Below are 57,671 nucleotides of genomic sequence, written 5' to 3'. Positions count from 1 at the left end.
ACGTCAACTGTCCGTAGCTTGAATCTTCCAGAATCCACCCCATCTATAAGGGTATCTGGCAGGCTTCTTCATTCAGGAATGTTTTATAGCTCCGGCCTGCTCAAAAGGAAGGTGACTAATGCGTATTGATCGTTTAACCAGCAAATTGCAGTTGGCCTTATCGGACTCCCAATCCTTGGCGGTGGGCCTCGACCACCCGGCCATCGAGCCTGCGCACTTGATGCAGGCGCTCCTGGAGCAGCAAGGTGGTTCTATCAAGCCCTTGCTGATGCAGGTGGGCTTTGATGTCAGCAGCCTGCGCAAGGAGTTGAGCAAAGAGCTCGACCAACTGCCGAAAATCCAAAATCCTACCGGCGACGTGAATATGTCGCAGGATCTGGCGCGTCTGCTTAACCAGGCCGACCGCCTGGCCCAGCAGAAGGGTGACCAGTTCATCTCCAGCGAGCTGGTGCTGCTCGCCGCCATGGACGAGAACAGCAAGCTAGGCAAGTTGTTGCTCGGCCAAGGTGTGAGCAAGAAAGCCCTGGAAAACGCAATTAACAACCTGCGTGGCGGTGACGCGGTTAATGACCCTAACCACGAGGAGTCGCGCCAGGCCCTGGACAAGTACACCGTCGACCTGACCAAGCGCGCCGAAGAAGGCAAGCTTGACCCGGTGATCGGCCGTGACGATGAAATTCGTCGCACCATCCAGGTCCTGCAGCGTCGCACCAAGAACAACCCGGTGCTGATCGGTGAGCCTGGGGTGGGTAAAACCGCGATTGCCGAGGGCCTGGCCCAGCGCATCATTAATGGTGAAGTGCCGGACGGCCTGAAGGGCAAGCGCCTGTTGTCTTTGGACATGGGGTCGTTGATCGCAGGCGCCAAGTTCCGCGGTGAGTTCGAAGAGCGCCTGAAATCCCTGCTTAATGAACTGTCGAAGCAGGAAGGGCAGATCATTCTGTTTATCGATGAATTGCACACCATGGTCGGCGCCGGTAAAGGCGAGGGCTCCATGGACGCTGGCAACATGCTCAAGCCCGCCTTGGCACGGGGCGAGCTGCATTGTGTCGGGGCTACCACGCTTAACGAATATCGTCAGTACATTGAAAAAGATGCGGCCCTTGAGCGTCGCTTCCAGAAAGTCCTCGTGGAAGAACCGAGCGAAGAAGACACCATCGCGATTCTGCGGGGCCTGAAAGAGCGTTATGAGGTCCACCATAAGGTGGCGATCACTGACGGCGCGATCATTGCGGCGGCCAAATTGAGCCATCGCTACATTACCGACCGTCAATTGCCGGACAAGGCCATCGACTTGATCGACGAGGCGGCCAGCCGCATTCGCATGGAGATCGACTCTAAGCCGGAAGTGCTCGACCGCCTGGATCGGCGCCTGATTCAACTGAAAGTCGAATCCCAGGCCCTCAAGAAAGAAGAGGACGACGCAGCCAAGAAGCGCCTGGAAAAACTTCAGGAGGAAATCGTCCGTCTGGAGCGCGAGTATTCGGATCTCGAAGAAATCTGGACCTCGGAAAAAGCCGAAGTGCAGGGCTCTGCGCAGATCCAGCAAAAGATCGAGCAGTCGCGCCAGGAGCTGGAAGCCGCACGTCGTAAAGGCGACCTGAACCGCATGGCCGAGTTGCAGTATGGGGTGATCCCGGATCTGGAGCGCAGCCTGCAGATGGTCGACCAGCACGGCAAAAGCGAAAACCAATTGCTGCGCAGCAAGGTGACCGAGGAAGAAATTGCCGAAGTGGTCTCCAAGTGGACCGGTATCCCCGTGTCGAAGATGCTCGAAGGTGAGCGCGACAAGTTGCTGAAGATGGAGCACCTGTTGCACCAGCGCGTGATCGGCCAGGAAGAGGCGGTCGTGGCGGTGTCCAACGCGGTACGGCGTTCCCGGGCCGGTTTGTCCGATCCGAACCGTCCGAGCGGTTCGTTCATGTTCCTCGGCCCGACCGGCGTGGGTAAGACCGAGCTGTGCAAGGCATTGGCCGAGTTCCTCTTTGATACTGAAGAGGCCATGGTGCGGATCGATATGTCCGAGTTCATGGAGAAACACTCGGTGGCTCGCCTGATCGGTGCTCCACCAGGCTATGTGGGCTACGAGGAGGGCGGTTACCTGACCGAAGCCGTGCGGCGTAAGCCTTACTCGGTGATCCTGCTGGATGAGGTCGAGAAGGCCCACCCGGACGTGTTCAACATCTTGCTGCAAGTGCTGGAAGATGGCCGGCTGACGGACAGCCACGGGCGTACGGTGGACTTTCGCAACACGGTGATCGTGATGACCTCCAACCTCGGCTCGGCGCAGATCCAGGAACTGGTAGGTGATCGTGAAGCCCAGCGCGCGGCTGTAATGGATGCGTTGACTACGCACTTCCGCCCGGAATTCATCAACCGGGTCGACGAAGTGGTGATCTTCGAGCCGCTGGCACGGGATCAGATCGCGGGTATTACCGAGATCCAGTTGGGCCGTCTGCGCGGTCGTCTGGCGGAACGCGAGTTGTCGCTGGAACTGAGCCGCGAGGCGTTGGACAAGCTGATCGCGGTGGGTTACGACCCGGTATATGGCGCACGGCCTTTGAAACGTGCGATCCAGCGTTGGATCGAGAACCCGCTGGCGCAGTTGATCCTGTCGGGCAGCTTTATGCCGGGCACCAGCGTCGAGGCGACTGTGGAGAACGACGAAATCGTCTTCCACTGAGCCCGGATTGCACTGTAATAAGAGAAGGCCCTGCATCGCAGGGCCTTTTTTTTCGATAGGGCGTTGAACTGTAAGGCAAAGGCTTGTAAAGTGCGCCCCGCAGCAACGTCAGCCCACGGGTTTCTTCTCCCCAAGAAGAAATCAGAAAGAAGCGCAAATCATTGTCTTAAAAGCAATTTAAAGGGTTGACAGGGGTTTTTAAGATTGTAGAATAGCGCGCCTCAGAGACGCTAACGTAGCGATACGGACAGGGTCGAAGAGAAGGTTACATCGCAGTAAAAGTTGTACATTTGAAATATGTAGTTCCGTGATAGCTCAGTCGGTAGAGCAAATGACTGTTAATCATTGGGTCCCAGGTTCGAGTCCTGGTCACGGAGCCAATTTCAAACCGGGGTATAGCGCAGTCCGGTAGCGCGCCTGCTTTGGGAGCAGGATGTCGGGAGTTCGAATCCCCCTACCCCGACCATATTTGGGTCGTTAGCTCAGTTGGTAGAGCAGTTGGCTTTTAACCAATTGGTCGTAGGTTCGAATCCCACACGACCCACCATTTTTGAGACCAGTTAACGCTGGAATCGAATCTTAAGATCAGAGGCCAAAAGCGCTGATCGAAGAAGGCGACTGAAAGGTCGCCTTTTTTTTACCGGGGTATAGCGCAGTCCGGTAGCGCGCCTGCTTTGGGAGCAGGATGTCAGGAGTTCGAATCCCCTTACCCCGACCATATTAAAAATCCTCGTATCGAAAGATACGGGGATTTTTTTTGCCTTAAATTGTCTCAACTCCAACACAATACTAATGTGGGAGGGAGCAAGCCCCCTCCCACATTGACCGAGTCCCACCAGGGACTCTGTTGTCAGTGAAGTTTCAGGCGCGGCTCAGTCCCGCGTCCGATCTTGCTGCCCAGCATCAGCATCGCTGTGCGGAAGAAGCCATAGAGCGCCATCTGGTGCATGCGGTACAGCGACACATAGAACATCCGCGCCAACCAGCCTTCCAGCATCACACTGCCGGTCAGGTTGCCCATCAGGTTACCCACCGCCGAGAACCGCGACAGCGAGATCAGCGACCCATAGTCGGTGTACTTGTATGACGGTAGTTCCTTGCCCTCGATTCGCAGCTTCAGCGATTTGGCCAGCAACGAAGCCTGTTGATGGGCCGCCTGGGCCCGTGGCGGCACATTACGGTCGCTGTCCGGTTGTGGGCAGGCGGCGCAGTCACCAAAGGCGAAGATATTTTCGTCGCGGGTGGTTTGCAGCGTCGGCAGCACTTGCAGCTGATTGATGCGATTGGTTTCCAGGCCATCGATGTCCTTGAGGAAATCCGGTGCGCGAATGCCGGCAGCCCATACCTTGAGGCTGGCCGGAATCACCTGGCCACTGCTGGTGATCAGCGCGTCGGCCGTCACTTCACTGACGGCCGAGTTGGTCAGCACCGTCACCCCGAGCTTCTCCAGGGTTTTATGCACAGGCCCGCCTATCCGCTCCGGCAGGGCCGGCAGTACACGTGGGCCGGCTTCGATCAGGGTGATATGCATGTTTTCCGGTTTGATGCGATCCAGGCCGTACGCCGCCAGCTCGTGGGCCGCGTTATGCAGCTCGGCGGCCAGTTCGACGCCCGTTGCACCCGCACCGACGATGGCCACGCTGATCTTTTCCACCACATCGGTCTGCCCGGCATGGGCGCGCAGGTAGTGGTTGAGAAGCTGTTGATGAAAACGTTCGGCCTGCTTGCGGGTATCAAGGAACAGGCAGTGCTGCGCCGCGCCCTCGGTGCCGAAATCGTTAGTGGTGCTGCCCACCGCAATCACCAGGCTGTCATAGCCCAGCACGCGCGCAGGCACCAGCTCGCGGCCTTCTTCGTCGAGGGTGGCGGCCAGTTGGATTTTCTTCTGCTCACGGTCGAGCCCGCTCATGCGCCCCAGCTGGAACTCGAAGTGGTTCCATTTGGCCTGGGCGACGTAATTGAGTTCGTCTTCCGAAGAGTTGAGTGAGCCGGCAGCCACTTCGTGCAGCAGAGGCTTCCAGATATGGGTGAGGTTGGCGTCCACCAGCGTGATGCTGGCGGTGCCGCGCTTGCCCAGAGTCTTACCCAGGCGGGTAGCCAACTCCAGGCCGCCGGCGCCGCCGCCGACGATAATAATACGATGGGTCATGGGGATATCTCGCAAGGCTAAAGGAAATCGGAGCAGTTACCCCCGCGAGCGCCAGGCAGCTCATAGCGTCAGGTAACTCAAAAGGCGGCTCAGCAGACCGAGCCCGATCACTACCACCAGCACCACACCAAGGAGCAGCCACGGCCGGAAAGGCTTGCGCTCGACTCGGTTCTGGGAGAGTTGCAGGTACTCTTCGACATGCTGTTGGTCGTCGGGGTTCAGGCGGCTGGTCATATAAGGCCTCGTCAGGTAGACGTTGCAAAAGGGCGCCACGTTACAGTGGGGATCAGAGGCTGATGCCCACGTCGAACACTATGCTGCGACCCAGGTTGTTGCGCAAGAAATCCGGTGCGTCCGGGTGGGCGAACAGCACCCGTGCAAACGTTGGTCCCACCAGCGAGAGCGAGCGCCAGCCCTGGCGCAAGTATTCGGTGGGCGGTGGAAAATGGCTGTTGAGGTCGAGCACTTCACGCTTGAGGCTGGTGAAGGCGACTATATCCAGCTCGCCCAGGTCCATGCCGCGTTCCTTGTAGTTGTGCGCTTTTTTGCGCAGCGTGGGCGCCAGGCGCAGCAGGAATTCATGGGCGGGGATCCGTCGAGGCTTGGCTTCGCGGCGCACCAGTTGGCTCAAGGAAAAGGCACTGCGCCGGCGTAGCAATTCATCGCGCCATTCGTCATTCAGGCGGCGCCCTTCATCCAGCACGAAAAACACCTCGAAACTGGCATCGCGAAACAGCACATCGGGTGGTTCTTGCCCGGCGGGGTGAAACTCTTCGGCGCGGTAGGGCACATTCAAGCCTTGCAGCAGGCGCTGGCAGACCCAACGCTCACGCTCCCATTTGCGGGCATTGGACAGGAACGCATTGGCTTGTTCGGCCGCTACGGTGAGCAGGCGCAAATAATCTGAGTCATCCATGCTCGCAGCTTAGCGTCCAAATGATGACCGCAGGAAGTCCTGCTGCAAAAGCCAGGGTGTAGACTGGCCTTTCAAGCCTAATTTCCCCCGTATGAGGAGCGTGCAGTGAAGTTTCTGGTGGTGCTGTTGCTAAGTCTTTTACCGGTATGGGCACAGGCTGTTGAGGTGGGCGAGCGCCTCGCTCCCTGGACTTTGCTTGATCAATTCGACCAAGCCTATACCCTCGATAACCAGGCGCAGATTCTGTTGGTGGCGCGCAGCATGGATGCGGCCAAGCTGGTAGACGCGGCGCTGCAAGGCCAACCTAAGGGCTACCTCGACGCGCGGCATGCGGTGTTTGTCGCTGACATCCAGCGCATGCCTCGACTGATCGCCAAATTGTTCGCGGTACCGGCCATGCAATCCTACAACTACCGGGTCATGCTGGATCGCGACGCGCGTATCGCCCCACGTTATCCCGCGCCGGCGGATACCGTGTTGTGGTTGCAACTGGATCAAGGCCGATTGGTTGCGCGGCACGAATACAACGCCGCCACCGAACTGCGCCAGGCACTGGAGCAGGTGAAACCGTGATCAGTGCAGCGGTGCTGACGCCAGAAACCCTCGGCATCGGCTGGCTGGTTTTTACCCCCGTGGTGCTGTGGGCAATCCTGCGCTCGCCATGGGTGGAGTTGTTTGCCGACCGGCGGCGCCAGCATTTGCTATTTGGTACGGTATTCGCGTTGTTCATGTTGTGGCTGGTACGGCGGGATTTCGACACCGGGGTGTCCTACCACTTTATCGGTATGACCGCCGTAACCCTGCTGCTGGATTGGCCCCTGGCTATCGTCGGTGGGTTTGCCGCCCAGCTCGGCTTAATGCTGCTCGGGCGCCAGGACCTGGCAGCCCTGGGTGTCAACGGCCTGCTGCTGATCGTACTGCCGGTGCTGGTCACCGAAGGCTGTGCGCTTGTGGTCGAGCGAGCGCAGCCGCGCAATCCCTTTGTGTATATCTTCTGCTCCGGTTTTTTTGCCGCCGCGCTATCGGCCTTGCTTTGCCTGTTGCTGGGGCTGGGGTTGCTGTGGTTCGACGGTCGTTTTGCCATGCCGGAATGGCTGGAGGATTTTATCGGCTACCTGTGGCTGATCATCTTCCCCGAAGCCTTTATCAACGGCATGGTGATCAGTGCCCTGGTGGTGTTCTGCCCGGAATGGCTGGAGACCTTCAACCGCACCCGCTACCTCTCGGCACCCTGGAAGGATGACGAATCGCAGCGTTGATCCAGATCAAATCCCGCGCAGGCGAGCAGGCCCATGCTCTGCGAAATTTTCCCAGGCAGGGCAGGAGCACGAATCATGAGTGTGTACGAGTGGGCACGGCAGGAGTTGCGCAGAAGCCAGGATGCGGCACAGGAAATCGGTTTCGACCCAGGCTTGACCCTGCGCGCCATGCTCAGCGCGGTGGTGCAGCAGAGCAAGGGCGTACGCAGTTTCGAAGACCTGGCCGACGAGTTGCAATACCTTGCAGAGAACCTCGACGACCAGCAGGAATATGCCTTTATGCGGCCTTAGTGGCGCGGCGGTAGGTCTTCGGAAAACAGCTCGTCTTCGGCATCCGGAGCCACCGGAATCTTGTGTTCCTCAGCAGCCCAGGCGCCCAGGTCGATGAGTTTGCAGCGGTCCGAGCAGAACGGCCGGTTGGGGTTGGCTGTATTCCATTCCACGGGTGCACCGCAGGTTGGGCAGTCGACGGTCAAGGGTTGGCTCATGATCGGCCTCCACGCAAAGTAAGGTAAAAGTGGTGCAGTCGCTCGACCTCGCTGTGCAGCCAAGCGAGGTCCTGGTCATTGACCAGTACGTCATCGGCATGGTTCAGGCGCTCTTCACGGCTGGACTGGGCCTTGAGGATCGCCTGCACTTGCTGTTCGCTGATGCCGTCGCGCTGCAGGGTACGCTGAATCTGCAGCGATTGCGGCACGTCGATCACCAGGATGCGCTGGGTCATACTGTACTGGCCTGACTCGATCAGCAGCGGTGACACCAGGATCGCGTAAGGCAAGCGGGCGCGCGCCAGGTGACTGCGAATTTCCTCGCCAATCAACGGGTGCAGCAGGGCTTCCAGCCAGCGGCGCTCTTCGGGCACCTCAAAGATCAGCTTGCGTAGCGCAGCGCGGTCCAACTGGCCGTCAGGCTGCAATACTCCAGCACCAAAATGCTCGGCGATGCGGGCCAGCGCCGGGCGGCCAGGTTCGACCACCCAGCGCGCGGCGTGATCGGCGTCCACCAGGTCAATGCCCAGGTCGATAAAGTGCTGGGCTGCCGCACTTTTACCGCTGCCGATGCCGCCAGTGAGGCCAAGAATCCAGGGTGTTGCAACACAAGTGGTCATCTGAAACCGACAGACTGCAAATAGAAGTCGGTTATTTGACCACCCCAGAGCAATGCAATCCAGCCGGCAATTGCCAGATACGGACCAAATGGCATCGGCGTGGACGCCTGGGTCTTGCGCAGGCGCATCAGGATCAACCCGACAACCACTCCCACCAGCGACGACATCAACAGTGTCATCGGCAGTATCTGCCAGCCACCCCAGGCGCCGAGCAAGGCCAGTAACTTGAAATCACCGTGGCCCATGCCGTCTTTGCCGGTGGCCAGCTTGAATAGCCAGAACACGCTCCAAAGGCTCATGTAGCCGATCACGCTGCCCCATAGCGCGTCAGGTAATGTCGCCAGTAATCCAAAGCTGTTGACGATCAGCCCCAGCCAGAGCAATGGCAGCACCAGTACATCCGGCAGCAACTGGTGATCTGCGTCGATCAGGCTCGTTGCCAGCAACCCCCAGCTCAACACCAGCACCGCTGCGGCTTGCCAGCCAAAGCCGAAATGCCAGGCGACCCATGCCGAGATCAGCCCGCAGGCGAGTTCGGTGAGGGGGTAGCGGGGGCTGATGGTTCCCTGGCAATGGGCGCAGCGGCCCCGGAGCATCAGGTAGCTGAGCAGTGGGATATTTTCCCAGGGCCGGATTGGATGATCACAGTGTGGACAGCATGAGTTGGGGTGCATCAGATTGTAGGTCGGCCCCTCAGGTTCGGCAGGCAAAGCGAGCACTTCATGGGCCTGGGCACGCCACTCCCGTTCGAGCATTTTTGGCAGGCGCCACACCAGCACGTTGAGGAAACTCCCGACGATCAGCCCCAGTACCAACGCCATTGCGACAAAAGCCCAAGGATGCTCGGCCAGCAGCAGGCTCAAAATGCGCTCCCTAACTGGAAGACCGGCAGGTACATGGCGATGACCAGCGCACCGACAATCCCTCCCAGAACCACCATGATCAACGGCTCCATCAGGCTGGTGAGATTGTCGACCTGGTTGTCCACGTCAGCCTCATAGTGGTTGGCGACCTTTTCCAGCATGTGTTCCAGGGTGCCCGACTCTTCGCCGATCGCCGTCATCTGAATGGCCATGCCGGGAAACAGGCCGCTGTTGGCCATGGATTGATTCAGCTGCATGCCAGTGGATACCTCGTGACGCATATGTTCGATTGCCTGCTTGAACGGGCCATTTCCTACGGCGCCGGCGACTGAATCCAATGCCTGTACCAGTGGGACACCGGCGGCGAAGGTGGTCGAGAGCGTGCGCGCGTAACGGGCCGCGGCGGATTTTGTCAGCAGTTTGCCTGCCAGGGGCGCTTTCAACAAACCGGCGTCCAGCCAATGGCGAAAGCCCGGCGAGGTCCGATAGGCCTGGCGCAGCCCCGTGGCGCCTGCTGCGATGCCCAACACCAGCATCCACCACGCGTGCTGCATGAACGCCGACAAGGCGATCACGTGCAAGGTAAATGCCGGCAGTTTACCGTTCACTCCGGCGAACAGGCTCTGGAACTGCGGCACCACGTGGATCAGCAATATGCCGGTGACCAGGCTGGCCACCACTAGCACTGCGATGGGGTAGGTCATGGCCTTTTTGATCCTGGCCTTGAGCTGCTCACTCTTTTCCCGGTGGATCGCCACCCTTTCCAGCAGTGTCTCAAGCGCCCCGGCCTGTTCGCCGGCGGCCACCAGGTTGCAGTACAACTCATCGAAATAACGCGGTTGCTTGCGTAGTGCTTCAGCCAGGCTGGTGCCGGCCGCGATTGCCTGTTTAAGTCCTTGGACTTGTTCACGCACGGCTCGATTGTCGAGGCCTTCGCTGATGATGTCGAAGGCTTGCAGAAGCGGAACCCCTGCCTTGAGCAGCGTCGCCAGTTGACGTGTGAACAGGGTGATGTCCGCCGCTTTGACTGATGGGGCAAGGCGTGGCAGCACCGGCGATTGCTTGCGCACACGGCCGGGGCTGATCCCTTGCTGACGCAGTTGTGCCTTGACCAGGGCAGGGTGGCGCCCCTTGGTTTGCCCGGACACCCTGCGCCCTTTGCGGTTGATGCCTTCCCAGAGGTAAATCGTCGAAGCGTTGTTCATGTCGCGGTTCCGCATACAGGTCATCGAAGATTAATAGCTTAGTCAGGTGACGGATTCGGACATGCCGATGGCGCAGGATAAAAATGTCAGAATGTACGTCTTGTGCGCGATTGACCGCTTGCGGGTGAGTACACTGGCGCCGTTGCAAAAACGGGGTGCAGGACGCGCCTTGTCATGAGTTCTATTCTGGAGAGTGAATGTGATACGTCAGAAAGGCTTTACCTTGATCGAGTTGTTGATCGTCGTGGCAATCATCGGCATTTTGGCCACCATCGGCTTGCCCATGTACACCACGCACCAGGCCAAGGCCAAGTTCACTGCCGGCCTGGCTGAAATTGCCGCGTTGAAGGCCGGTTACGAAGACACCCTCAACCAGGGCACTGTACCTACCCTGGCCTTGATTGGCGGCACCAGCCCCACCGCCAACTGCAAGATCGATGTGGCAGGCGACGTGGCCACGGGCGCGAGCTCCATCAACTGCGAAATACTTGATGCGCCGGCACCGGTGCTGGGCAAGACCATCAGCCTGACGCGCAGCGCCACCGGCTGGAAGTGCACGACTACCGCTGAAGCGAAATATGTCGGCAAGGGCTGCGGTGCCGATGGTGCGTAACGGCTAAATCATCCACAGGGACGTAGAGGTGGCCGATGGCGTTATCCGTGCAGCAACGAGGCAATGTTTTCCTGGTAGCAGTGGTGTGCCTGTTGACTGTCGGGATTTGCACGCCGTTCGGTGGGCATGATCTACAGCGTGGAATGCAAATTGCCATCGGGTTTTGCGCGGTGCTGTATGGGCTATCGGTTACCTCTACTGAACCTTGGGTGGACAGGCCCACGGCCTGGGGAGTGACGCTGGTCGTCGGGCTGGGCGTGCTGTCTTCGGTGCTGGCCCATCAGCCGCTCTGGGCGCTCACCGAAGTGGCGCTGTTTGTCAGTTGCGGGGCAATCGCCTTGGCCTTTGCCCTGCTTCGCCGGCACGGCGGCGAGTCTTTGGACCGTGTGCTGATTTTGATTGTGGTGCTGCTGTGCCTGATCAAGTCGGTCCAGTATCTGTATGCCGGTGCGCTTGTATTCACCAGTGGAGCGCGCGCGCTGGACCCTGACGGGCTGATGTCCGGCTTTTCCAACAAGCGTTTCTACGGCCAGTTTCAGACATTTACCCTGCCATTGCTGGCGCTGCCCTTGCTGATCCCCAATCTCTCCCGCGCCTTGCGAGGTACGGTGTTTGCGTTGTTGTGTGTCTGGTGGCTGATCGCGATCAGCGGCGGTACGCGCGGCACCTGGCTCGGTATGGGCATGGCGGGCGTGGTGTTGGCGGTACTTGGGCCTGGGGGACGTCGCTGGCTGGGCTGGCAGTTGGCCGCAGTGTTGGTTGGACTGTTGCTGTATTGGCTGATATTCACGGGGCTGGCGGATTATCTGGGGGCTGAGCTCTCCAGTGGTGCCAGTGATCGTCTCACCACCTCGCTGTCGGGACGTGGCCCGATCTGGTGGCAGGCATGGAATATGCTGGTCGAGCGGCCGTGGCTCGGTTTTGGGCCGATGCATTTTGCGGATATCGCCAACAAGATTGCCGCTCATCCCCATCAGGCGATCCTGCAATGGGCCAGCGAATGGGGTGTGCCGTCGGCCCTGTGCGTGGCGGTTTTGGCATGGCGAGGCGGCTGGGCCACGTTGGCTGTGCTACGTGAGCGGGCGCTGTCCGCCGAGCGTGTTGACCTGCTGCGCTTATGCCTGTTTGCGGCATTGGTGGGGGCGCTGGTGCAGTCCATGGTCGATGGTGTGATCGTAATGCCCAACTCCCAGGTCTGGTTGGCGCTGGTGGTGGGCTGGCTGATGGCGCTGCATGTGTCGCGCACGCCAGCACGTGTTGCGCTGCCATTGGCCTGGAACCTATGGAAAGCCTTGAGTGTGTTGGCCGTTGGTCTATTGGTATTTGTCGCGATGCGCGATGTGCCTCACCTCCAGCAAGCCCAGCAGCAGTACCTGGACGGCAATGGCAGTTACCTGCAACCACGCTTCTGGGCTCAGGGGGTGATTGCCCGCTGAAGGGCGCAAGTTGCCGGACGCCCGATGCGGTGCTAGCTTTAGCCCACCGCCCGTGTAGCTCAGTCGGTAGAGCAGCGCACTCGTAACGCGAAGGTCGCAGGTTCGATTCCTGTCTCGGGCAAAAAGGCATTGCTGTTTTAAAGGCAGTGTTTTAGCGGCAATGTTTCAAAGGCAATGTTTTCAGATGATCCCAGAATGGTTCTGAAGGCCAGACGAGTTGGCATTTGTGCCCGCTCTTTTGTATCTGCGCAACCTTGATGACCCAGATGCATCCCCATTCCTCGATCTAAGAGAACAACATGACCACGACTGAAATGACCCAGGAAGTTCGGCATCAAGCAGCCCTCGAAAAATACCTCGAGGAGTCGCCGCAGCTTAAAGAAGAGATCAAGGACCTGAGCGCCGATGATCAGCGTGACCAGATCCAGTGGGCATTCGAGGACGAGGCCGAGAGCCAGGGCTACCAGCCTTGGGAACTGACCCTCAAGTACACCTCGACACCGGAAGAGTTCGAAGCGGCGCGGCTGGCCCTCCACAAAGAGGCGGCCGAAGTGCTGGGTGTCGAATGGGAAGAGTATTGCGAGATGAATGACCTGGTCGTTTAAAAGCAGCTTGTAGGAGCGAGCTTGCTCGCGAAAATCGCTAACGATGACGCGGGCTGCCTGGTTCTCTGCGGCGTTCTCAGGTTTTTCGCGAGCAGGCTCGCTCCTACAGTTAAGGTGCTCAGATACTCAGGCGCATCGACAAATCCACCGCCTTCACATCCTTGGTCATTGCACCGATGGAGATGTAGTCCACCCCTGTCTCGGCGATAGGCAGCAGGGTGCTTTCATTGATCCCGCCGCTGGCTTCCAGCTTGGCCTTGCCGCCGTTCAGGCGCACGGCTTCACGCATATCTTCCAGGCTCAACTCATCGAGCATGATGATGTCGGCGCCCGCTGCCAGCGCTTCGCGCAGTTCGTCCAGGCTCTCCACTTCGATTTCCACCGGCTTGCCGGGTGCGATCTTGTGGGCGGCGCTGATGGCTTGGGCAATCCCGCCACAGGCCGCGATGTGGTTTTCCTTGATCAGGAACGCGTCATACAAACCGATGCGGTGGTTGTGGCAGCCGCCACAGGTCACCGCGTATTTCTGCGCCAGGCGCAGGCCGGGCAGGGTTTTTCGAGTGTCCAGCAGCTTGACTTGGGTGCTGGCGACAAAATCTGCCAGGAACCGGGCGCGGGTGGCGACCCCGGACAGCATCTGCAGGAAGTTCAGGGCAGAGCGCTCACCACTGAGCAGCGAGCGCGCCGGGCCTTCCAGATGGAACAGTGCTTGGTTGGGACTGACACGCTCACCGTCGGCCACCTGCCAGTGCACGGCGACCCGTGGGTCCAGTTGGCGGAATACGGCATCCACCCACGCAGTGCCGGCGATGACGGCGGCATCGCGGGTAATGATGGTGGCCGTGGCCAGCCGTTCGGCCGGGATCAACTGTGCGGTGATGTCGCCGCTGCCGATGTCCTCCAGCAGTGCGCGGCGCACGTTGGCTTCGATTTCGGCGGTGAGGTCGGCAAGACGGAGATTCGGCATAACAGGCTCCACAAACAAAGTGTCCCGATTATAGGGGCAGCGTGCGCTCGAACCCAGGCTAACCACTCATTTACAGCGCAATGTCAGAGTTTGCTGGCGCAACAGCATTCATTTGCAAGATAATCTTGCGCCTTGCAATTGGCGTCATAGCTTTGACGTCTTGGTGATAAGCGGTTATCCGCAGCGTCCACTGGGCCTGTACCCGATTTTTCCCCAACTCAATACCGCCGTTTCAGGAGGCCAGGATGCAAAATGACGGAAAGGTGGTGCCAATCAACAGGGCACAAGCCACGCCATCGCCCCTCGCGCGCCTGCCGGTGGTGTTGCAGCAGGTTCGCGACAAGGCCGCGCAACAGTTGCAGCAGGGTTTGCAGGAACTGTTCGATAACGCCGACGACACCTTGTTCGAAATGGCCGATAAGGCCCGCAGCAACGTGGACCACCATATCTTCTTTGAAGCCATGCGCGACCTGCGCCTCAAGCGCAAGAATTTCGAGCGGGTGTTCATGGAGCGGCTGTTCGAAGCCTTCGGAAACCTGGGGCACGCGGGGCGCGCTGAGCTTCAGTTGGTGCCAGTGGTGTCCTATGAGGCGGCCTCAGGCACGTCCAGGGATGACTTGGAAAAAGCCGTGGCACTTGAGGCCATGCTTGGCCGGGTGCGCCACCGCGACGGCCTGGCGCTGTCGCAACTGACTGCACGCTTGAGTGTCTTGCTGGGCAATCGCCTGGATGACCGTGAGAACCCCTTGGGGCCGGCGCTGCTGTGCGAGTTTTTCCTGCGGGCAGGGCGCAGCCTGGGCGTGGAGATCCGCGTCAAACTGATCATGCTCAAGCTGTTTGAAAAGTACGTACTCAGTGACGCCGACCAACTCTACGGTGAAGCCAATCAGTTGCTGGTGGCGACAGGCGTCTTGCCGGAACTCAAGGCCGCGCCGTCCCGTCGTCCTGGTAGTCGTGCCGCTCGTGGGCGTACTCGCGAAGAGGTATTGCCCAGCGCCGACCCGCAGGTCGACGAAAATGGCCAGCAAGCCTTCAGCGCCTTGCAGGCGTTGTTGACCGTCGTGCGCGGCAGCGTGTCGCCTACCCTTGAAGCCAGCGCCGAACCCCTGCCCATTGCCACCCGCGATCTGTTGCGCCTGTTGTCCCATTTGCAGCAGTACGTACCGGAGCCGGACGCCGAGGATGATTTCGACCTGCGTAACCAGCTTGAGCAGTTGCTCACCCGTGTCAGCGTCAAGAGTGGCAAGTCGCGGGTCGTGGAGGAGGCGGACGAAGATGTGATCAACCTGATCGCCCTGTTGTTCGAATTTATCCTCAATGACCGCACGGTGCCGGACGCCTTCAAGGCCTTGATCGGCCGCCTGCAGATTCCGATGCTGAAAGTGGCGGTGCAGGACAAGAGTTTTTTCAGTCGCGCCGGCCACCCGGCGCGGCGCCTGTTGAACGAGATCGCTACGACCGCCATGGGCTGGAGCCCCGTCGATGACGTCCAGCGCGACAGCCTGTACCTGCGCATCGAGCAGGTAGTCCAGCGGTTACTCAATGAGTTTGTCGAAGATCCGGCGATTTTTTCCCAGCTGTTGACCGAATTCACGACGTTCACCGCCGATGAGCGTCGTCGTAGCGAATTGCTTGAACAACACACCCGTGATACCGAAGAAAGGCGCGTGCGTACCGAAGCGGCGCGTGCGCGGGTGGCCGAAGTGCTGAATCGACGGCTGCTGGGCAAGGTTTTGCCGCAGGCTGTGGTGCAGTTCCTGCAGCAGGCCTGGAGCCAGGTGCTGTTGCTGGCCAGCCTCAAGCACGGCGAGCAGTCGGTGCAATGGCAAGCCGGGCTGCGCACCATGGATGAGCTGATTTGCAGTGTCGGCCGGCAGGCAGGCAAAGACGACGGCGGGCACTTGTTGGAGCAGTTGCCGGGCTTGCTCAAGGCGCTGCGCGACGGCTTGACCAGCGCGGCATTCGACCCCTTCAGCACGCGTGATTTTTTTGTGCGCTTGCAGGCCCTGCATGTCCAGCCGCCCGAGGGTAGCGCTGGGTGGCTCGAAGTGCGCGAGCCCTTTGTGTTCAGCACGCTGCCGGCCGATTCAGCCGAGACGCTGTCGGAGAACGATCCGGACCTGCTCAAGGTGCACCAATTGCGCGTGGGCAGCTGGGTGGTGTTCCAGCAAGACCAGGCGGGCACCCTGCGGTGCAAGCTGGCGGCGGTCATGGCGCCCGCCAACACTTATGTTTTCGTTGGCCGCACGGGGCTCAAGGTGTTGGAGAAAACCGCAGGCCAACTGGCGCTGGCTTTCAAGCGGGGTGCGCTGCACAGCCTGGACGATGGACCACTGTTCGAGCGGGCGCTGGCGGCGGTGGTGGCTAACCTGCGTCAACTCAATAGCGGCAAGTGATCGCAACCACGGGGTCGAACGCGGCATACTGGTCACATTCAGTCACATTCAAGGATCCTGTATGCAGTTGGACCCCGCCAGCGGTTGGTGCCAGGGTATTCGCCATTGCCCTTCACCCAACTTCAACGAGCGCCCGGCAGGCGAAATCTCACTGTTGGTGGTGCATAACATCAGTCTGCCACCTGCGCAGTTTGGCACCGGTAAAGTGCAGGAGTTTTTCCAGAACCGCCTGGATGTCACGGAACATCCCTACTTTGAAGGGATTGCCGACCTACGGGTGTCTGCGCATTTTCTGATTGAGCGCGACGGCACGGTGACGCAGTTTGTGTCCTGCATCGACCGAGCCTGGCATGCCGGGGTCTCGTGCTTCGAAGGGCGTGAGACGTGCAATGACTTTTCTTTGGGGATAGAGCTTGAGGGCACCGATGATCTGCCGTTCACCAACCCCCAATACCTGTCGCTGATCGACCTGACCCGACAACTGCTGGCAGCCTATCCAGGCATTACGCCGCAGCGTATTTGCGGTCACAGCGATATCGCGCCGGGTCGCAAGACCGATCCCGGCCCCGCTTTTGATTGGACGCGCTTTCGCAGCGCCCTGCAGGATGGAGGACACGCACGATGAGTTTTCTGGTGTTGGTGTTGGCGGTGTGGATCGAGAAATTCTCGGCCATGCGCCAGCGGTTGCAGCGTGATGGCGGCTGGCTGCGCGAATTGGCCAAGTTGGAATCGAGCCCGCGCTTGGGCAAGCAGCCATGGCTGATTCTGGTCGTGCTGGTGCTGCTGCCGGTAGCGTTGCTGGCATTGTTGCTGCTGGTGCTCGAACCGGTGGCCTATGGTTTGTTGGCGCTGCCGGTGCACCTGCTGGTGGTGATCTACAGCCTGGGCCGTGGCGATCTATTGGCTGGGCTGGGGCCTTTTCGCGATGCCTGGCGCCGTGGTGACCTGCAAGCTGCCGAACATGTGGCCGAGCGCGACCTCAAGCTGGGCGCCGACAGCGGCGAGCAACTGTTGGAGCGCGTCCAGGGCCATCTGTTGTGGCAGGCCTACCAGAGCTTTTTCGCGGTAATTTTCTGGTACTTCCTACTAGGGCCGGTCGCCGCGCTGGCCTATCGACTGCTGGCACTGGCCAGTGAGCATAGCCAGAACCCGCTGGTGGCCGAGCGCGCCGGGCAATTGCGTCACGCGTTCGACTGGCTGCCGGTGCGCTTGCTGGCGGCCAGCTTTGCGCTGGTGGGCAACTTCGTCGCGGTCAGCCGTGTCATGCTCCACGAGTTGCTGAGCTGGGATATCAGCGCCGCGCAATTGGTGGAAAAAGTCGGCCTGGTCGCCGCTGAAATCCCACCGCCCGTAGTGGGTGCAGACGGTATCAACAGCCTGGATCGCCTGTGGGAACTGCTGCTGCGTGCGGCGGTGCTGTGGTATGCCGGGTTTGCGATCTGGACCGTGCTGCCCTGATTCCTGTGGTGAGCGGGCTTGTCCCGCGACGGGCTGCGCAGCAGCCCCCTGCCACCCTCACTCGTTAACTTTACGTTACAAAACTCCCTTTCAAATTGAGCTATACAGACAGAGCGCCAAATAGTGGCTTTCTGCCGCCGCCCTGCGCCTCAATAAAAATAAAAGAAAGGGGAGGTCACCTGTGAAGAGCTTGCTCTATCCCGCCGTCGCGCTGATGAACCGTCTGAGCTTCGGCATGAAGTTCAGCCTGATCAGCGTGCTGTTCCTGCTGCCGATGCTGGCCACCAACTATTACTTGGTGCGCGATTCCTGGCGCGAATTCCAGGGCACCCGTGTCGAGCTGCAAAGCCTCGATCTGCTCGGCAGCAGCCTGATCCTGCGCCGTGACCTGGAAACCCTGAATAACCAGGTGCAGATCAACGCAACCCTCGGCCAGTCCGGCAAGGCTGCTGAGCTTGAGGGCAAGATCAACGCCTTGGAACAGAGCGTGCTCACCCGCTTGCAAGACCTTGCCCCGATGGCTACCGGGCCCGAGCAAATCGTCGCCTTTGAAGCTAAGCGCGACGAACTGATCGCGGCTTTCAAGGCCCAGCAACAGGAAAGCTCGCTGCAGAGCAAAAGTGCGTTGATCGGCAAGTTGCTCAACCAGGCACAGATGCTCAGCCAGATCATTGCCAGCCAGTCCGGCTTGAGCCGCGACCCCCAGAGTGATCTGCGCCAACTCAGCGAGCTGATCACCAGCGTCACCCCGCAGGTCACCCAGACCTTGGGCGAGGGCCGGGCGATGGGCGCTTACTCCCTGGGCCAGGGTTTTCTCAATTCATCTTCCAGCACCCGCTTCGACGAACTGCTGCAACAGTTGGAAAAGCTCCAGGCTGAGTACGGCTTGAAATTGCACGACGCCCTGGGCACCAGCACCGCCGCTCTCGCGGTACTCGACGGCCTGGCCAAGGCCAGCAATGCCAGTCTCAAGCAAGGCAGCGAGCTGTTCGAAGAGCAGGTCGTAATGGCCGAAACCCTCGACGCGCCCTGGCAGGGTTTTTATGACAGCGTCAGCCAATTGATGGATCACACCTATCAGCTCAATGACGCCACCCTGATATTCCTTGGGCAACAGTTGGAGCAGCGCCTGGCGCAGAACCGCACGCACATGGTGGTGCTGGTCTCGGCGCTGACGGCGGTGTTTTTGCTGATCTTCTATCTCTATGCGGGGTTCTACGCGTCTACGCGCACCACGTTGCGGCGCCTGGGGACGATGATGGACAAGGTGGCTGCCGGCGACATGACCGTTACCTTTGTCGCCCACAGCCGCGACGAGTTGGGCGATTTGGGCCAGGTGTTCAACGGTACCGTGGCGAAAATCCATGACTTGATCGAGCGCGTCGGGCACACCGTCAGCCAGGTCGAGTTGCAGGCCGGCCAAGTGGAAACGGTCTCGGCCCGCAGCAATCAGGCGGTCTCCGGCCAGCGCATGCAGATTGAGCAGGTGGCGACGGCCATGAACCAAATGTCTTCCACCGCCCAGGAAGTGGCGCGCAGTGCCGCGGCGGCGGTCGGCAGTGCCCACAGCGTCAACGATGAGACCGTCAATGGCCGTGGCCTGGTGCAATCCCAGCAGGGCAGCATTGCGCGGCTGGCCTCGGAGATCGACCAGTCGGTAAGGGTGATCAACCAGTTGGCCATCGACAGCCAGTCCATCAGCAGCGTCCTGGAGGTGATCAAAAGTATCGCCGAGCAAACCAACCTGCTGGCACTCAATGCGGCCATCGAGGCCGCACGGGCCGGTGAGCAGGGACGCGGCTTTGCCGTGGTGGCCGACGAGGTGCGCACCCTGGCCCGGCGTACCCAGCATTCCACCGAAGAAATCGAACAGATGATCAGCCGCCTGCACAGCGGCGTGGCCGCGGCCGTGAAGGCCATGGGCAGCAGTCATGAAATGGCCAGCGGCACCGTGGAACAATCGGATAAGGTCCAGCAAGCCCTGGAAAATATCCTGGGTGCCGTCGGCATGATCGTCGACCAGAATCAGCAGATCGCTGCTGCCGTGGAGCAGCAGACCGCCGTTGCCCATGATATCGACCGGAACATCGTCGAAATCAATCGCGCCGGCGAGCATGCCGCCCAAGGTGCGCATCAGACTGAAGCGGCGAGCCGGCAGCTATCGATACAGGTGATCGAGTTGAAGCAATTGATCGGGGCCTTTCGTGTGTAAGGCAGTGGCGTAGGATTTGTCTTCGGTTGATGTAGTGCTTGTCTGGATTTCCCGGAGTGCCTTTTTGCGATGCGCGAATGAGTGAGAGTTTATGTCACTCAATCAAGGTCCAGGGGAGGCACGACGATGACCACGGCAGTCGGTATCAAGGGACACTGCGCCCATTGCGACATCACGTTTGAACTCAAGCCTTGGCAGTTGAATGCCATTGCCATCGAAGAACCCTTTGATTGCCCGTATTGCCAGCGCGTCCTTGAGCTGACTTGCCCCCGGCAGTTGCGGCATTTCAAGGCGCTCGACCACTGGGGGCTGGTGCGCCCGAGCATGATTGTGCTGACCTGTATGGTGCTGATCGTGGCACTGGTGATGGAGTGGGTGGGCCTGATCAGCCTGGTCGGGCAACTCAACGTGTCATTGGTGGTGCTGCTGGTGCATTTTTTGGTGTTGCGCTATGCCCGTCACCGGCAGCGAATGACCTTGAACCTGCAAGCGGTTACCCCGGCTCTACCAATTGAACAGCTCGCACGCATTGCGTGTGCTCGCCTCAGCCAGCAATAGCGGGCTGGTGCCCATGCGCTCGGCGAGGGCAGCGCAGATAGCCGGCAGGTGTTGCGGGCTATTGCGCTGGCCTGGGTACATGGCCGGCGCCATGTCGGGGGCATCGGTTTCCAGCACGACCGCGTTCAGCGGCAGCTGTGCCAGCACCTTGTGCATACGCAATGCCTGGGGCCAGGTGGCTGCACCGCCCAGGCCGAGCTTGAAGCCCAGCTTGATGTACTCGTGGGCTTCTTCCCGGCTGCCCGCAAACGCGTGGATGATGCCGCCCTTGGGTAGGCGGATGCGCTTGAGCGTGGCGATCACGGCCGCGTGGCTACGGCGTACGTGCAGCAGCGCCGGCAGTTGGAAGTCCACCGCCAGTTTGAGTTGGGCTTCGAACAGGCTTTGCTGGCGTTCGCGATCCAGCTCTTCAAGAAAGTAATCCAGGCCGATTTCACCCACCGCACAGAGCTGTCGATGGCCGTGCAGGCGGGTCAACCAGTCGCCCAACTCCGTCAGGTCGGCGGGTTTGTGGTCATCGAGATACACCGGGTGCAGGCCAAAGGCTGCGAACAAACCTGCATCGGCCTGCACCAGATCCCACAGCCGCTGCCAATTCTGCTCATACACCCCCAACACCACCATGCGCTGTACACCCAATGTGCGGCTGTGGGCGAGGACTTCCCGGCGATCGCTGTCGAAGTCCGGGAAGTCCAGGTGGGTATGGGTGTCGATCAGCTCCACGCTCAGGCCTCGTGGATACGCTGCTTGAAGGTCCGGCCGATGGCGTGCACGCCCGGTTGGTACTGCTCTTCTTCAATGGCGGCCAGGGCCAGGCGCAGCGCGGTGTCGGCAATCAACTGATGTTGCTGGGCCATGGCGTTGACCGGCAGCGGCAGGAAGTCCAGCAACTGGGTGTCACCAAAGGTGCCCAGGCGCAACGGGCGCGACTTGAGCGGGAAGTCATGCAGTGCGTCGAACACGCCTTGCAGCAACACGTAGGACGTGGTCACCAGTGCGTCAGGCAGGTGTCCCAGTTGCTGTAGCAGTTGCTCCATCAACTGTCGGCCGCAGTCACGGCTGAAGGCTTCGCCGTGCTCGACGATCGCCTCGCCAGTGAAGCCGTGCAGCGCTTCACGGAAACCGGCGGCGCGCTCCTGGCTGATGCTCAGCTCGGGCCGCGCGCCGATCAGCACGATCTGTTTGGGCAAGGGCTGCAGCAGGCTGCTGGTCAGTTGCTGGCAGGCCTGGCGGTCGTCGCTGACCACCGAGCAGAACTGTTCCGGCGCCATCACCCGGTCGATGGCGATCACCGGCAAGCCCTTGGCCTGCAGTTCGCGGTAGCTGTCATCGCTGGCGGGCAGGCAACTGGCCACGAACAACGCATCGCAGCGGCGCGCGCGAAACAGTTGCAACAATTGACGCTCGCTGCCGGCGTCGTCGTCGGAACTGGCGATCAGCAATTGATAGCCGCGCGCGCGCGCGCCTTGTTCCAACAGCTTGGCGATTCGTGCGTAACTGGGGTTTTCCAGGTCGGGCAGGATAAAGCCCAAGGTGCGCGTGTGCCGACTGCGCAGCCCGGCTGCCTGGGGGTTGGGGGTAAAGCCATGGGCTTCGACCACCGCACGCACCCGCTCGACGGTGGCGTTGCTGATGCGTTGCTGTTCGGCTTTGCCATTGATGACATAGCTGGCGGTGGTCACGGACACACCGGCGAGACGCGCGATATCACTGAGTTTCAAACCGGGATTTCCTTGTTTTTTGGAGCTGGCCCCGACATTTTGTCCAATCGTAACCGATTCCTGCACGCGACTAATGTCCCAGCTCAAGCGCCGAGTGGTCCTTCAAGGATGCACAATTAACGCGTAATCTGCCTTAAATTCTAGATTAAACGTTTCAGCCAGCGTATTTTTACGACGTTCGCGACTGAGTAGCTACTGCCAATTGACCGCTCAGTCAGTTAATTTCTGAACGCCCTACACTGTTTTATTCAAAACAATACCTAGTGCGTCCATCGCACTAACTAGGAGAACGGCATGCTTGAGCTCACTGTAGAGCAGATATCCATGGGCCAGGTGGCTGTGGATAAGTCTGCTGCCTTGCACCTGCTCGCTGACAAACTGGTGGCCGAAGGCCTGGTCGCCGAGGGATATCTGAGCGGCTTGCAAGCCCGTGAAGCCCAAGGCTCGACCTTTCTTGGCCAAGGTATTGCCATCCCCCATGGCACCCCCGAAACCCGCGACCAGGTGTTTTCCACCGGCGTGCGCCTGCTCCAGTTCCCCGAAGGGGTGGACTGGGGCGATGGGCAAATGGTGTACCTGGCCATCGGCATCGCTGCCAAATCCGACGAACACCTGCGCCTGTTGCAACTGCTCACCCGCGCCCTCGGTGAGACCGACCTGGGCCAGGCGCTGCGCCGCGCGGGCTCGGCGGAAGCGCTGCTGAAACTGCTGCAAGGTGCACCGCAGGAACTGGCGCTGGACGCGCAGATGATCAGCCTGGGCGTGTCCGCCGATGACTTCGAAGAGCTTGTGTGGAGAGGTGCACGCCTGCTGCGCCAGGCCGATTGCGTCAGCAATGGGTTTGCCGCCGTGTTGCAGCAGGTCGATGCGCTGCCGCTGGGCGATGGCCTGTGGTGGCTGCATAGCGAGCAGACGGTCAAGCGTCCGGGCCTGGCGTTTGTCACCCCCGACAAGCCCATGCGCTATCTCGGCCAGCCTCTCAATGGTCTGTTCTGCCTGGCCAGCCTGGGTGAAGCCCATCAGGCCTTGCTCGAACGCTTGTGCGCCTTGTTGATCGAAGGCCGTGGCCAGGAATTGGGGCGCGCCACCAGCAGTCGCGCGGTGCTCGAAGTACTCGGCGGCGAGCTGCCACCTGACTGGCCCAGCGCCCGCATCACCCTGGCTAACGCCCACGGCCTGCACGCACGGCCGGCGAAGATCCTCGCGCAATTGGCCAAAAGTTTTGAAGGCGACATCCGTGTGCGCATCGTCGATGGCCCGGTAGGCGCCGTGTCGGTGAAGAGCCTGAGCAAGCTGCTGAGCCTTGGCGCCCGGCGCGGCCAGGTGCTGGAGTTTGTTGCCGAACCGACCATCGCCGGTGATGCATTGCCGGCGCTGTTGGCGGCGGTCGAGGAAGGCTTGGGTGAAGAGGTCGAGCCACTGCCGACTGTCAGCGCGCAGCCAGAACCCCTCGATATTGCTCCGGTGCTCAGCGCACCGCCGAGCGGCAGCCAGATCCAGGCCATTGCCGCAGCCCCCGGCATCGCCATCGGCCCTGCGCATATCCAGGTCCAACAGGTCTTCGACTACCCCCTGCGCGGCGAGTCCTCGGCCATCGAGCGTCAGCGCCTGCAAGACGCCCTGGCTGATGTGCGCCGCGATATCCAGGGCCTCATCGAGCGCAGCCAAGCCAAAGCCATCCGTGAGATTTTCATCACCCACCAGGAAATGCTCGACGACCCGGAGCTGACCGACGAAGTCGACACCCGTCTCAAGCAAGGCGAAAGCGCCGAAGCCGCCTGGATGAGCGTGATCGAGGCCGCCGCCAAGCAACAGGAGTCGCTGCAGGACGCACTGCTCGCCGAGCGCGCCGCCGACCTGCGTGACATCGGTCGCCGGGTGCTGGCGCAACTGTGCGGCATCGAGACGGCCCAGGAGCCCACCGAACCCTACATTCTGGTGATGGACGAAGTCGGCCCTTCAGACGTCGCACGCCTGGATCCGACGCGCGTCGCCGGCATCCTTACCGCCCGTGGCGGCGCAACGGCCCACAGTGCCATTGTCGCCCGCGCCCTTGGCATCCCCGCGTTGGTAGGCGCCGGCCCGGCGGTGTTGCTGTTGGCCTCCGGTACGTCGCTGCTGCTGGATGGCCAGCGCGGTCGCCTGCATGTAGACCCCGACGCGGCCACCCTGCAACGGGCCACCGTCGAGCGCGACACCCGTGAGCAACGCCTGCAGGCCGCCTCGGCCCAGCGCCACGAGCCGGCGCTGACCCGCGATGGTCACGCCGTGGAAGTGTTCGCCAATATCGGCGAAAGCGCCGGTGTGGCCAGCGCGGTGGAGCAGGGTGCCGAAGGTATCGGTTTGCTGCGCACCGAACTGATTTTCATGGCCCACCCGCAAGCCCCGGATGAAGCCACCCAGGAAGCCGAATACCGCCGCGTCCTCGACGGCCTCGGTGGCCGCCCGCTGGTGGTGCGCACCCTCGACGTGGGCGGCGACAAACCGCTGCCGTATTGGCCGATTGCCGAGGAAGAAAACCCCTTCCTCGGCGTACGCGGTATTCGCCTGACCCTGCAACGCCCGCAGATCATGGAAGCGCAATTGCGCGCGCTGCTGCGCTCGGCGGACAACCGCCCGCTGCGCATCATGTTCCCCATGGTCGGCAGCGTGGATGAATGGCGCGCCGCCCGGGATATGACCGAGCGCCTGCGCCTGGAAATCCCGGTGGCCGACCTGCAACTGGGGATCATGATCGAAGTGCCGTCCGCCGCGCTGTTGGCGCCGGTGCTGGCCAAGGAAGTGGACTTCTTCAGCGTCGGTACCAATGACCTGACCCAGTACACCCTGGCCATCGACCGTGGTCACCCGACTTTGTCGGCCCAGGCCGATGGCCTGCACCCGGCGGTGCTGCAACTGATCGACATCACCGTGCGTGCGGCCCACGCCCATGGCAAATGGGTCGGGGTGTGCGGCGAGCTGGCGGCGGACCCGCTGGCGGTGCCGGTGCTGATCGGCCTGGGTGTGGATGAGTTGAGCGTGTCGGCCCGCAGCATTCCCGAAGTGAAGGCGCGGGTGCGTGAATTCAGTCTGAGCGAGGCCCAGGGCCTGTCGCAAAAAGCACTGGTGGTGGGCTCGCCCGCCGAAGTGCGTGCCCTTGTGGAGGCCGTGTAGATGGCAAGGATTCTGACCCTGACGCTGAACCCGGCGTTGGACCTGACGGTACGCCTGGCGCGCCTGGAGCCGGGTGAAGTCAACCGCAGCGAAACCCTGCTCACCCATGCCGCCGGCAAGGGCGTGAATGTCGCGCAGGTGTTGGCGGACTTGGGGCATGACGTGAGCGTGGGTGGTTTCCTCGGTGAAGCAAACCCCGAGGCGTTCGACGCGTTGATCGCCAGCCGTGGGTTTGGCGACGCGTTCATTCGCGTGCCGGGGGAAACCCGCAGCAATATCAAGATTGCAGAACAGGACGGTCGGGTCACCGACATCAATGCACCGGGGCCGTTGGTGAGTGAGCAGGCACAGGCCGCACTGCGCGATAGGCTGGAGATGATCGCACCTACATTTGATGCGGTCGTGGTCGCCGGCAGCTTGCCGCGCGGCGTCAGCCCCGAGTGGTTTCAGGGCTTGCTGGAGCAGTTGAAAGACCTGGGCGTGAGAGTCGCCCTGGACACCAGCGGCGAGGCCTTGCGCGCCGGTTTGAAGGCCAGCCCATGGCTGATCAAACCCAACACCGAAGAACTGGCCGAGGCCTTGGGGCATTCCACTGACGTCATCAGCCAATTGCATCAGCAGGGTGTGGAACACGTGGTCGTCTCCGACGGTGCCGCCGGCGTGACCTGGTACAGCCCGGACGCTGCCCTGCATGCCACGCCGCCGAAGGTAACGGTGGCCAGTACCGTAGGCGCCGGTGACTCGCTGTTGGCCGGGATGCTTCACGGTTTGCTCAGTGGCGATACGCCGGAGCACACCCTGCGCCGCGCCACGGCAATTGCCGCCATGGCGGTGACACAGATCGGTTTCGGCATCAGTGACGCCGCGCAGTTGGCGCGTCTTGAAAGCGGCGTCGCTGTACGCCCGCTGACAGAACAATAAGAGGGTTTGTCATGAAGTTAGCCATTGTTACTGCCTGCCCGAACGGCATGGTCACCAGTGTGCTGTGCGCCCGCTTGTTGGACGCCGCCGCGCAGCGCCAGGGCTGGAGCACCAGTGTCGAGGTGGTGGATGTGCAGCACCCGGAACGCCAGTTGTCCAAGGCCACGATCGACGACGCCGAATGGGTGTTGCTGGTCAGCAGTACGCCGGTGGATATGCAGCGGTTTGTCGGCAAGCGTGTGTTCCAGAGCACACCGGCCCAGGCGCTGGCGGATGTCGAAGCGGTGTTGCGCCGAGGCGCTGAAGAAGCCCAGGAGTACGTCGCCAGCCGGGCCCCGGCTGCCTCGAAGCATGCCCCGCGTATCGTCGCGATTACCGCCTGCCCGACCGGCGTGGCCCATACCTTCATGGCCGCCGAAGCCTTGCAGCAGACGGCCAAGCGCCTGGGCTATGACTTGCAGGTCGAGACCCAAGGCTCGGTCGGTGCGCGTACGCCGTTGAGCCCCGAGGCCATCGCGAATGCCGACGTAGTGCTGCTGGCGGCCGATATTGAAGTGGCCACCGAGCGTTTCGCCGGCAAAAAGATCTACCGTTGCGGCACCGGTATTGCGCTCAAGCAATCCGAGGCGACCCTCAACAAGGCCCTGGCCGAAGGCGCGGTGGAAAGTGCCGCCAGCGGTACCGTGGCCAAACAAGAAAAAACCGGCGTCTACAAACACCTGCTGACCGGTGTGTCGTTCATGTTGCCGATGGTGGTGGCGGGCGGTTTGCTGATCGCCTTGTCGTTCGTGTTCGGCATTCATGCGTTTGAACAGGAAGGCACCCTGGCCGCTGCGCTGAAAACCGTCGGCGACCGTGCCTTTATGCTGATGGTGCCGCTGCTGGCGGGTTATATCGCTTACTCGATTGCCGACCGTCCGGGCATTGCTCCCGGCATGATCGGTGGTCTGTTGGCGGGTACGTTGGGGGCAGGGTTTATCGGCGGGATATTCGCCGGTTTTCTCGCCGGTTATTGCGTCAAGCTGATCACCCGTGCGGTGAAGTTGCCGCAGAGCCTGGAAGCACTCAAGCCGATCCTGATCATCCCGTTGCTGGCAAGCCTGTTCACGGGCCTGGCGATGATCTACCTGGTGGGGCCGCCGGTGGCGCGCATGCTCACAGGCCTGACCGATTTTCTCGCGACCATGGGCACCACCAATGCGGTGCTGCTGGGCATCTTGTTGGGCGGCATGATGTGTGTCGATCTGGGCGGGCCGATCAACAAGGCGGCGTATGCGTTTTCCGTCGGCTTGCTGGCGGCACAGAGCGGCGCACCGATGGCGGCGACCATGGCCGCCGGCATGGTGCCGCCGATCGGCATGGGCATCGCCACGTTCCTGGCGCGACGCAAGTTCGCCCAGACTGAACGCGAGGCCGGCAAGGCCGCGATGATCCTGGGCATGTGCTTTATCTCCGAAGGCGCGATCCCGTTTGCGGCCAAGGACCCGTTGCGTGTGATCCCGGCCAGCATCGCCGGTGGCGCGTTGACCGGTGCTCTGTCGATGTACTTCGGCTGCAAACTGGCCGCCCCCCATGGCGGCCTGTTTGTGTTGATCATTCCGAATGCAATGAACCACGCGCTGCTGTACTTGCTGGCGATTGTCGCCGGTAGCCTGCTGACCGGTTTGGTGTATGCATTCATCAAACGTCCGGAAGCGGTCGAACTGGCTGTCGCACCGGTGTCATAACCGCATGCTTTAGTGGCCCTTTTGATACTCAAGAGGGCACCCGCATGAGCCACTTCGATCTTGGCCGTCGCCGTGTGATGCAAGTCGTCGGCGCCGGCCTGTTGCTGCCGGGCCTGGCCCCGGCGGTGATCGCTTCGGTCAAGGACCGGCCGCAACTCACTGACGGTGTGCAGTCCGGCGACGTGCTGGGCGACCGCGCGATGATCTGGAGCCGCAGCGACCGTCCGGCGAAGATGGTGGTGGAGTGGGACACCCGCAGTGTTTTCAGCAACCCGCGCAAATTCGTCTCGCCCCTGGCCGACAGCCGCACCGATTTTACCGCCCGCGTCGAACTCACCGGGCTGCCCGCCGACCAGGCGATTTTCTACCGCGTGCACTTTGAAGATGCCCAGACCGGCGTCGCCAGCGAGCCGTGGTTCGGCCACCTGCGCAGCGTGCCGCAACAGCGTCGCGACATCCGGTTTGTGTGGAGCGGCGACACCGTCGGCCAGGGCTTCGGCATCAACCCGGACATTGGCGGCATGCGTATCTACGAAGCCATGCGCCTGCGGTTGCCGGACTTCTTTATCCACAGCGGCGATACCATCTACGCCGACGGCCCGGTACCCGCGCAATTGCCCACCGAGGGCGGGCGTATCTGGCGCAATATCACCAGCGAAGCCAAGAGCAAAGTCGCGGAAACCCTCGACGAATACCGTGGCAACTACCGCTATAACCTGCTGGATGAAAATGTGCGCCGCTTCAATGCCGAGGTGCCGCAGATCTGGCAGTGGGACGATCACGAAGTGGTGAATAACTGGTCACCCAGCAAGCAGCTCGACGAGCGCTACCAGACCAAGGACATCAACACCTTGGTCGGCCGTGCACGCCAGGCCTGGCTGGAATATTCACCCATGCGCCGACAGAGCGCAGACGGCGGCGGGCGGATTTATCGCAAGCTCAGCTATGGCCCGCTGCTGGATGTATTTGTGCTCGACATGCGCAGCTATCGCGGCGGCAACGATGACAACCTGGGCGACGCAAAACCCTTCCTCGGCCGCGAGCAGTTGGACTGGCTCAAGCGCGAACTCAAGGCCTCCCAGGCCCAGTGGAAGGTGATCGCCGCCGATATGCCCATCGGCCTCGGCGTGCCCGACGGCGAAGTCAGCCCCGGCGTGCCGCGCTGGGAAGCCATCGCCAACAACGACCCAGGCCCGGCGCAAGGCCGCGAGCTGGAAATCGCCGAATTGCTGGGCTTTCTGCGCGCGCAAAAAGTACGCAACCATGTATGGCTGACGGCGGATGTGCATTACTGCGCGGCCCATCACTACCATCCGGATCGGGCGGCGTTCCAGGATTTCGAGCCGTTCTGGGAGTTTGTCGCCGGGCCTCTGAATGCGGGCAGCTTCGGCCCGAACCCCTTGGATAAAACCTTTGGCCCTGAGGTGGTGTTCGAGAAGGCCCCGCCGGCGCAGAACACCTCGCCGTTTGCCGGGTTTCAGTTTTTTGGCGAAGTGCAGATTGATGGGCAGACAGCGGAGTTGACCGTTATTTTGCGCGACCTGGATGGGGTCTCGGTGTTCGAACAGAAGCTGCAACCCACCTGACTTGAAATGCGATCCCAATGTGGGAGGGGGCAACCCCCTTCCCACATTGGATCACATCAATAGACGTCGCGACGGTAGCGGCCCTGTTCGATCAAGCGTTCCACCGCCTCACTTCCCAGGATGTCGACCAGCGCCTGGTCCACGCCTGCCGCCATCCCCTGCAAGCTCCCGCACACATAAATCGCCGCCCCGTCCGCCAGCCATTTACGCAGCACATCAGCAGATTCGCGCAGGCGATCCTGCACGTAGATTTTCTCCTCCTGATCCCGGGAAAATGCCAGGTCCAGCAGTGCCAGGTCGCCACTGGCCAGCCAGCCTTGCAGCTCGTCCTGGCACAGGTAGTCGTGGGCGATAGTGCGTTCGCCGAACAGCAGCCAGTTGCGCTGCTGACCATCGGCAATCCGCGCCTTAAGCAAGCTGCGCAAGCCGGCCAGGCCGGTGCCGTTGCCCAGCAGGATCAACGGTACCGGCGCCTCTGGCAGATGGAAACCGCTGTTACGGCGCAGGCGCAGGCTGATCGAGGAGCCCATCGCGGCATGTTCGGTGAGCCAGCCTGAACCCAGGCCCAGGCTGCCATCCGGGTGGCGTTCCTGGCGCACGATCAGCTCCAGTACGCCGTCGCTGGCAATCGAGGCGATGGAGTACTCGCGCATGCCCAGGGGAGCAAGCGCGTTGACCAGCGCTTGAGCATGCAGGCCTACCAGGTGTGCGCGGTTGTCCGGCAGTTGGCGGGTCGCCAGGGCTTGATTGAGGGTGTGCGGCAAACCGTCGATCAGCACGCCGTCGGTGCCGGCCAGGCCCAGGCCTTTGAGGAAGTGCTCGATGGCCCTGGGACCATTGCGCGGCAGGATTTCCACCAGGTCACCGGCCAGCCAATGCTGTGGCGATGGCGATGTGAGGCCCAGCAGGTAAACGCCCGAACCGGTACTGCCAGGGTTAAGCAAGGCCCGCTGGCTCAGGGTCCAGTTTTCATACTGGGCGGTCGGCCAGGCTGCTGCTGGTGCATGGCCCGTCAATTGGCCAAGTTGTTGTTGCCAGTGCAGCAGGGCGACAGTGTCGCCGCTGTCCACTTCGACCGGTGCGAACAGGGGGTTGCCGCCCTGATTGGTCAGCCAGAAATGCAGGCGCCGGGCAAAGCCGCAGAAGTGTTGGTACTGGCGATCACCCAGGGCCAGTACTGAGTAGTTCAGGCCTTTGAGCGACAGATCCTGGCCGAGCACGCTGCGCTCGAAACCGCGGGCGCTGTCGGGGGCTTCGCCGTCGCCGAAGGTGCTGACGACGAACAACGCATTTTCCGACTGCCGCAAGTCGTCCTGGCTGACGCTGCCCAACGGCTGCACCTTCACTGGCAGGCCGGCCGCCTGCAATTGCCCGGCGGTCTGCCAGGCCAGTTGTTCGGCAAATCCGCTTTGGCTGGCAAAGCCGATCAGCCAGGCCGGGGCATCGCTGTGGTTTGTGTGCAGGCCTTTACGTGCATCACGCACCTGGCGCTTTTTGCGGCGACGGTCCAGGTACAGCAGCCAACCGGTGATGAAGAACAACGGCATGAGCAGCGCGCTGACGGTGAGGATAATGCGCCCCGCCAGGCCGAAATAACTGCCGGTGTGCAGCGCGTAGAGGCTGGTCAGTAACTGGGACTTGAAGGTTTTGCTGGCGTACTGGTCATGGAAGTTGACCTCGCCGGTGGCCGGGTCCAGGTTTATCTGGTTCACTGCGCGGTCGTGGGGTGAGTCTTTGAGCAGGTAATAGACGATGGCGGGTTGCCCGGCCACCGCTGGCATACGGATGTTATACGCACTCAAGCCTGGGCCGGCGTTGCTGTAGATGCTGCTCCAGATTGCGTCGTAGTTGGCCACGGGTGCCGGGCCTTCGGGTGGTGGGCCGCGCTTACGCATCCGTTCATTTTGCGGCGCGTCGGACAGCAGTTTGGTCAGGCCCTGGCTGTACCAGTCGTAGGACCACGACAGCCCGGTCAGCGCCGCCAGCAGGTAGGCCAGCAGGCACCAGGTGCCGAACACCGAATGCAAATCCCAGTTGAAGCTGCGGCCCTTTTTGCGCCAGTCCAGTGTCAGCCAGGCTCGCCAGCTTGCGACCTGGCGCGGCCAACGCAGGTACAGGCCGGACAGGCAGAAGAACACCAGGATCAGCGTGCACGCGCCGGTGATCTGCCGGCCGGTTTCGCCCATGGCCAGGAAGCGGTGCAATTGCAGGATAAAACCGAATACATCCTGGCCGACCACGTCGCCCATGTAGTCGCCGGTATAGGGGTCGAAGTAGCGCATCTGGCCACGGCGCTCACCCGGTGGCGGGGTGAAAAACACGCGGGCGGCGTTGCCGCTTTCGCTTTCCACCCACAGCATGGACACGGTCTTGCCTTCGGTGGCTTCCAGCTTGCGCACCAGTTCGGCAGGCGGCAGCACGCCGGCTTCGCGTTTCTCCACGCTCAATACGCTTGGGTTGAGCGCCCGCAGGATTTCATCCTGAAACGACACCGCAGCCCCGGTGATCCCCATCAAGGCCAGCACCAGCCCGGCAGTGATGCCGAAGAACCAGTGCAACTGGAACAGGGTTTTCTTCAACACGTCTGACTGCCTCGTCTATCTGGATATGAATGCCAAGGCGCGCATTATGCCGTGAGTTGTCGAGAAACATTCTTTTTTACACATAAAAAAGCCCACGACGGGTCGTGGGCTTTTTCTCGCAGCGTGCAGCTTAAGGCGTGGCGCTGCGGTTACACGTAGAACGACTTCAACGGCGGAAAGCCATTGAACTCAACCGCGCTGTAGCTGGTGGTGTACGCACCGGTCGACAGCCAGTACAAACGATCACCAATCGCCAGGTTCAGCGGCAGGCCGTACTTGTAGTTTTCGTACATGATGTCGGCGCTGTCGCAGGTCGGGCCGGCGATCACCACTTCTTCCATCTCGCCTTTCTTCTCGGTCCAGATCGGGAACTTGATGGCTTCGTCCATGGTTTCGATCAGGCCGGAGAATTTGCCCACATCCGTGTACACCCAACGCTCGACGGCGGTACGGGATTTACGTGCAACCAGGACCACTTCACTGACCAGGATGCCGGCGTTGGCGATCAAGGAGCGGCCTGGCTCGAGGATGATTTCCGGCAGGTCATCGCCGAAGTCTTCCTTGAGGAAGCGGATGATCTCTTCAGCGTAGGTTTCCAGGCTGTTGGTGCGGGTGATGTAGTTGGCTGGGAAGCCACCGCCCATGTTGATCAGCTTGAGGTGGATGCCGTCTTCTTCCTTCAGGCGTTCGAAGATCACTTTGACCTTGGCGATTGCCGCGTCCCACACGCTGATGTCGCGTTGCTGCGAGCCAACGTGGAACGAAATGCCGTACGGCACCAGGCCCAGGTCACGAGCGAGGATCAGCAGGTCCATGGCCATGTCGGTCTGGCAGCCGAATTTGCGCGACAAAGGCCAGTCGGCGGTGGTCGAGCCTTCGGTGAGGATACGTACATACACCTTCGAACCCGGAGCGGCCTTGGCGATGTTGCGCAGGTCGGCTTCGGAGTCGGTGGAGAACAGGCGCACGCCCTTCTCGTAGAAGTAGCGGATGTCCTTGGATTTCTTGATGGTGTTGCCGTAGCTGATACGGTCGGCGCTGACGCCGCGGTCCATGACCTTGTCCAGCTCGTAGATCGAGGCGATGTCGAAGCTCGAACCCTTGTCTTTCAACAAGTCGATGATCTCGACGGCAGGGTTGGCCTTGACCGCGTAATACACCTTGGCGAATTCGAAACCGGCGCGCAGGTCATCGTAGGCCTGGCTGATCATCGCGGTGTCGATCACCACGAACGGGGTTTCTTGCTTGTCGGCGAACGCCTTCATTTTGTCAAAAGTGGCGCGCGCGAAATAATCTTCGACGTTGATCGACATGCTGGGAACTCCTAAGGGCAAACTAAATTGATCAATGGGTGCAAATGAACGTCCTCCGTATCCCCACTTTGGTTCGCCTACTTCCCAAGGCATGTCGCCGAAAGCAAAAAGGCCATGGGAACAACCGCTTCCCTTGGCCTTGCTGTCTCGTCGTCAGTACTTGAGCCGGATGGATCGTTTCCAGCATGGACGTTCGGCGCGAACTTTAGGACGTGAGGGGCCATAGATCAACTAAAAATGTCGCGTTTTTGCACGCGTTCGTCGCGGGACCGCGTGCAGCTACTTATGTAACCGACACGTGTGACGGAATGATGTTCCCCGCTGAGTGGTAATCGAGGCGATTTCCCTGACTCACCGAAGCGGAAATGTGGGAGGGGGCTTGCTCCCGATAGCGGTGTATCAGTCACTTCATCTGTCACTGATCCACCGCCATCGGGAGCAAGCCCCCTCCCACATAAAATCAGGCCAGGGCGGTCTCGGCAGGCGAGACAATACTGGTCTTGCCTCCACGGGACTTACCGGAACTCAAGTACTCGGCGATCGATTCCTGGGTCACCTCACCCAGGAATACCCGCTCCGCATCCATCACCGGCAACCACGAGCGGTTGAACTCGTACATACGCGACAACAGGATGCGCAAATGCTCGTCGTACGCCGCCGTGGCGTTGAACTCGCGCAGATACTGGCCACAGGTGCCGGTCTGACGGTGCAGGTCGCGACGGCGTACATAGCCGAGCGCCTTGTTCTCGGCGCACGTGACCACCACATAGCGGCGGTCGGTTTCGTCCATCAGCTCCAGGGCCTCGGCCACCGGGGTTTCCGGGCTCACCGACGGGGCGTTGTCGGCCGCGTCTTCAGCCTTCACCAGCAGCAGGCGCTTGAGGGTGCTGTCCTGGCCCACGAAGTTGCTGACGAACTCATCGGCCGGATGCGCCAGCAGCGTATCCGGGTGGTCGATCTGCAGCAGCTTGCCGGCGCGGAAGATGGCGATCTTGTCACCCAGCTTGATGGCTTCGTCGATGTCGTGGCTGACCATGATCACGGTCTTGTTCAGCGCGCGTTGCATCTCGAAGAACTCGTTCTGGATCATCTCGCGGTTGATCGGGTCGACCGCGCCGAACGGCTCATCCATCAGCAGCAACGGGGCGTCGGCCGCCAGTGCGCGGATCACGCCGATGCGCTGTTGCTGGCCGCCCGACAGCTCACGCGGGTAGCGATGCAGGTACTGCTTGGGCTCCAGCTTGATCATGCTCATCAACTCGCGGGCGCGGTCGTGGCATTTCTGTTTGTCCCAGCCCAGCAACTTGGGCACGACCACAATGTTTTCCTCGATGGTCATGTTCGGGAACAGGCCGATCTGCTGGATCACGTAGCCGATGTTGCGACGCAAGGTCACTTCGTCGAGGTCGGTGGTGTCTTCGCCGTTGATCAGGATCTTGCCCGAGGTCGGCTTGATCAGGCGGTTGATCATTTTCAGCGTGGTGCTCTTGCCGCAGCCCGAAGGGCCGAGGAATACGCAAATCTCGCCTTCGTTGACGGTCAGGCTTACGTCGTTCACGGCCGAAACAGTTTTGCCGTTGCTTTGAAAAGTCTTGGTCAGGTTTTGAAGTTCGATCATTTGAGCAGTCCTTTTGGAGTCAGCGAGCGTTGCAGCCATTGCAGAAGCAGGTCGGCGAAGATGGCCAGGAGACTGACCAGCACGGCGCCAACGATCAGCATCGACATGTCGCTGCGGCTGATGGAAGCCAGAATAAGTACACCCAGGCCACCGGCGCCGATGGTGGCGGCGATGGTCATGACGCCAATGTTCATCACCACGGCGGTACGCACACCGGCGAGGATCACCGGCACGGCGATGGGCAGTTCGACCATGCGCAGGCGCTGGCCGAAGGTCATGCCGATGCCTTTGGCGGCCTCGCGAATGCCCGGTTCAACGCCGGTCAGGGCCAGGTAGGTGTTACGCATGATCGGCAGCAGGGAGTAGAGGAACACGGCGGTGATCGCCGGCATCGGCCCCAGGCCCTGGCCGAACTTGGAGTAGAACGGCAGCAGCAGGCCGAACAGCGCGATGGACGGTACGGTCAGCAGCACCGTGGCGCTGGCTTGCAAAGGGCCGGCGAGTGTCGGGAAGCGGGTCATCAGCACGCCGAGGGGCACGCCGACGACAATCGCCAGGATCACCGCGATACCGACCAGGGTGATGTGCTGCCAGGTCAGGTGCAGGACCTGGGCCCAATCAAGATGGGAAAAGGCGTTCAGGAATTCCATGTCTTCTCCTTCTTAGTTGATCGGATGTTGGCGCAGGAAATCGGCGGCAACAGCGGATGGGCTTTCATGGTCGACGTCGACCCGTGCGTTCAACTCACGCATGGTCTTGTCGTCGAACAGCGCGGCCAGTGGGGCAAGGTCTGCGGCCAGCTGCGGGTGTGCGTCGAGGTAAACCTGACGTACCACGGGGGCTGCGGTGTAGTCCGGGAAGTAGTGCTTGTCGTCTTCCAGCAGCTTCAACTTGAACGCGTTCAGGCGACCGTCGGTGGTGTAGACCAGGCCGGCAAACACCTGGCCGTTACGCAGCGCGGTGTAGACCAGGCCGGCGTCCATCTGCCGAGTGTTTTTGCGCGTGAGGTTCATGTCATACAGCTTGACCATGCCGCCCATGCCGTCGGAACGGTTGGCGAACTCGGTGTCCAGGGCCACCAGGCGCGTGCCTTTGGTTTTCTCGGCCAGGGCTTGGGTCAGGTCGCTGATGGTGTTGATCTGCGGGAATTCCTTGGCCACGTTTTCCGGCAATGCCAGGGCGTAGGTGTTGCTGAATTTCGACGGCGACAGCCAGACCAGGCCTTTTTTCGCGTCGAGTTCTTTGACCCGGGCGTAGGACTGTTCGCTGTCGAGCTTCTCGTCCACATGGTTGTAGGCCACCAGCGACACGCCGGTGTACTCCCAGATCAGGTCCAGTTGCCCGCTTTCCTGGGCACTGCGTGCCAGGTTGCTGCCCAGGCCGCCGGTCACGCGGGTGTCGTAACCCTTGGTGCGCAGGTACTGGGAAGTGATTTCGGCCAGCAGGGTTTGTTCGGTGAACACCCGGGCGCCGATGCGGATCACGGGTTTTTCAGCGGCTTGCGCAAAACCTGCAAACAGCAGGACGCAGCTCAATATCAAGGTCAGTTTTTTCATGTGAATTCCTTTGCCAAGCCTTAAGACGGACGCAACCCGCGTTCCAGCCAGAGGCGGCTGGCCATGGTCACCAGACCGTCGAGCAGCAATGCCAGCAGTGCGGTGCATGCGGCACCAAGCAGCAGTTGCGGCTGATTGTTCAGGGCGATGCCGGGGAAAATCAGGCTGCCCAGGCTGTTGGCACCAATCAGGAACGCCAGTGGCGCGGTACCGACATTGATCGCGAGGGCCACGCGCACGCCGCCGATGATGATCGGCACGGCGTTGGGCAATTCGACGCGAAACAGCACCTGGCGTGGGGTCATGCCAATGCCGGTGGCGGCTTCTTTCAACGAGCCTTGAACGTTTTTGAGGCCTTCGTAGGTGTTGCGCACGATGGGCAACAAGGAGGCGAGGAACAGCGCGAAGATGGCCGGGCCGCTGCCGATGCCGAGGACGCCGAGGGCGATGGCCAGTACGGCCAGGGGTGGGACGGTGTTGCCGATGTTGAAGATCTGCATGAAGCGTTCTGCGCGCCCGACCATGTTCGGTCGGCTGAGCAGGATACCGGCGGGGATGCCCACAACGAGGGCGGCCAGCATGGAGACTAGAACCAGGATCAAATGAGCTTGCAGGTAAAACAACAAATCGTCGCGGTACAGTTCGATCGTGTTGATGCCGATCCAGTGGACCAGCAGGGCCAGGAGAGCGACGACAACCACTCCTCCTATCAGCCCTTTGCCATAGCGAATAGCCACAGGCGGACTCCTTTTTTCTTTTGTCGGCGAACACATTCTCCGGCGGCAATGCCATTGCTGGCTGCCTCTGAATGAGTTCGCGAAAAGCAGCTCGCCAATACCGGCAACGCGGTATCAAATCGAGCCATGAGCGCAGCCTCGTCAGGCTAACTTGCTGATTTATCAGCCCCTGTTACGAGTGCGGTAGCAGGGGAGTGGACGTCTCTACCTTTTAAAAGGTTCCATACTTGGCAGCATTTAGCCACCCCCAATGGGGTGAACGGTGGTCCGTCACTCCCGGTTTGCGCTATACTCGCCGCCCTTTTTTGACTCACCTGCCAGGCGATTTCCCATGACCCACCAGGCCGCCGAAGTCGCGAAACGCCGCACTTTCGCCATTATTTCCCACCCCGATGCCGGTAAAACCACCATCACCGAGAAGCTCCTGCTGATGGGCAAGGCGATCGCAGTGGCCGGCACGGTGAAATCCCGCAAATCCGACCGCCATGCCACCTCCGACTGGATGGAAATGGAAAAACAACGGGGTATTTCCATTACCACGTCGGTCATGCAGTTCCCGTATCGCGACCACATGGTCAACCTGCTCGACACCCCGGGCCACGAAGACTTCTCCGAAGACACCTACCGCACCCTGACTGCGGTGGACTCGGCACTGATGGTCCTCGACGGCGGTAAGGGCGTCGAGCCACGTACCATCGCGCTGATGGACGTCTGCCGCCTGCGCGACACGCCGATCGTCAGCTTCATCAACAAACTCGACCGCGACATCCGCGACCCGATCGAGTTGTTGGATGAAATCGAAGCCGTCCTGAAGATCAAGGCCGCGCCGATCACCTGGCCGATCGGTTGCTACCGCGACTTCAAGGGCGTGTACCACCTGGCCGACGACTACATCATTGTCTACACCGCCGGCCACGGTCACGAACGTACCGATGTGAAAATCATCGAGAAGCTCGACTCCGACGAAGCCCGCGCCCACCTGGGTGATGAGTACGACCGCTTTGTCGACCAGTTGGAACTGGTACAGGGCGCCTGCCACGAGTTCAACCAGCAGGAATTCCTCGACGGCCAGCTGACCCCGGTGTTCTTCGGCACCGCCCTGGGCAACTTCGGCGTCGACCATGTGCTCGACGCTGTCGTGAACTGGGCGCCGAAGCCTCTGGCCCGCGTTGCCAACGAGCGTACTGTCGAGCCTGTTGAAGAGAAATTCACCGGCTTCGTGTTCAAGATCCAGGCGAACATGGACCCCAAGCACCGCGACCGTATCGCCTTTATGCGTATCTGCTCCGGCAAATACGAAAAAGGCATGAAGATGCGCCACGTGCGCACCGGCAAGGACGTGCGCATCGGCGACGCCCTGACGTTCTTCTCCTCCGAGCGTGAACAGCTCGAAGAAGCCTACGCCGGCGACATCATCGGCCTGCATAACCACGGCACCATCCAGATCGGCGACACCTTCACCGAAGGCGAAGCGCTGGGCTTCACCGGTATCCCGCACTTCGCCCCGGAACTGTTCCGCCGCGTGCGCCTGCGTGACCCGCTGAAATCCAAGCAACTGCGCCAAGGCCTGCAGCAGCTGGCGGAAGAAGGCGCTACCCAGGTGTTCTTCCCCGAGCGCAGCAACGACATCATCCTCGGCGCCGTCGGCGTGCTGCAGTTCGATGTGGTCGCCAGCCGCTTGAAAGAGGAATACAAGGTCGAATGCTCCTACGAGCCGATCACCGTGTATTCCGCGCGCTGGATCGATTGCAGCGATAAGAAGAAGTTGGAAGAGTTCTCCAACAAGGCTGTGGAAAATCTTGCGGTCGATGGTGGTGGTCACCTGACCTACCTGGCCCCGACCCGGGTCAACCTGGCGTTGATGGAAGAGCGCTGGCCGGATGTGAAATTCCGCGCGACCCGCGAGCACCACTAAGGTCCGAGCGCCGCAAAACAAAATATGGGAGGGGGCTTGCCCCCTCCCATATTTTTTGTCTCCACCAGGCATGGGATTGGCGATAACCCTGCATCGGGTCTAGCGTTTACCCACCGACTGTAAAGGAGACAATCGTGCGAAATACTCAACGCGCCATCCCCCTTGTGTTGCTGGCCGCCCTAGCGCTGACGGCCCTTCCAGCCCTGGCGGGCGCAGGGGCGCCGCAGTGGAAAGACACCGGCCCGGTTACCAAGAAAAAACAGAACGAGGTCAACTCCGGCAGTTGGCAGCCCCAGGCCCAGCCCGCGCCCAAGGAGGATGCAGAAAACCCCTACAACGAAGGGGAGGACAGCGAAACCTATGATGACGGTGACACCTGATAGCTGGCGCAAACCCTGTATCACAACTAGCTTCAAGGACTGGCGACGGTAAATCGCTGTCGTGCTGGATTCACCTACTGACGGGACGGAAATCGACCATGAGTATTTTTCAGCGAGTAGTGCTGTTGATAAAAGTGCTGGTGCTGATGTCGTTGGGCATGTCGGCGGCCTGGGCGCATAACCCGGTGCAGAGCCCGACGGGCTTGTCGGCAGTGCAGAGCGAGCAGGGCAAGTCCCTGCAACTCGCCAAGTCCGAGGCTGAGCCGGGCGATCAGGACCAGGGCGGCAGCAAGGATGACGATGATTCCACCACTCACGAACCGGACAGCGACGATCCGGACGACGATGATGGTGACAGCCAGACGTAGGTTCCCGCCAAAAGAAAGCCCCTCCCGCCAGGCTGATGCGCAACCTGACGGGAAGGGCTGTAGAACGCTGTATCACTTCTTACACATTTCTACGGGCCAGGGTTTCAGGCCACGAATTGCTCCGCGTAGTGGCAAGCCACCTGACGGTTATCCAACGCCCGCAACTGCGGCTCCTCGCTGCTGCAACGCGCTGTCGCGTACGGGCAGCGCTTGTGGAAAGCACAGCCCGGCGGCGGGTTCAGTGGGTTGGGCAACTCGCCAACGATTTTGATCTTCGGTTTGTTCGGATCCGGATGAATGGTCGGGGTGGCCGACAGCAGCGCCTGGGTGTACGGGTGCAAGGGGCGGGCGTAGATGTCTTCCTTTGGGCCCACTTCCACCGGGCGGCCGAGGTACATCACCATCACGTCGTCGGCAACGTGCTGCACCACTGCCAGGTTGTGGGAGATGAACACGTAGGCGGTGTTGAATTCCTGCTGCAGGTCCATGAACAGGTTGAGCACCTGGGCCTGGATCGATACGTCGAGGGCCGAGGTCGGTTCATCCGCTACCAGCACTTTCGGTTGCAGCATCATTGCCCGAGCCAAGGCGATGCGCTGGCGTTGGCCACCGGAGAACATATGCGGGTAGCGCTGATAATGCTCGGGGCGCAGGCCCACTTGCTTCATCATCGCCTGCACTTTCTCGCGGCGTTCGGCGGCGGACAGGTTGGTGTTGATCAACAGCGGTTCGCCCAGTTGATCACCGACCTTCTGGCGTGGGTTCAACGACGCGTACGGGCTCTGGAACACCATCTGCACGTCTTTGCGCAGTTGCTTGCGCTGGGCCTTGTCGGCGCCGGCGACTTCCTGGCCGGCGATTTTCAGCGAGCCTGAAGAGGGCTCTTCAATCAGCGTCAGCGCACGCGCCAGGGTGGATTTGCCGCAACCCGACTCGCCTACCACCGCGAGGGTCTTGCCGGCTTCCAGTTCAAACGACACACCATTAAGCGCGCGTACCAGCGCATGGCCCTTGAACAGGCCACGGGACACTTCGTAGTGACGGGTCAGGTCGCGGGCGGTAAGAACGACGGCCATTACGCCACCTCCTGGTTCAAGGGGTAGAAGCAGCGCGCGAGGCTGTTGGATTTAGGGTCAAGACCGGGGCGGGTCTGGCGGCAGCTTTCCTGCACATACGGGCAGCGCGGCGACAGCAGGCAGCCCTGCGGGCGGTCATAGCGGCCGGGCACGATACCCGGCAGCGTGGCCAGGCGCGTGGCGCCGAGGCTGTGCTCGGGGATCGCCTTGAGCAGCGCTTCGCTGTACGGGTGCGCCGGGATATCGAACAACTGCGGCACCTGGCCGACTTCGACGGCTTGGCCGGCGTACATCACGCACACGCGCTGGGCGGTTTCTGCCACGACCGCGAGGTCATGGGTGATCAGCACCAGGCCCATGTTCTGCTCTTTCTGCAGGGCCAGCAGCAGTTCCATGATCTGCGCCTGGATGGTCACGTCCAACGCGGTGGTCGGCTCATCCGCGATCAGCAGTTTCGGCTCGCCGGCAATCGCCATGGCGATGGCCACACGCTGGCTCATACCGCCGGACAACTGGTGCGGGTAGGCGTCCATACGGCTGGCCGCGCCCGGGATCTCGACTTTTTCCAGCAGTTCGATGGCCCGTTTACGCGCTTGCTTGCCGGACATCTTCAGGTGCAGGCGCAGCACTTCTTCAATCTGGAACCCCACGGTGTAGCTGGGGTTCAGCGCGGTCATCGGGTCCTGGAACACCATCGCCAGGTCTTTGCCGACGATCTGGCGGCGCTGGCGATTGCTCAGCTTGAGCATGTCCTTGCCGTCGAAGTTCAGGGCGTCGGCGGTGACGATGCCGGGGTGCTCGATCAGGCCCATCAGCGCCATCATGGTCACGGATTTACCCGAGCCCGACTCGCCAACGATCGCCAGGACTTCGCCTTTGTCGACAGAGATGTCGAGGCCATCGACCACCGGCACGGCGGTCTTGTCGCCGAAGCGGACGTTGAGATTCTTGATTTCTAACAGTGACATGGGAATCTCCTCAGGCGGCGTTCTTGAGTTTCGGGTCCAGCGCATCGCGCAGGCCGTCACCCATCAAGTTGATTGCCAGCACGCTGAGCAAAATGGTCAAACCAGGCAAGCTCACTACCCACCAGGCGCGTTCGATGTAGTCACGGGCCGAAGCCAGCATGGTGCCCCACTCAGGCGTTGGCGGTTGTACGCCAAGGCCCAGGAAGCCCAGGGCGGCGGCATCGAGGATCGCCGAAGAGAAACTCAGGGTGGCCTGAACGATCAGCGGTGCCATGCAGTTAGGCAGCACGGTGATGAACATCAGGCGGGGCAGGCCGGCACCGGCGAGGCGCGCGGCAGTCACGTAGTCACGGTTCAGTTCGCCCATCACCGCAGCGCGGGTCAGACGTACATAGGACGGCAGCGAGACGATAGCGATGGCGATCACGGTGTTGATCAGGCCAGGGCCGAGGATCGCGACAATGGCAACCGCCAGCAGCAGCGAGGGCAGGGCCAGCATGATGTCCATCAGGCGCATGATGGTCGGGCCGAGCAAGCGCGGGAAGAACCCGGCAAACAGGCCCAGCAGGATGCCCGGGATCAGCGACATCACTACCGACGACAAGCCGATCAGCAACGAGAGGCGCGAGCCCTGGATCAGGCGCGAGAGCAGGTCGCGGCCCAGCTCATCGGTGCCGAGCAGGAACTGGATCTGCCCGCCTTCCAGCCACGACGGCGGGGTGAGCAGGAAGTCGCGGTATTGCTCGCTGGGGTTATGCGGTGCCACCCAGGGCGCGAAGATTGCGCAGAACACGATCAGCAACATGAACAGCAGGCCGGCAACCGCGCCTTTGTTCTTGGAGAAGGCTTGCCAGAATTCTTTGTACGGGGACGGGTACAGCAGGCTTTGATCGACTGCTGACACTTGAGTAGGTGTGGTCATGGTCATGATCTCAGCGCTGGTGACGGATGCGGGGATTGGCGAAGCCGTAGAGGATGTCCACCACGAAGTTCACCAGGATCACCAGACAGGCGATCAGCAGGATGCCGTTTTGCACCACCGGGTAGTCCCGCGCGCCAATGGCTTCGATCAGCCATTTGCCGATGCCGGGCCACGAGAAGATGGTTTCGGTCAGGACCGCACCGGCCAGCAGGGTGCCGACTTGCAGGCCGACCACGGTGAGTACCGGGATCAAGGCGTTACGCAGACCATGGACGAACACCACGCGCGCCGGCGACAGGCCTTTGGCCTTGGCGGTGCGGATGTAGTCTTCGCGCAATACTTCAAGCATCGACGAACGGGTCATCCGGGCGATAACGGCCAGCGGAATGGTACCGAGCACGATGGCCGGCAGGATCAGGTGGTGCAGCGCATCCCAGAATGCGTCCGGCTCGTCAGCCAGCAGTGTGTCGATCAGCATGAAGCCGGTGCGCGGCTCGATGTCGTAGAGCAGGTCGATCCGTCCCGACACTGGCGTCCAGCCCAGGCTCACGGAGAAGAACATGATCAGGATCAGGCCCCACCAGAAGATCGGCATCGAATATCCCGCCAGGGAGATGCCCATCACCCCGTGGTCGAACAGGGATCCTCGCTTGAGTGCCGCGATCACCCCGGCCAACAGGCCAAGGATGCCGGCGAACAACAGGGCGGCCATGGACAGTTCCAGGGTCGCCGGGAAGAGGGCGGTGAACTCGGTCCACACGCTGGTACGGGTACGCAGCGATTCGCCAAGGTCGCCTTGGGCGAGCTTGCCGACGTAGTCCAGGTATTGCGCATACAACGGCTTGTTAAGGCCAAGGCGTTCCATTGCCTGTGCGTGCATCTCGGGGTCGACTCGTCGTTCGCCCATCATGACTTCGACGGGGTCGCCGGGGATCATGCGAATCAACGCAAACGTCAGCAACGTGATGCCGAAAAACGTGGGGATCAATAACCCCAGTCGGCGGGCAATAAAACTAAACATCTTGTTGTGTACCTCAATCAGCCGGTTAGGCAGGTTCGGCGCCGTCCTGGTGGGCGGCGCCGAGCGTTTCTCTTATTTACTTCACCTGGGTAGTGGCGAAGTTATTTGTGGTCAGAGGGCTTTGGGTAAAACCCTCGACGTTCTTGCGCATGGCGGTGAACATTTTCGGGTAAGCCATGGGAATCCATGGTTGGTCCTTATCGAAAACGTCCAGTGCTTGTTGATAGAGTGCAGCCCGCTGCTGGGGTTCAGCGTCGGCGCGGGCCTTATCGATCAAGTCCTGAAACTCTTTGTTACACCAGCGCGCGTAGTTTTCGCCGTTTTTCGCTGCATCGCAACTCAGGTTCGGTGTGAGGAAGTTATCCGGGTCGCCGTTATCACCGGCCCAACCGGCAGAAACCATGTCGTGCTCGCCGGCTTTGGCGCGCTTGAGCATTTCGCCCCATTCCATGACCTTGATATTGACCTTCAGGCCGATCTGCGCCAGATCCGCCTGCATGCGCTGGGCGCCGAGCATTGGGTTCGGGTTGGTCGGGCCGCCGCCGTTACGGGTGAACAGGGTGAACTCGGTGCCTTCCGGTACGCCGGCTTCCTTGAGCAGGGCACGGGCCTTGTCCAGGTCGCGCTCAGGGTTTTTCAGCTTGTCGTTGAAGCCCAGCAGGGTCGGCGGATACGGGCCGGTGGCATCGACGGCGTTGCCTTTGCCGTACAGGGATTCGTTGTAGCCTTTCTTGTCGAACGCGATGTTGATCGCGTGACGCACCCGCGCGTCGCTCATGTACTTGTGGGTGGTGTTCAGGGCGGTGTAGGCGGTGGTCATCGCTGCCAGTTCCGCGACCTTCAGGTTCGGGTCTTTCTTGATGCTGGGAAGGTCATCGGGCTTGGGATACAGCGCGATCTGGCATTCGTTGGCCTTGAGCTTCTGCAGGCGCACGTTGTTGTCGACTGCAATGGCCAGGATCAACGGATCGGCCGGAGGCTTGCCACGGAAGTACTCCGGGTTGGCCTTGAAGCGCACCTGGGCGTCCTTCTGGTAGCGCGTGAAAATGAACGGGCCGGTGCCGATCGGCTTGCTGTTGAGCTCTTCGGTCTTGCCGGCGGCGAGTAGCTTGTCGGCGTACTCGGCGGAGTGGATGGCGGTAAACGGCATCGCTACATCGGCCAGGAACGGTGCCTCAGGGCGGGTCAGGGTGAAGACCACGGTATGGTCATCGGTCTTCTCTACGCTCTTGAGCAGTTCCTTGAAGCCCATGCTTTCAAAGTACGGGTAGCCCACGTTGGACTTGTTGTGCCATGGGTGTTTTGGGTCCAGCTGGCGCTGGAAGCTCCAGAGCACGTCGTCGGCATTCATGTTGCGCGTGGGTTTGAAGTAGTCGGTGGTGTGGAACTTGACGTCGTCGCGCAGGTGAAAGGTGTAGGTCAGGCCGTCGTCACTGATTTCCCAGGAGGTGGCGAGCGCTGGCACGATTTCAGTGGTGCCGGGCTTGAAGTCCACCAAACGGTTGAACATGGTTTCAGCCGCGGCATCGGCGGTGACGGCGGTGGTGTACAGGACCGGGTCGAAACCCTCCGGGCTGGCTTCTGTGCAGACCACCAGGGGTTTGGCCGATACGCCGATAGCCACGCTTAACAGCGCAGCGGCAACAGCAGCTTGTAGCGGGAGCATTTTCATTCAGAGCCCTCTGCAATCGATGGGACCAGACAAGCGTAGACGGCGGGCTCGTCCTGAGCCCGCCGTCTACCTGGCGCTAATTAAAGAATGTTGAACGGGATGGTGGTGACCAGGCGGAACTCTTTGATGTTGCCGTCAGCCTGTTGTGCGCTGGCGCGGTGAGTCACGTAGGTGCCACGAATGGTGGTGGCCTTGAGTGGGCCGCTCTGAATCGCGTAGGAGGTGCCAACGCCGTATTCCTGGTGTTTCTCGCCGTCCATCAAGCGCAGGTCGCTACGCGAAGCGCCGGCTTCACCGTAGGCGGTACCGTTGTAGTGAGTACCGTCGATGCCCCAGCCGCGGGCCGAGTAGACGTTGAACTTCAGGCCTGGCACGCCGTATTCGGCCATGTTGATGGCGTAGGCGACCTGGAAGGACTTCTCGTTCGGGCTGTTGAAGTCAGAAGTCAGGGAGTTGGCCAGGTAGATGCCGTTGGTTTCGTGCAGGTAGTCGAAGTACTCGTCACCGTTAACTTCCTGGTACGAGAAGGTCAGGCTATGGGCCTGGTGGGTCAGCCCCAGGGACAACGAGTATGTGTCGTTGTCGATGTTGCCCATCTTCTTGCTGCCGGTGTCGGTGGTTTTGTAGTAGTTCAGGCCGGTGGTCAGTGCCAGGGTCTGTGCATCACCCAATTCGTGGGTGGCACCGAAGTAGTACTGGTTCCAGAAGTCTTCGACGTTAGCGGCGAATACGCTGGTTTTCAGGCTCTTGAACGGCTGGTAGTTGAAGCCCAGGGTTTTGACCTTGTCGGTTTCCTGGCCATTGCCGTACTCGGAACGGAATTTCGACAGGCTTTGTTCGGTACGCGGCGAAACGCGATCGAAGATGCCGCCCTGGAACGACAGGTTGCTGAACTCTTCGCTGTTGAAGCTCACACCTTCGAAGCTCGAAGGCAGGGCACGGTTGCCGATGGTGTCGACGATTCCGCTGCTGAAGTTCTGGCGACCGGCGGTCAAGGTTGTGTTGGACACGCGGAATTTGACGTTAGCCAAGCCCAGCTTGCTCCACTGGCCTACAGCGTCACCGAAGGAGTGAGCCAGGGTACGGTTGGAGCCGCCGGCGATGTCTTTTTGGTCCCGGTCGAGCGCAATGTAGTTGTAAGCGGCGACTTCGGTACTCACGCCAACCGTGCCTTGGGTGAAGCCCGAGGTGTAGTTGAGGATGGTGCCTTGGGCCCAGTTGTAGCGGCGGGAAACCCTGGTGGTTACATCATTGGCTTTATCGGCTTCATTTTTGTAATAACCGAACTTCTGGCCACGAAATTTCATTTCGTTGGAGTACCAGTTACGGGTCGTGCCGCCCAGGCTTTGACCATCAATAAAGCCCTTGGCCTCGCTTTGGGCGCTGGCGCCGGCCAGTGTGGTTGGAACGAAGTCCTGGCTGGCGGTTTCAGCGTAGGCGGTGGCCGTGATGGTGCTGATGGCCAGGGCCAGAAGCGCTTTGTTGCTCAGTTTCATGGGTGAAGCTCCTTTGGTTCTCTTTTTAATGCCGGTCTTTTTTGGTGATCCGACTATTGGGTGTGTAACTCATTCAAGCGGTTGCAAACGTTTGCTGTAGGAAAAATCCCAACAAAAGGCTGCGTGTTTGCGAGAGAGCCAACTTCGCTCTCTGCAATCCGGTTATTTTCTTATGGGGTAATACTGACGCCCGAGAATACGTTGCGGCCGAAGGGGCTTACTTTGAAGTCTTCGACTTTGGCGCTTAACGGCTGGTTGACCGTCGAGTGGGCGACTGGCGTGATCGGCACCTGCTGCTTGAGCAGTTGCTGCGCCTGTTTGTACAGAACAGTCCGTTGTTCTCGGTCGGTCACGACCTTGGCTTGCTTGATCAGCTTGTCGTACGCCGGGTCACACCACATGGAGTAGTTGTTCCCGCCGATGGCGTCGCAGCTGTAGAGGGTACCCAGCCAGTTGTCCGGGTCACCGTTGTCGCCGGTCCAGCCGATCAGGCTGACATCGTGCTCACCGTTCTTGGTGCGCTTGATGTACTCGCCCCACTCGTAGCTGACGATCTTGACCTTCAGGCCGATCTTGGCCCAGTCGCTTTGCAGCATCTCGGCCATCAGCTTGGCGTTGGGGTTGTACGGCCGTTGCACCGGCATCGCCCACAGGGTGATCTCGGTGCCTTCCTTCACGCCGGCAGCCTTGAGCAGTTCCTTGGCTTTTTCCGGGTTGTAGGCGGCGTCCTTGATGGTGTCGTCGTAGGACCACTGGGTCGGCGGCATGGCATTGACTGCCAACTGCCCCGCGCCTTGGTACACGGCGTTGAGGATGCTCTGCTTGTTCACCGCCATGTCCAGCGCCTGGCGCACTTCGAGCTGGTCGAATGGCTTGTGGCGCACGTTGTAGGCGATGTAGCCGAGGTTGAAGCCGGGCTTGGTCAGCAGTTGCAGCTTCGGGTCGGCCTTGAGCGCGTCGACGTCGGCCGGGCGCGGATGCAGGGTGACCTGGCATTCGCCGGCCTTGAGTTTTTGCACGCGCACCGAAGCGTCGGTGTTGATGGCAAAAATCAGCTGGTCCAGCTTGACCTTGCTCGGGTCCCAGTACTGTTTGTTGCCCACATAGCGGATCTGCGAGTCTTTCTGGTAGCGCTGGAAGACAAAGGGGCCAGTGCCGATCGGCTTCTGGTTGATGTCGCTGGGCTTGCCTTCCTTGAGCAACTGCTCGGCGTATTCGGCCGACAGGATGGCGGCAAAGCTCATGGCGATGTTCTGCACGAACGCAGCGTCGACCGAGTTCAGCGTCATCACCACGGTGTGCGGATCGGTTTTCTCGACCTTGGCGATGTTCTTGTTCAGGCTCATCCCGTTGAAGTACGGAAACTCGGTGGGGTAGGCCTTGCGAAACGGGTGGTCGGGGTCAAGCATGCGGTTGAAGGTGAACAGCACGTCGTCGGCGTTGAAGTCGCGCGTCGGCTTGAATTCCTTGTTGCTGTGGAATTTCACCCCTTCACGCAGGTGGAAGGTGTAGGTCAGGCCGTCTTCGGAAATATCCCACTTGGTCGCCAACCCAGGCACGACGTTAGTCTCGCCTTTTTCAAACTCGACCAGTCGGTTGTACAGCGGCTCGGCCGCATCGTTATCGGTGGCGGTGGTGTACTGCGCGGTGTCAAAGCCCGCGGGGCTGCCTTCGGAGCAGAACACCAGGCTCTTCTTGTCGGCGGCGTGGCCCATGGTGGCCATGGCCAACAGGCTGGTGCCAAAGACTGCGGATAGAACGGTGGTATGGCGCATAACGATCCCGATCCTTGTTTGTAGTTGTCATCAGCGAGCAATCACCCAGGCGCAAGGCCTGGGCGACATCACTGATCCCACACACAGCAAGTGCCCTTCCCAAGTTGGAGCCTCCGCTGTCCTACGACGTTATGGGTCGCGGACTTCGCAGTAAATGCGCCAAATCGGACTGACCTTGTAGGCAAAAGAGCTGCTTGTCGCAGTTCGCAGCTGTAGGACGCGGCGATTGCTAGCGTGGTCTATTTCCTACGGTCCAGGCGGATGCAATAACGGCGACGTTAGGAAACGTCGCCGTCATTGAGTCTTACTTGCCGCTTACGCTCACGCCGTAGAAGGAGTTCAGGCCAAACGGGCTGATCTTGAAGTCCTGTACGGTGTTGCGCATGGGTTGATACACCGTCGAGTGCGCGATAGGTGTCATCGGGACTGCATCTTTGAGGATATGTTGCGCCTGCTTATACAGCTCGGTGCGTTTGGCGACGTCCGACGTTGCCTTGGCTTCTTTCACGACGCCGTCGAATTTCTTGTCGCACCACTTGGAGAAGTTGTTGCCGGCCAGGGAATCACAGCCGAACAGCACGTTCAGCCAGTTGTCCGGGTCCCCATTGTCGCCGCTCCAGCCAATGATCATGGCCTGGTTCTCGCCGCCTTTGGAGCGCTTGATGTACTCGCCCCATTCATAGCTGGTGATCTTGACCTTCAGACCGATCTTGGACCAGTCGTTTTGCAGCATTTCGGCCATCAGCTTGGCGTTCGGGTTGTACGGACGCTGAACCGGCATGGCCCACAGGACGATCTCGGTACCTTCCTTGACGCCCGCTTCCTTGAGCAGCGCCTTGGCTTTCTCGGGATCGTACTTGGCGTCCTTGATGGTGGTGTCGTAGGACCATTGGGTTGGCGGCATGGCGTTGACGGCCAGTTGACCCGCGCCCTGGTAGACGGAGTCGATGATCTGCTGCTTGTTCACCGACATGTCCAGCGCCTGGCGTACGCGCAGGTCAGCCAGCGGGTTTGGCTGGTCGCTGCCCTTGATCTTGTCCATGACGTTGTAGGCGACATAGCCGAGGTTGAAACCGGCTTGGTGCGGCAGTTTCAGGTCCTTGTCTTCACCCAGCGCCTTCAGGTCGGCCGGGCGTGGGAACAGGGTGATCTGGCATTCGTTTTTCTTGAGCTTCTGGATACGCACCGACGGGTCGGTGGTGATGGCGAAGATCAGGTTATCGATCTTCACGTCTTCAGGTTTCCAGTAATCCTTGTTGCCGGTGTAGCGAATGTTCGAGTCTTTCTGGTAGCTCTTGAACACGAACGGGCCAGTACCGACCGGCTTCTGGTTGATGTCCTGGGGCGTGCCGTTTTTCAACAGCTGCGCGGCGTATTCGGCCGACTGGATCGACGCGAAGCTCATCGCCAGGTTCTGGATGAAAGCGGCGTCCACGGTGCCAAGGGTGAACTTGACGGTGTGGGCATCGACCTTCTCGATGTTCTTGATGTTGGTGTCCATCCCCATGTCCGTGAAGTACGGGAACTCAGTGGGGTAGGCCTTACGGAATGGATCGTCTTTGTTGATCATCCGGTTGAAGGTGAACAGTACGTCGTCAGCCGAGAATTCACGAGTGGGCTTGAAGTACGGGGTGGTGTGGAACTTGACGCCTTCGCGCAGGTGGAAGGTGTAGGTCAGGCCATCCGGGGACACGTCCCAGCTGGTGGCCAGGCCAGGAACAACGGCGGTGCCGCCTCGTTCGAACTGGCTCAGACGGTTGAACATGGTTTCGGCCGAGGCATCGAAGTCTGTTCCGGTGGTGTACTGGCCTGGGTCGAAACCGGCCGGGCTCCCTTCGGAGCAAAACACCAGGTTAGTCGCCGCTTGGGCGAAAGGGGCCGCGGCCATAAGGCCAGCGCTCACTAATAACGGAAGGACTGCGTGTTTAAGCATGTTGGCCTCATGATTTGTTGTCATTTTTGGTGGTGAGGGCGACCTCGTGAGTCGGCCTGCGGATACTTATGCAGGCGCCATACCCATTGCAAGATGCTGAACCGTTGCAAGACTGAAAGAGTGGTACGAACGTACAGGAATGTCGCAATTATGAAAGTTTTGACATATTTGAGCATATTTATAGGTTTTTTTCGGTGCATGGAGTGCACCATGAAGGGTCAACCGAGGCGTCTGGCGCACTCGGTTGGGGCGTTGCTGTTACTTATCTAGACTCACGCCGTAGAACGGTGTCAGTCCGAAGGGGCTGATCTTGAAGTCCTTCACTTCCTTGCGCAGCGGTTGGAAAACCGTCGAGTTTGCAATAGGTGTTATAGGTACTTGTTCCTTAAGTATTTTTTGTGCCTGTTGATACCACTTGATGCGCTGTTCACGGTCACTGCTGACCTTGGCCTGTTGCACCAGCTTGTCATAGGCAGGGTTACACCATTTGGCGTAGTTGCTGCCCTTCACCGCAGCACAACTGTAGAGCACGCCGAGCCAGTTATCCGGGTCGCCGTTGTCGCCGGTCCAGCCATAAATCATCGCATCGTGCTCGCCATTTTTGGCCCGCTTGATGTACTCGCCCCACTCATAGCTGACGATATTGGCCTTGATGCCAATCTTTTCCCAATCCTGCTGGATCATCTGGGCCGACATACGTGCATTCGGGTTGGAGGCACGTTGCACGGTCATCGCCCACAGGTTGATGGTGGTGCCAGGTGCAATCCCTGCTTCTTTTAGTAGCGCCTTGGCCTTGGTCGGATCGTGCGGGGCATCCTTGATGGAGGGGTCATAAGACCACTGCGCCGGTGGCAGTGCGTTCTGCGCCAATTGCCCGGCGCTCTGGTACACCGCCTTGATGATCGCCGGCTTGTCGATGGCCATGTCCAGGGCCTGGCGGACCTTGAGCTGGTCCAGCGGTGGGTGGGTCACGTTGTAGGCCAGGAAGCCCAGGTTGAAACCGGCTTGTTGCAGCACGCGCAGATTGGGGTCCTGCTTCATTACTTCAATGTCCGAAGGGCGCGGGTAGCCGCTGACCTGGCATTCGCCAGCCTTGAGTTTTTGCAGGCGCGACGCAGCGTCCGGGGTGATGGCGAACACCAGGTTGTCGAGCTTTACATCCTCGGGTTTCCAATACTGTTTATTGGCCGCGTAGCGAATCTGCGAGTCCTTCTGGTAGCGCTTGAACACAAATGGCCCGGTGCCTACCGGTTTCTGGTTGATGTCCTCGGCCTTGCCCTGCTTGAGCAACTGCGCGGCGTATTCGGCGGACTGGACCGAGGCGAAGCTCATGGCGAGGTTTTGCACGAACGAGGCATCGACGTTGTTCAGGTTGAAACGCACGGTGTGTTCGTCGAGTTTGTCGACGCTCTTGATCGTGGTGTTCAGGCCCATGTCGGTGAAGTATGGCGACTCGGAAGGGTAGGCCTTGCGAAACGGGCTCTGGGCATCGAGCAGGCGATTGAAGGTGAACAGCACGTCATCCGCGTTGAAGTCGCGGGTCGGCGTGAAGAAATCGGTGGTGTGGAACTTGACGCCATCGCGCAGATGGAAGGTGTAGGTCTGGCCGTCTTTGGAGACATCCCAGCTCGTGGCCAAGCCCGGTTCGACTTCGGTGCCGCCACGCTTGAACTGGGTCAAGCGGTTGAACACGGTTTCGGCGGACGCATCGAAATCGGTGCCGCTGGTGTACTGGCTCGGATCAAAACCGGCGGGGCTGGCTTCGGAGCAGTAGACCAGGGTGCTGGCGGCGTGGGCCAACGGCATAAAGGCCAGCAGGCCTGCGGCAAGGAGGAGCGGTTTGAAGGCGATTCTGTCCATGTAGACCCCTGAAGTGGCAGGTATAGGCTGCCCAAACGAAAACGGCGGCCACCGAGGTTACCGCCGTTCAGGTTTGTCAGGTAGGGGGTTACGGCATCTGTACTTCGATCACGCCATCGGCACTCATGGTCACCTGGCTGGTACCGGCTTCCACCTCTGGCGTCGGCGCCGAATCCATCATGGCCGCTTTCATCATCATCCCGCCGCGCGCATAGGGCTGTGGATAACCATTGGTGTTGAAGTTCAAGTTGACGATCTTGTAACCCTTGCCGCCCAGGGCGTCGGTGGCCAGTTGTGCGCGTGCTTTGAACGCGGCAACGGCATCCTTGAGCAGCGCGTCTTCGCTGGCTTTGCGCGTGGTGTCGGCGATGGCGAAGTCCATGTTTTCCATTTTCAGGGTATTGAGCAACTCGCCGGTGAGTTTGGACAGCGCCGGGAAGTCCGCGCTTTCCAGGCGCAGTTCGGCGCGCTCACGCCAGCCGGTGATCTTCTGGTTCTTGTTGTCGTAGATCGGGTAGCTGTTACGGCTGCCCTGGCGCAGGGTCACGCCTTTGACTTCACGAGCCTCGCCCAGTGCCTTGTTCAAAGTGGTGGTGATTTCGGCCGCGAGCTTGGCCGGGTCGGAGTTCTGGGACTCGGTGTAGAGGGTGACGATCATCTTGTCGCGGGCCACTTCCTGGCTGGCCTCGGCGCGCAGGGAGATCTGGTTGTAATGCAGCTCATCGGCGGCCATTGCCGGAAGGCTGGCCAGGGCGCTGGCGCTGAGGGTGAGAACGGCGGCACTGCGGATGAAACGAGACATGGAAGCTCCTTAGGGTGTTCGTATCGGTATGACTGTAGACGGTGGTATCGGGTTCTTCGGGTTTACACATTCGCTACACATCGGGTAATCGCCGACGAACGGTCATTTGCCCGGCCTGCGGCAAAGAGCCACACGCGCCATGCCAGCGCGCCTGCTTCGTTTATACTCCTGCCGATCCGCCTGCTGCGCTCATCGGGAGAGCTCATGCTCGCCGCCGTAAAACTGACTTCCGCCACCCGCCAGAACCTCTGGCGCCTGACGTTCATTCGTACCCTGGTACTGGCCGCACAGGCCGGATCGGTGGGGCTCGCCTATTGGTTCGACCTGTTGCCGCTGCCCTGGCTGCAGTTGGGCGTGACCCTGGGTTTCTCCATCGTGCTGTGTGTGTTTACCGCCATCCGCTTGCGCACCACGTGGCCGGTAACCGAGCTGGAATACGCCCTGCAATTGGCCTGCGACCTGTTTATCCACAGTGTGTTGCTGTACTTCTCCGGCGGCTCCACCAACCCGTTCGTTTCTTATTACCTGGTGCCACTGACCATCGCTGCGGTGACCTTGCCGTGGCGCTACTCGGTGGTGCTGTCGGGCATCGCCCTGACCCTGTACACCCTGCTGCTGGCGCGCTTCTATCCGTTGCAAACGTTCCCCATCGCCCGCGAAAACCTGCAGATCTACGGGATGTGGCTGAGCTTTGCCCTGTCTGCCGCCGTGATCACCTTCTTTGCCGCGCGCATGGCCGAAGAGCTGCGCCGCCAGGAAGAACTGCGCGCCATTCGCCGCGAGGAAGGCTTGCGTGACCAGCAACTGCTCGCCGTCGCCACCCAGGCCGCCGGCGCCGCCCACGAATTGGGCACGCCGTTGGCGACCATGAGCGTGCTGCTCAACGAAATGACCCAGGACCACCACGACCCGGCGCTGCAAGAGGATCTCGGCGTGCTGCGCGAACAGGTCAAACAGTGCAAGCAGACCTTGCAGCAACTGGTGCGCGCAGCCGAAGCCAATCGCCGCCTGGCGGTCGACATGCAGGACGTGACCCAGTGGCTCGACGAAGCGCTGAACCGCTGGCACCTGATGCGTCCCGAAGCCAGCTACCGCTTCCACCTGCTGGGTCAGGGCACTGTGCCGCGCATGGCGCCACCGCCGGACCTCACCCAAGCCTTGCTCAATCTGCTGAACAATGCAGCCGACGCTTGCCCCGAGGGGTTGGAAGTCCGGCTGGATTGGGATGTGGATGACCTGACGATCAGCATTCGCGACCACGGCGCGGGCGTGCCGCTGGCGATTGCCGAGCAGATCGGCAAACCTTTCTTTACCACCAAGGGCAAAGGCTTCGGCCTCGGCCTGTTTTTGAGCAAGGCCAGCGTGACCCGCGCGGGCGGCTCAGTGAAGCTCTATAGTCATGAGGAAGGTGGCACGCTTACCGAGCTGCGCCTGCCCCGTGTCGCACGAGGAGATATCGATGAGTGACGAGATCCAAGTCGAAGGCGAAGAACTGCCGCACCTGTTGCTGGTAGATGATGACGCCACCTTTACCCGCGTGATGGCGCGCGCGATGAGCCGTCGCGGCTTTCGCGTAAGCACCGCAGGCTCCGCCGAAGAAGGCCTGACCATTGCCCAGGCCGACTTGCCGGACTATGCCGCGCTCGACCTGAAAATGGACGGCGACTCCGGCCTGGTGCTGTTGCCCAAACTGCTGGAACTCGACCCGGAAATGCGCGTGGTGATCCTCACCGGTTACTCCAGCATCGCCACGGCCGTCGAAGCCATCAAGCGCGGTGCCTGCAACTACCTGTGCAAACCGGCGGATGCCGATGACGTGCTGGCGGCGTTGCTGTCCGAGCATGCCGACCTCGACACCCTGGTGCCGGAAAACCCGATGTCGGTGGACCGCCTGCAGTGGGAACACATCCAGCGCGTACTTACCGAACACGAAGGCAACATATCCGCCACTGCCCGCGCCCTGGGCATGCACCGTCGCACCCTGCAACGCAAGCTGCAGAAGCGTCCGGTACGACGCTGAACCTCGGCTGAACGAGCCGCTTCAGGCCGCACGGAGCCCTGAACCGATCAACTATGATCGGTTCAAACGCCTGTCACCTCCTTCCTATCGAGCCTGAACGATGAATCAGAACGCTGAGTACTCTGCGGTCAATGACGCAGTGCGTGGGCAATTCTTTCGCCGAACCTGGGCGATGATCACGCCTTATTGGCGAAGTGAAGAGAAGGGCAAGGCCTGGTTGTTGCTCGCCGTGGTGATTGGCCTGTCGCTGTTCAGCGTGGCCATTTCCGTGTGGCTCAACCACTGGTACAAGGACTTCTACAACGCGCTGGAAAACAAGGACACGGCCGCCTTCTGGCAACAGATCGTTTATTTCTGCGGCATCGCCACGGTGGCGATTCTCGGCGCGGTCTACCGTCTCTACCTCACTCAGATGCTGACCATTCGCTGGCGTGCATGGCTCACCGAAAAGTATTTTGCCCGCTGGCTTGGCAACAAGAACTACTACCAGCTGGAGCAGGGCGGCTACACCGATAACCCGGATCAGCGGATTTCCGAAGACCTCAACAGCTTTACCCTGAACACGCTGAGTCTTGGCCTGGGTCTGCTGCGCAATGTGGTCAGTCTGGTGTCGTTCTCCGTCATCCTGTGGGGCGTGTCGGGCAGTATTGAAGTGTTCGGTATCACCATCCCCGGCTACATGTTCTGGTGTGCATTGGTCTATGCCGGTGTCGGCAGTTGGCTGACCCATCTGATCGGTCGTCGTTTGATCGGTTTGAGCAATCAGCAACAACGCTTCGAAGCAGACTTGCGTTTCTCCATGGTGCGAGTGCGGGAGAATGCCGAGAGCATCGCCCTGTACAACGGCGAACCCAATGAGAATCAGCGTTTGAGCGCGCGGTTCGGGAAGGTTTGGCATAACTACTGGGACATCATGAAGGTGTCCAAGCGCCTGACGTTCTTCACTGCCGGTTATGAACAGATTGCGACCGTCTTTGCGTTTATCGTGGCTGCCCCGCGCTACTTTTCCGGCAAGATCGAACTGGGCGAGCTGATGCAAATCAACTCGGCGTTCGGCAACGTGCAGGGCAACTTCAGCTGGTTTATCAGTGCGTACGCCGACCTCGCCGGTTGGCGCGCGACCAGCGACCGTCTACTGAGTTTTCAGCAGGCCATGAGTGAAAACGAGCAGCGCCCAGCCGCCATTGACGTCAGCGCGGAGGGCGAGCGTCTGGTGGTGCAAGGGCTGGGCATGAACCTGGCGGATGGTCGTCACCTGCTGACCGACGCCAACATGATCGTTGAGCCGGGTGAGCGCCTCATGCTCAGCGGCCGTTCCGGCAGCGGCAAAAGTACCTTGCTGCGCGCCATGGGACATCTGTGGCCTGCTGGTCACGGCAGCATTCGCCTGCCGGCCAAACGTTACCTGTTCCTGCCGCAGAAGCCCTACCTGCCGATCGGCACACTCAAGGCGGTGTTGAGTTATCCACAGGACGACAGCGTCTATTCGGCAGAACGTTATGCACAGGTCCTGGAAACCTGTCGCCTGCCGCACCTGGTGGGGCGCCTGGATGAAGCCAACCATTGGCAACGCATGCTCTCGCCCGGCGAACAGCAACGCCTGGCCTTTGCCCGGGCCTTGTTGTTCGCGCCGCAATGGCTCTATATGGACGAAGCGACATCGGCCATGGATGAAGAGGATGAGGCGACGTTGTATCAGGCGTTGATTGATGAGTTGCCGGGTTTGAGCATTGTCAGCGTCGGTCACCGCAGCAGCCTCAAGCGCTTCCATGGGCGGCATGTGCGGATCGAAGCGGGGTGGCTTCAAGAACAGCCCGTGGCCTGAAGACCAGTGGGGGAAGGGGCAAGCCCCTCCCACTAGAGCGAGGCCCAACAAAAAGCCCGGTTGATCGATGATCAGCCGGGCTTTTTGTTGCTTGAAAATAACTTACTTCTTCAAGCCGTAATGCTCATCCAGCATGCCCGGGGCGTTCGGCGTTTTTGGCGCGTAGTCCCGTGGTGGTTCCTGGTTTTCCCGGGGTGGGGTCAGGCGTTCCCGTGGAGTTTGCGGTGCATCGGAATGCAGCGCGGCCAGCAGACGCTGACGGGTGATGTCGTCGAGGGCCAGGCGGTTTGCGCCAT

The 57,671-nt window shown here is 60.6% G+C and carries 49 protein-coding genes and 5 tRNA genes (1 of these 54 only partly in view); 27 read left to right on the top strand and 27 right to left on the bottom strand.

Going from position 1 to position 57,671, the window contains the following annotated elements; all coding sequences use genetic code 11:
* Window positions 1–118: 118 nt before the first annotated feature.
* From clpB to J1G35_RS01335, 5 genes are all read left to right on the top strand, one after another.
* Entirely contained in the window at window positions 119–2,683 is a 2,565-nt protein-coding gene (gene clpB / locus J1G35_RS01355; RefSeq protein WP_053131731.1) for an ATP-dependent chaperone ClpB, read from the top strand.
* Between the two features lie 304 nt (window positions 2,684–2,987).
* Window positions 2,988–3,063: transfer RNA gene (locus tag J1G35_RS01350), tRNA-Asn, on the top strand.
* Window positions 3,064–3,072: 9 nt separating this feature from the next.
* Window positions 3,073–3,149: transfer RNA gene (locus J1G35_RS01345), tRNA-Pro, on the top strand.
* 5 nt (window positions 3,150–3,154) lie between these two features.
* Window positions 3,155–3,230: transfer RNA gene (locus tag J1G35_RS01340), tRNA-Lys, on the top strand.
* A gap of 94 nt (window positions 3,231–3,324) precedes the next feature.
* A tRNA-Pro gene (locus tag J1G35_RS01335) sits at window positions 3,325–3,401 on the top strand.
* 132 nt (window positions 3,402–3,533) lie between these two features.
* Here the strand turns inward: J1G35_RS01335 and J1G35_RS01330 are convergent.
* The 3 genes from J1G35_RS01330 to J1G35_RS01320 are packed head-to-tail and all read right to left on the bottom strand — an operon-like array spanning window position 3,534 to window position 5,748.
* Window positions 3,534–4,832 carry an NAD(P)/FAD-dependent oxidoreductase gene (locus J1G35_RS01330; RefSeq protein WP_223012996.1) on the bottom strand — a complete coding sequence of 433 codons (1,299 nt, stop codon included), beginning with the start codon at window positions 4,830–4,832 and terminating at the stop codon, window positions 3,534–3,536.
* A 60-nt stretch (window positions 4,833–4,892) separates the two neighbouring features.
* A complete protein-coding gene (locus J1G35_RS01325; protein WP_016976295.1) occupies window positions 4,893–5,066 on the bottom strand; it encodes a DUF3094 family protein in 174 nt (57 codons plus the stop codon).
* 52 nt (window positions 5,067–5,118) lie between these two features.
* Window positions 5,119–5,748 (bottom strand): DUF1780 domain-containing protein, encoded by a 630-nt coding sequence (locus J1G35_RS01320; RefSeq protein ID WP_027604891.1) that lies wholly within the window; start codon window positions 5,746–5,748, stop codon window positions 5,119–5,121.
* Window positions 5,749–5,853: 105 nt separating this feature from the next.
* Between J1G35_RS01320 and J1G35_RS01315 the strand changes: the two genes are divergently transcribed.
* From J1G35_RS01315 to J1G35_RS01305, 3 genes are all read left to right on the top strand, one after another.
* A complete protein-coding gene (locus J1G35_RS01315) occupies window positions 5,854–6,321 on the top strand; it encodes an FAD/FMN-containing dehydrogenase (RefSeq protein ID WP_223012995.1) in 468 nt (155 codons plus the stop codon).
* Window positions 6,318–7,007: an energy-coupling factor ABC transporter permease gene (locus J1G35_RS01310; RefSeq protein ID WP_223012994.1), complete on the top strand. Its 690-nt coding sequence runs from the start codon at window positions 6,318–6,320 to the stop codon at window positions 7,005–7,007. The genes J1G35_RS01315 and J1G35_RS01310 overlap by 4 nt, the downstream gene beginning before the upstream one ends.
* A 75-nt stretch (window positions 7,008–7,082) precedes the next feature.
* Window positions 7,083–7,298, top strand: a complete 216-nt coding sequence (locus J1G35_RS01305) for a hypothetical protein (protein ID WP_003171680.1) — start codon at window positions 7,083–7,085, stop codon at window positions 7,296–7,298.
* On the opposite strand, the gene yacG is transcribed toward J1G35_RS01305, so the two are convergent.
* From yacG to J1G35_RS01285, 4 genes are read right to left on the bottom strand one after another with little or no spacing between them, the layout of a single operon-like run.
* Window positions 7,295–7,495 (bottom strand): DNA gyrase inhibitor YacG, encoded by a 201-nt coding sequence (yacG, locus tag J1G35_RS01300; RefSeq protein WP_053131719.1) that lies wholly within the window; start codon window positions 7,493–7,495, stop codon window positions 7,295–7,297. The two genes, J1G35_RS01305 and yacG, sit on opposite strands and share 4 nt — an antisense overlap.
* Window positions 7,492–8,115, bottom strand: coding sequence for a dephospho-CoA kinase (gene coaE / locus J1G35_RS01295; RefSeq protein WP_223012993.1), 624 nt, complete (start codon window positions 8,113–8,115; stop codon window positions 7,492–7,494). The genes yacG and coaE overlap by 4 nt, the downstream gene beginning before the upstream one ends.
* Window positions 8,112–8,978, bottom strand: a complete 867-nt coding sequence (locus tag J1G35_RS01290) for an A24 family peptidase (RefSeq protein WP_053131713.1) — start codon at window positions 8,976–8,978, stop codon at window positions 8,112–8,114. Before J1G35_RS01290 ends, coaE begins: the two co-directional genes overlap by 4 nt.
* A complete protein-coding gene (locus J1G35_RS01285; RefSeq protein WP_223012992.1) occupies window positions 8,975–10,183 on the bottom strand; it encodes a type II secretion system F family protein in 1,209 nt (402 codons plus the stop codon). The genes J1G35_RS01290 and J1G35_RS01285 overlap by 4 nt, the downstream gene beginning before the upstream one ends.
* 202 nt (window positions 10,184–10,385) lie before the next feature.
* Between J1G35_RS01285 and J1G35_RS01280 the strand changes: the two genes are divergently transcribed.
* The 4 genes from J1G35_RS01280 (at window position 10,386) to J1G35_RS01265 (ending at window position 12,837) form a co-directional block, all read left to right on the top strand.
* A complete protein-coding gene (locus tag J1G35_RS01280; RefSeq protein WP_223013124.1) occupies window positions 10,386–10,796 on the top strand; it encodes a pilin in 411 nt (136 codons plus the stop codon).
* 35 nt (window positions 10,797–10,831) lie between these two features.
* A complete protein-coding gene (locus J1G35_RS01275; protein ID WP_223012991.1) occupies window positions 10,832–12,232 on the top strand; it encodes an O-antigen ligase family protein in 1,401 nt (466 codons plus the stop codon).
* A 48-nt stretch (window positions 12,233–12,280) separates the two neighbouring features.
* Window positions 12,281–12,353 (top strand) — tRNA-Thr (locus tag J1G35_RS01270).
* Between the two features lie 178 nt (window positions 12,354–12,531).
* Entirely contained in the window at window positions 12,532–12,837 is a 306-nt protein-coding gene (locus tag J1G35_RS01265; RefSeq protein ID WP_033903347.1) for a DUF6388 family protein, read from the top strand.
* Between the two features lie 118 nt (window positions 12,838–12,955).
* Here J1G35_RS01265 and nadC read toward each other — a convergent pair whose 3' ends face one another.
* Complete coding sequence (gene nadC, locus J1G35_RS01260) at window positions 12,956–13,804, bottom strand: carboxylating nicotinate-nucleotide diphosphorylase (RefSeq protein ID WP_053131704.1); 849 nt, start codon at window positions 13,802–13,804, stop codon at window positions 12,956–12,958.
* A 245-nt stretch (window positions 13,805–14,049) separates the two neighbouring features.
* Between nadC and J1G35_RS01255 the strand changes: the two genes are divergently transcribed.
* From J1G35_RS01255 to J1G35_RS01235, 5 genes are all read left to right on the top strand, one after another.
* Window positions 14,050–16,200: a DUF1631 domain-containing protein gene (locus J1G35_RS01255; RefSeq protein ID WP_223012990.1), complete on the top strand. Its 2,151-nt coding sequence runs from the start codon at window positions 14,050–14,052 to the stop codon at window positions 16,198–16,200.
* Window positions 16,201–16,261: 61 nt separating this feature from the next.
* Window positions 16,262–16,825, top strand: coding sequence for a 1,6-anhydro-N-acetylmuramyl-L-alanine amidase AmpD (ampD, locus tag J1G35_RS01250; RefSeq protein WP_053131699.1), 564 nt, complete (start codon window positions 16,262–16,264; stop codon window positions 16,823–16,825).
* Window positions 16,822–17,658: a regulatory signaling modulator protein AmpE gene (gene ampE / locus J1G35_RS01245; RefSeq protein ID WP_053131696.1), complete on the top strand. Its 837-nt coding sequence runs from the start codon at window positions 16,822–16,824 to the stop codon at window positions 17,656–17,658. Before ampD ends, ampE begins: the two co-directional genes overlap by 4 nt.
* Before the next feature lie 181 nt (window positions 17,659–17,839).
* Window positions 17,840–19,870 (top strand): methyl-accepting chemotaxis protein, encoded by a 2,031-nt coding sequence (locus J1G35_RS01240; protein WP_223012989.1) that lies wholly within the window; start codon window positions 17,840–17,842, stop codon window positions 19,868–19,870.
* 126 nt (window positions 19,871–19,996) lie between these two features.
* Complete coding sequence (locus J1G35_RS01235; RefSeq protein WP_053131690.1) at window positions 19,997–20,428, top strand: hypothetical protein; 432 nt, start codon at window positions 19,997–19,999, stop codon at window positions 20,426–20,428.
* Here J1G35_RS01235 and J1G35_RS01230 read toward each other — a convergent pair.
* Window positions 20,375–21,151, bottom strand: a complete 777-nt coding sequence (locus J1G35_RS01230; protein WP_223012988.1) for a TatD family hydrolase — start codon at window positions 21,149–21,151, stop codon at window positions 20,375–20,377. The two genes, J1G35_RS01235 and J1G35_RS01230, sit on opposite strands and share 54 nt — an antisense overlap.
* A gap of 2 nt (window positions 21,152–21,153) precedes the next feature.
* The gene (gene cra / locus J1G35_RS01225; RefSeq protein WP_223012987.1) at window positions 21,154–22,149 is read right to left on the bottom strand and encodes a catabolite repressor/activator; all 996 of its coding nucleotides are present in this window, start codon (window positions 22,147–22,149) and stop codon (window positions 21,154–21,156) included.
* A 294-nt stretch (window positions 22,150–22,443) separates the two neighbouring features.
* On the opposite strand from cra, the gene ptsP reads away from it, so the two are divergent.
* The 4 genes from ptsP to J1G35_RS01205 are packed head-to-tail and all read left to right on the top strand — an operon-like array spanning window position 22,444 to window position 29,536.
* A complete protein-coding gene (gene ptsP, locus J1G35_RS01220; RefSeq protein ID WP_223012986.1) occupies window positions 22,444–25,302 on the top strand; it encodes a phosphoenolpyruvate--protein phosphotransferase in 2,859 nt (952 codons plus the stop codon).
* Window positions 25,303–26,223: a 1-phosphofructokinase gene (gene pfkB / locus J1G35_RS01215; protein WP_223012985.1), complete on the top strand. Its 921-nt coding sequence runs from the start codon at window positions 25,303–25,305 to the stop codon at window positions 26,221–26,223.
* Window positions 26,224–26,234: 11 nt separating this feature from the next.
* Entirely contained in the window at window positions 26,235–27,950 is a 1,716-nt protein-coding gene (locus J1G35_RS01210; protein ID WP_223012984.1) for a PTS fructose-like transporter subunit IIB, read from the top strand.
* 44 nt (window positions 27,951–27,994) lie between these two features.
* The gene (locus tag J1G35_RS01205) at window positions 27,995–29,536 is read left to right on the top strand and encodes an alkaline phosphatase D family protein (protein WP_223012983.1); all 1,542 of its coding nucleotides are present in this window, start codon (window positions 27,995–27,997) and stop codon (window positions 29,534–29,536) included.
* A 56-nt stretch (window positions 29,537–29,592) separates the two neighbouring features.
* On the opposite strand, the gene J1G35_RS01200 is transcribed toward J1G35_RS01205, so the two are convergent.
* From J1G35_RS01200 to J1G35_RS01175, 6 genes are all read right to left on the bottom strand, one after another.
* A complete protein-coding gene (locus J1G35_RS01200) occupies window positions 29,593–32,118 on the bottom strand; it encodes a sulfite reductase flavoprotein subunit alpha (RefSeq protein WP_053131669.1) in 2,526 nt (841 codons plus the stop codon).
* 149 nt (window positions 32,119–32,267) lie between these two features.
* Window positions 32,268–33,431, bottom strand: coding sequence for a type III PLP-dependent enzyme (locus tag J1G35_RS01195; RefSeq protein ID WP_014716890.1), 1,164 nt, complete (start codon window positions 33,429–33,431; stop codon window positions 32,268–32,270).
* A gap of 460 nt (window positions 33,432–33,891) precedes the next feature.
* Window positions 33,892–35,049 carry an ABC transporter ATP-binding protein gene (locus J1G35_RS01190; RefSeq protein ID WP_053131666.1) on the bottom strand — a complete coding sequence of 386 codons (1,158 nt, stop codon included), beginning with the start codon at window positions 35,047–35,049 and terminating at the stop codon, window positions 33,892–33,894.
* Complete coding sequence (locus J1G35_RS01185) at window positions 35,046–35,699, bottom strand: ABC transporter permease (protein WP_027604864.1); 654 nt, start codon at window positions 35,697–35,699, stop codon at window positions 35,046–35,048. Before J1G35_RS01185 ends, J1G35_RS01190 begins: the two co-directional genes overlap by 4 nt.
* A gap of 12 nt (window positions 35,700–35,711) precedes the next feature.
* Window positions 35,712–36,605 carry a glycine betaine ABC transporter substrate-binding protein gene (locus tag J1G35_RS01180; RefSeq protein WP_053131663.1) on the bottom strand — a complete coding sequence of 298 codons (894 nt, stop codon included), beginning with the start codon at window positions 36,603–36,605 and terminating at the stop codon, window positions 35,712–35,714.
* 20 nt (window positions 36,606–36,625) lie between these two features.
* The gene (locus J1G35_RS01175; protein ID WP_027604862.1) at window positions 36,626–37,342 is read right to left on the bottom strand and encodes an ABC transporter permease; all 717 of its coding nucleotides are present in this window, start codon (window positions 37,340–37,342) and stop codon (window positions 36,626–36,628) included.
* Window positions 37,343–37,673: 331 nt separating this feature from the next.
* On the opposite strand from J1G35_RS01175, the gene J1G35_RS01170 reads away from it, so the two are divergent.
* The 3 genes from J1G35_RS01170 to J1G35_RS01160 all read left to right on the top strand — a co-directional run bounded on the left by J1G35_RS01170 (window position 37,674) and on the right by J1G35_RS01160 (window position 40,005).
* Window positions 37,674–39,257 carry a peptide chain release factor 3 gene (locus J1G35_RS01170; protein WP_053131660.1) on the top strand — a complete coding sequence of 528 codons (1,584 nt, stop codon included), beginning with the start codon at window positions 37,674–37,676 and terminating at the stop codon, window positions 39,255–39,257.
* Window positions 39,258–39,391: 134 nt separating this feature from the next.
* Complete coding sequence (locus J1G35_RS01165; RefSeq protein WP_053131658.1) at window positions 39,392–39,637, top strand: hypothetical protein; 246 nt, start codon at window positions 39,392–39,394, stop codon at window positions 39,635–39,637.
* 98 nt (window positions 39,638–39,735) lie between these two features.
* Window positions 39,736–40,005 carry a hypothetical protein gene (locus J1G35_RS01160; RefSeq protein ID WP_223012982.1) on the top strand — a complete coding sequence of 90 codons (270 nt, stop codon included), beginning with the start codon at window positions 39,736–39,738 and terminating at the stop codon, window positions 40,003–40,005.
* 104 nt (window positions 40,006–40,109) lie between these two features.
* Here J1G35_RS01160 and J1G35_RS01155 read toward each other — a convergent pair whose 3' ends face one another.
* The 10 genes from J1G35_RS01155 to J1G35_RS01110 form a co-directional block, all read right to left on the bottom strand.
* Window positions 40,110–41,081 (bottom strand): peptide ABC transporter ATP-binding protein, encoded by a 972-nt coding sequence (locus J1G35_RS01155; protein WP_017138288.1) that lies wholly within the window; start codon window positions 41,079–41,081, stop codon window positions 40,110–40,112.
* Window positions 41,081–42,049 (bottom strand): ABC transporter ATP-binding protein, encoded by a 969-nt coding sequence (locus J1G35_RS01150; RefSeq protein ID WP_053131654.1) that lies wholly within the window; start codon window positions 42,047–42,049, stop codon window positions 41,081–41,083. The genes J1G35_RS01155 and J1G35_RS01150 overlap by 1 nt, the downstream gene beginning before the upstream one ends.
* A gap of 10 nt (window positions 42,050–42,059) precedes the next feature.
* Window positions 42,060–42,971, bottom strand: a complete 912-nt coding sequence (locus tag J1G35_RS01145; protein WP_027604858.1) for an ABC transporter permease subunit — start codon at window positions 42,969–42,971, stop codon at window positions 42,060–42,062.
* Window positions 42,972–42,981: 10 nt separating this feature from the next.
* Window positions 42,982–43,992 carry an ABC transporter permease subunit gene (locus tag J1G35_RS01140; protein WP_003171721.1) on the bottom strand — a complete coding sequence of 337 codons (1,011 nt, stop codon included), beginning with the start codon at window positions 43,990–43,992 and terminating at the stop codon, window positions 42,982–42,984.
* Window positions 43,993–44,068: 76 nt separating this feature from the next.
* Window positions 44,069–45,664, bottom strand: a complete 1,596-nt coding sequence (locus J1G35_RS01135; protein WP_223012980.1) for an ABC transporter substrate-binding protein — start codon at window positions 45,662–45,664, stop codon at window positions 44,069–44,071.
* A gap of 80 nt (window positions 45,665–45,744) precedes the next feature.
* Window positions 45,745–47,160, bottom strand: coding sequence for an OprD family outer membrane porin (locus tag J1G35_RS01130; protein WP_053131649.1), 1,416 nt, complete (start codon window positions 47,158–47,160; stop codon window positions 45,745–45,747).
* Between the two features lie 170 nt (window positions 47,161–47,330).
* On the bottom strand, window positions 47,331–48,935 hold the full coding sequence (locus J1G35_RS01125) for an ABC transporter substrate-binding protein (RefSeq protein ID WP_223012978.1): 1,605 nt from the start codon (window positions 48,933–48,935) through the stop codon (window positions 47,331–47,333).
* 304 nt (window positions 48,936–49,239) lie between these two features.
* On the bottom strand, window positions 49,240–50,868 hold the full coding sequence (locus J1G35_RS01120) for an ABC transporter substrate-binding protein (RefSeq protein ID WP_053131645.1): 1,629 nt from the start codon (window positions 50,866–50,868) through the stop codon (window positions 49,240–49,242).
* 258 nt (window positions 50,869–51,126) lie between these two features.
* On the bottom strand, window positions 51,127–52,728 hold the full coding sequence (locus tag J1G35_RS01115; RefSeq protein ID WP_223012976.1) for an ABC transporter substrate-binding protein: 1,602 nt from the start codon (window positions 52,726–52,728) through the stop codon (window positions 51,127–51,129).
* Window positions 52,729–52,816: 88 nt separating this feature from the next.
* The gene (locus J1G35_RS01110; protein ID WP_053131641.1) at window positions 52,817–53,530 is read right to left on the bottom strand and encodes an SIMPL domain-containing protein; all 714 of its coding nucleotides are present in this window, start codon (window positions 53,528–53,530) and stop codon (window positions 52,817–52,819) included.
* Window positions 53,531–53,734: 204 nt separating this feature from the next.
* Between J1G35_RS01110 and J1G35_RS01105 the strand changes: the two genes are divergently transcribed.
* From J1G35_RS01105 to J1G35_RS01095, 3 genes are all read left to right on the top strand, one after another.
* The gene (locus J1G35_RS01105) at window positions 53,735–54,997 is read left to right on the top strand and encodes an ATP-binding protein (RefSeq protein WP_053131639.1); all 1,263 of its coding nucleotides are present in this window, start codon (window positions 53,735–53,737) and stop codon (window positions 54,995–54,997) included.
* A complete protein-coding gene (locus J1G35_RS01100) occupies window positions 54,990–55,550 on the top strand; it encodes a response regulator transcription factor (RefSeq protein WP_003171731.1) in 561 nt (186 codons plus the stop codon). The genes J1G35_RS01105 and J1G35_RS01100 overlap by 8 nt, the downstream gene beginning before the upstream one ends.
* 100 nt (window positions 55,551–55,650) lie before the next feature.
* Entirely contained in the window at window positions 55,651–57,375 is a 1,725-nt protein-coding gene (locus J1G35_RS01095) for an ABC transporter ATP-binding protein/permease (RefSeq protein WP_223012974.1), read from the top strand.
* Between the two features lie 102 nt (window positions 57,376–57,477).
* Here J1G35_RS01095 and J1G35_RS01090 read toward each other — a convergent pair whose 3' ends face one another.
* Window positions 57,478–57,671: the 3' portion of a DUF1043 family protein gene (locus tag J1G35_RS01090; RefSeq protein WP_003171734.1), read on the bottom strand. Its footprint extends 244 nt past the window's final position; the window shows 194 of its 438 coding nt (coding positions 245–438); the start codon falls outside the window, past its right edge; it ends in the stop codon at window positions 57,478–57,480.

The sequence above is a fragment of the Pseudomonas sp. SH10-3B genome, from assembly GCF_019891415.1.
Lineage (GTDB): Bacteria > Pseudomonadota > Gammaproteobacteria > Pseudomonadales > Pseudomonadaceae > Aquipseudomonas.
This window is presented reverse-complemented; position numbering and strand designations above follow the sequence as displayed.

Coding starts and splice junctions, on each gene's coding strand:
- J1G35_RS01145 (WP_027604858.1), bottom strand. CDS start 42,971: ATGACCACACCTACTCAAGTGTCAGCAGTCGATCAAAGCCTGCTGTAC.
- J1G35_RS01305 (WP_003171680.1), top strand. CDS start 7,083: ATGAGTGTGTACGAGTGGGCACGGCAGGAGTTGCGCAGAAGCCAGGAT.
- J1G35_RS01275 (WP_223012991.1), top strand. CDS start 10,832: ATGGCGTTATCCGTGCAGCAACGAGGCAATGTTTTCCTGGTAGCAGTG.
- nadC (WP_053131704.1), bottom strand. CDS start 13,804: ATGCCGAATCTCCGTCTTGCCGACCTCACCGCCGAAATCGAAGCCAAC.
- J1G35_RS01100 (WP_003171731.1), top strand. CDS start 54,990: ATGAGTGACGAGATCCAAGTCGAAGGCGAAGAACTGCCGCACCTGTTG.
- J1G35_RS01325 (WP_016976295.1), bottom strand. CDS start 5,066: ATGACCAGCCGCCTGAACCCCGACGACCAACAGCATGTCGAAGAGTAC.
- J1G35_RS01330 (WP_223012996.1), bottom strand. CDS start 4,832: ATGACCCATCGTATTATTATCGTCGGCGGCGGCGCCGGCGGCCTGGAG.
- J1G35_RS01150 (WP_053131654.1), bottom strand. CDS start 42,049: ATGTCACTGTTAGAAATCAAGAATCTCAACGTCCGCTTCGGCGACAAG.
- J1G35_RS01110 (WP_053131641.1), bottom strand. CDS start 53,530: ATGTCTCGTTTCATCCGCAGTGCCGCCGTTCTCACCCTCAGCGCCAGC.
- J1G35_RS01180 (WP_053131663.1), bottom strand. CDS start 36,605: ATGAAAAAACTGACCTTGATATTGAGCTGCGTCCTGCTGTTTGCAGGT.
- J1G35_RS01130 (WP_053131649.1), bottom strand. CDS start 47,160: ATGAAACTGAGCAACAAAGCGCTTCTGGCCCTGGCCATCAGCACCATC.
- ampD (WP_053131699.1), top strand. CDS start 16,262: ATGCAGTTGGACCCCGCCAGCGGTTGGTGCCAGGGTATTCGCCATTGC.
- J1G35_RS01160 (WP_223012982.1), top strand. CDS start 39,736: ATGAGTATTTTTCAGCGAGTAGTGCTGTTGATAAAAGTGCTGGTGCTG.
- J1G35_RS01265 (WP_033903347.1), top strand. CDS start 12,532: ATGACCACGACTGAAATGACCCAGGAAGTTCGGCATCAAGCAGCCCTC.
- pfkB (WP_223012985.1), top strand. CDS start 25,303: ATGGCAAGGATTCTGACCCTGACGCTGAACCCGGCGTTGGACCTGACG.
- yacG (WP_053131719.1), bottom strand. CDS start 7,495: ATGAGCCAACCCTTGACCGTCGACTGCCCAACCTGCGGTGCACCCGTG.
- J1G35_RS01195 (WP_014716890.1), bottom strand. CDS start 33,431: ATGTCGATCAACGTCGAAGATTATTTCGCGCGCGCCACTTTTGACAAA.
- J1G35_RS01320 (WP_027604891.1), bottom strand. CDS start 5,748: ATGGATGACTCAGATTATTTGCGCCTGCTCACCGTAGCGGCCGAACAA.
- J1G35_RS01235 (WP_053131690.1), top strand. CDS start 19,997: ATGACCACGGCAGTCGGTATCAAGGGACACTGCGCCCATTGCGACATC.
- ampE (WP_053131696.1), top strand. CDS start 16,822: ATGAGTTTTCTGGTGTTGGTGTTGGCGGTGTGGATCGAGAAATTCTCG.
- ptsP (WP_223012986.1), top strand. CDS start 22,444: ATGCTTGAGCTCACTGTAGAGCAGATATCCATGGGCCAGGTGGCTGTG.
- coaE (WP_223012993.1), bottom strand. CDS start 8,115: ATGACCACTTGTGTTGCAACACCCTGGATTCTTGGCCTCACTGGCGGC.
- clpB (WP_053131731.1), top strand. CDS start 119: ATGCGTATTGATCGTTTAACCAGCAAATTGCAGTTGGCCTTATCGGAC.
- J1G35_RS01125 (WP_223012978.1), bottom strand. CDS start 48,935: ATGCGCCATACCACCGTTCTATCCGCAGTCTTTGGCACCAGCCTGTTG.
- J1G35_RS01205 (WP_223012983.1), top strand. CDS start 27,995: ATGAGCCACTTCGATCTTGGCCGTCGCCGTGTGATGCAAGTCGTCGGC.
- J1G35_RS01135 (WP_223012980.1), bottom strand. CDS start 45,664: ATGAAAATGCTCCCGCTACAAGCTGCTGTTGCCGCTGCGCTGTTAAGC.
- J1G35_RS01285 (WP_223012992.1), bottom strand. CDS start 10,183: ATGAACAACGCTTCGACGATTTACCTCTGGGAAGGCATCAACCGCAAA.
- J1G35_RS01155 (WP_017138288.1), bottom strand. CDS start 41,081: ATGGCCGTCGTTCTTACCGCCCGCGACCTGACCCGTCACTACGAAGTG.
- J1G35_RS01115 (WP_223012976.1), bottom strand. CDS start 52,728: ATGGACAGAATCGCCTTCAAACCGCTCCTCCTTGCCGCAGGCCTGCTG.
- J1G35_RS01095 (WP_223012974.1), top strand. CDS start 55,651: ATGAATCAGAACGCTGAGTACTCTGCGGTCAATGACGCAGTGCGTGGG.
- J1G35_RS01190 (WP_053131666.1), bottom strand. CDS start 35,049: ATGATCGAACTTCAAAACCTGACCAAGACTTTTCAAAGCAACGGCAAA.
- J1G35_RS01210 (WP_223012984.1), top strand. CDS start 26,235: ATGAAGTTAGCCATTGTTACTGCCTGCCCGAACGGCATGGTCACCAGT.
- J1G35_RS01120 (WP_053131645.1), bottom strand. CDS start 50,868: ATGCTTAAACACGCAGTCCTTCCGTTATTAGTGAGCGCTGGCCTTATG.
- J1G35_RS01170 (WP_053131660.1), top strand. CDS start 37,674: ATGACCCACCAGGCCGCCGAAGTCGCGAAACGCCGCACTTTCGCCATT.
- J1G35_RS01140 (WP_003171721.1), bottom strand. CDS start 43,992: ATGTTTAGTTTTATTGCCCGCCGACTGGGGTTATTGATCCCCACGTTT.
- J1G35_RS01185 (WP_027604864.1), bottom strand. CDS start 35,699: ATGGAATTCCTGAACGCCTTTTCCCATCTTGATTGGGCCCAGGTCCTG.
- J1G35_RS01105 (WP_053131639.1), top strand. CDS start 53,735: ATGCTCGCCGCCGTAAAACTGACTTCCGCCACCCGCCAGAACCTCTGG.
- J1G35_RS01255 (WP_223012990.1), top strand. CDS start 14,050: ATGCAAAATGACGGAAAGGTGGTGCCAATCAACAGGGCACAAGCCACG.